The organism is Rhizobium sp. B230/85 (assembly GCF_019355735.1).
GTDB classification, from domain to species: domain Bacteria; phylum Pseudomonadota; class Alphaproteobacteria; order Rhizobiales; family Rhizobiaceae; genus Rhizobium; species Rhizobium rhododendri.
Genome location: NZ_CP072157.1, coordinates 922742 through 980412, shown reverse-complemented (window position 1 = coordinate 980412; position 57671 = coordinate 922742). Strand labels below are relative to the sequence as shown.

Here is a 57671-nt window from a genome sequence, read left to right as displayed (position 1 = left end):
CTCCTTCTGGTCTGGCCAGACCTTGGCCCTGTGGCCGGCAAGCCAGGCGGCACCGAGTGCGGTTGTTTCCAGTATGGCGGCGCGGTCGACTGACGTCGAAATGATGTCGGCAAGGCGCTGCATCGTCCAGTCGGAGGCTGCCATGCCCCCATCGACGCGCAGCACTGTCTCGACATCGTGGCTGCCCCAGTCGCGTTTCATCGCGAAAAGCAGGTCCATCGTCTGGTAGGCAACCGCTTCCAGCACGGCGCGGGCGATTTCGGCGGGGCCGCTGTTGCGTGTAAGGCCGAAGATCGCGCCGCGCGCCTCGGCATCCCAGTAGGGCGCGCCAAGACCGGTGAAGGCCGGCACGATGTAGACTTGCTGCTCTTCATCGGCAGCATCGGCAAGCTCGCCAGCCTCGGATGCCTTGCCGATGATCCCCAACCCGTCCCTCAACCACTGCACGGCAGCGCCGGCGATGAAGATCGAGCCCTCAAGGGCATAGGTGGTCACGCCGTCGAGACGATAGGCGATCGTCGTCAGCATGCGGTGGGACGAATTGACCCTTTCCACGCCTGTATTCAACAGCGCGAAACAGCCGGTGCCATAGGTCGATTTCATCATGCCCGGTACAAAACACGCGTTGCCGATGGTCGCCGCCTGCTGGTCGCCGGCAACGCCAAGGATCGGGATCGCTGCGCCGAACAGATCTGGCGTCGTTTCACCGAAATCGTCGGCGCAATCCCTGACGTCCGGCAGCAGAGAAGGGGGTATCCCCAGGATGGCGAGAAGTTCTTCGTCCCAACGATTATCGGTAATATTGTAAAGCAAGGTCCGGCATGCGTTGGTCGCATCGGTCAAATGCCTCTTGCCGCCGGTCAGTTTGTAGATCAGCCATGTATCGATGGTGCCGAAGCAGACAGAGCCGGCCTCCGCCTTGTCTCTTAACCCATCGACATTCTCGAGCAGCCAGCGCAATTTCGTGCCGGAAAAATAGGGATCGAGCAGAAGTCCGGTCTTGGCGGAAAACAACTTCTCGTACCCGTCCGCCCTGAGGCTTTCGCAGATCTCGGCCGTGCGACGGTCCTGCCAGACAATGGCCGGGTGCAGTGGTGCACCCGTGTCGCGGTCCCAGACGACCGTCGTCTCGCGCTGGTTGGTGATACCGATGGCGGCGATGTCGGCGGCTCCAAGCTTCGCCTTCTCCAAAGCCTCGCGAACAACGTCGACCACGGTTTGCCAGATCTCCTGCGAATCGTGTTCGACCCAGCGCGGCTGCGGATAAGACTGGGTAATTTCCCGCTGCGCCGAGGCGACCATTTTCATCTCTCCATCGAAAACGATAGCCCGAGACGATGTCGTTCCCTGGTCGATTGCGAGAACATAGCTACTCATTCATGCGCTCCGATAAGGCAGAAAGCTGCGATCCCGCCGGTCGGCAGGCTGTTAGTGGGATGGTTTTGCGGGCAAAGGCCGCCGGGTGAACCGGCGGCCAAGGGGTGGCTCAGGCCATCGGGCCCGAGCCTGTAGATCCGGCTACTTGGACTGCCAGCTCTTCACCAGTTCGTCGTAGTTGACGGTCTGCGGCTTTTCCTTCTCCTCGGCAATCTTCAGCTGAGGCGCAAGGTTGCCCTTGGAGACGGCATCCTTGTTCCAGTAGGCCAGATCATGCTCTTCGGCGAGTTTGGGGCCGATATCGCCCTGGACCTTGGACCGCTCGATGCGCTCCATGACCTTTTCCTGGGCTTCGCAAAGCGAATCCATCGCCGCCTGGGCCGTCTTGGCACCGGATGCCGCATCGCCGACTGCCTGCCACCAGAGCTGGGCAAGTTTCGGATAATCCGGAACGTTGGTGCCTGTTGGCGACCATTGCACGCGGGCCGGCGAGCGATAGAACTCGATCAGGCCGCCAAGCTTGGGAGCGCGCTCGGTGAAGCTCTTGTCGCGGATGGTCGACTCGCGGATGAAGGTCAGGCCGACATGGCTCTTCTTGACGTCGACCGTCTTCGAAGTGACGAACTGGGCGTAGAGCCAGGCAGCCTTGGCGCGGTCGGTCGGTGTCGATTTCATCAGCGTCCAAGATCCGACGTCTTGGTAGCCGAGCTTCATGCCGTTCTTCCAGTAGACGCCATGCGGGCTTGGAGCCATGCGCCATTTCGGCGTGCCGTCGTCGTTCATGACCGGCAGGCCGGGTTTGACCATGTCGGCTGTGAACGCCGTGTACCAGAAGATCTGCTGGGCGATATTGCCCTGTGCCGGCACGGGTCCGGATTCGGAGAAGGTCATGCCTTGCGATTCCTGCGGGGCATAGGCCTTGATCCAGTCGAGATATTTCTGGATCGAGTAGACGGCGGCAGGACCATTGGTATCGCCACCGCGCGCAACGCAGGAGCCGACCGGACGGGACTTCTCGTCGACCTTGATGCCCCATTCGTCGACGGGAAGGCCGTTCGGCAATCCCTTGTCACCGTTGCCGGCCATGGAAAGCCAGGCGTCGGTGAAGCGCCAGCCGAGCGACGGGTCCTTCTTGCCATAGTCCATATGGCCGAAGACCTTCTTGCCACCGACATCGCGGCCGGTGAAGAATTCGGCAATATCCTCATAGGCAGACCAGTTGACGGGCACCCCGAGCTCGTAGCCGTACTTGGCCTTGAAATCGGCCTTGTTCTTCGGATCGTTGAACCAATCGTAGCGGAACCAGTAGAGGTTGGCGAACTGCTGGTCGGGAAGCTGGTAGAGCTTCTTGTCAGGAGCGGTGGTGAAGGATGTACCGATGAAGTCCTTGAGGTCGAGACCGGGATTGGTCACGTCCTTTCCTTCGCCGGCCATCCAGTCGGTCAGGTTGCGGACCTGCTGGTAGCGCCAGTGGGTGCCGATCAGGTCGGAGTCGTTTACCCAGCCGTCATAAAGGTTCTGGCCGGTCTGCATCTGCGTCTGGATCTTCTCGACGACGTCGCCTTCCTGGATGACGTCGTGGGTGACCTTGATGCCGGTGATGGCGGTAAAGGCCGGTGCCAGCACCTGCGATTCATACTGGTGGGTGGTCAGGGATTCCGAGACGACCTTAATTTCCATGCCTTTGAAGGGCTTGGCGGCGTCGATGAACCACTGCATTTCCTTTTCCTGCTCTGCCGGCGACAGCGTCGACATGTCGCCGATTTCCTTGCCGAGAAAGGTCTTTGCCTCCTCCATTCCCGCATAGGCAGTCCCAGTTACGGCCAGCAACAAGGCTGCCGTTGTCGTCAGTAGATGCGTTCGCATGATATCCTCCCGAATTGCGATTGCAGTTGTGTCAGTCCCGGAGCGCCGGATATCGGCGACCCGTATCGACTTGCCTCAGACGAAGCGGAATACGCCGACGGCGTAGGCAACGGAGAGAGCAAGAGCCCACCACAGGTTGGGTCCGACAAGACCCAGCCATGCGAGATGAATGAATGCGGAACCGAGCAGCGACACGAAGAACCGGTCGCCGCGGGTGGTTTCGAAATGAAGAATGCCGACGCGCGGATTTCCGCCCGGCGAGACATATTCCCAAAGCCCCATGCCCAGCAGCAGGACGAGTATCACCACGAAGAAAATGATCGTCGGCGGCGTCCATGCCATCCAGCTGAAATCGAGATTCATGATCATACCCTCCCGAGGGCAAAGCCCTTGGCGATGTAATTTCGAACGAAATAGATGACGAGCGCCCCTGGGATTAGCGTCAGCACGCCGGCCGCCGCCAGCAATCCCCAGTCCATACCGGCTGCCGAGACGGTTCTGGTCATCGTCGCGGCGATCGGCTTGGCGTCGGTCGTCGTCAGCGTCCGGGCGAGGAGCAACTCGACCCAGGAGAACATGAAGCAGAAGAACGCAGCGACCCCGATGCCGCTGGCGATCAGCGGAATGAAGATCTTCACGAAGAAGCGCGGGAAGGAATAGCCGTCGATATAAGACATCTCATCGATCTCCTTCGGCACGCCGGACATGAAACCCTCGAGAATCCAAACCGCCAGCGGCACGTTGAAGAGGCAATGGGCGAGAGCGACGGCGATATGCGTATCGATCAGGCCAAAGGCCGAGTAGAGCTGGAAGAACGGCAGGGCAAAGACCGCCGGCGGTGCCATGCGGTTGGTCAGCAGCCAGAAGAACAGGTGCTTGTCGCCAAGGAAACGGTAGCGCGAGAAGGCATAGGCGGCCGGCAGGGCAGCGGCAACCGAGATCACCATGTTCATTACCACATAGATGATCGAGTTGATGTAGCCGGAATACCAGGCGCTGTCGGTAAAGATGATGACGTAGTTGTGCAGCGTCGGGGCGTGGGGATAGAGCGTCATCGAGGAAACGATTTCCTCGTTGGTCTTGAAGCTCATATTGACCAGCCAGTAGATCGGCAGCAGCAGGCAGAGGATGTAGATCGTCGGGATCAGGAAGCCGAAGCGCGATCCCTCTGCCTTGAGGACCGGATTGGCGGATGGAGCGTGAGCGATAGCCATATCAGGTCTCCGCGTCGTAGCTGGTCATCACGGTGTAGAACACCCATGAGAGCAGCAGGATGATCAGGAAGTAGATGATCGACATGGCCGCAGCCGGGCCAAGATCGAACTGTCCGAGCGCGGTCTTCACCAGATCGATTGACAGGAACGTGGTCGAGTTGCCAGGTCCGCCGCCGGTGACGACGAAAGGCTCGGTGTAGATCATGAAGCTGTCCATGAAGCGCAGCAGGATGGCGATGGTCAGCACCCGCTTCATCTTCGGCAGCTGAATGTAACGGAACACGGCCATGCGGGACGCGCCATCGATCTTGGCGGCCTGGTAGAAAGCATCCGGAATGGACACCAGACCGGCATAGCACAGAAGCACAACGAGGCTCGTCCAGTGCCAGACATCCATGACGATAACGGTCAGCCAGGCATCGAGGGGATTGCGGACGTAGTTATAGTCGATACCCATGGAATTGAGCGTATGCCCAAGCAACCCGATATCGCCACGCCCAAACACCTGCCAGATCGTGCCGACGACGTTCCAGGGAATGAGCAGCGGCAGCGCCATTAGTACCAGGCAGACGGGGACCCCGAGACCCTTCTTCGGCATGTTCAGCGCGATGAAGATGCCGAGCGGAATTTCGAGCGCGAGGATGATGAAAGAGAACACCAGGTTGCGCTCGAGCGCGGACCAGAAGCGGTCGGACTTCAACGTCTGGACGAACCAGTCGGTACCGGCCCAGAAGAACTGGTTGTTGCCGAACGTATCCTGGACCGAATAATTGACCACCGTCATCAGCGGGATCACCGCCGAAAAGGCCACCAGCACCAGCACCGGCATGACGAGGAACCAGGCCTTGTTGTTCCATGGCTTGTTCATGCCCGATCCTCCCGGCCGACACGCCAGGAATCGGCGTAGATACTGATGGCGGTGGGATCAAAGGTGATCCGTGGCTCCGATGGGATCTCGCCGTCTTCGGGAACGATGATGGCAATTGGCTGGCCCGCAAACTCGGCGCGGACGATTTTCTGACGGCCGATATCCTCGACCTTGCTGATCGTCACCGGCATGCCGTCGCGGTCGATGCGGATGAATTCGGGGCGAATGCCAAGCTCGGTCTTGGCCGCCTTTCCGGTGTCCGGCGCATAGCCGAGCGCCAGGGTCTGGTCGCCGACATGCACTGAGCTGCCTTCGACGCGTGCCGCCATGACGTTCATGCCGGGCGAGCCGATGAAATAGCCGACGAAGGTGTGACTTGGTCGCTCGAACAGCTCGGCCGGCGTACCGATCTGGACGATCTGTCCGTCGTACATGACCACGACCTTGTCTGCGAAGGTGAGCGCCTCCGTCTGGTCATGGGTCACATAGACCATGGTGTAGCCGAACTGCTTGTGCAGCAGTTTCAGTTGCGAGCGCAGCTGCCATTTCATGTGCGGGTCGATGACAGTCAGCGGCTCGTCGAACAGGATCGCGCTGACATCGTTGCGCACAAGGCCACGTCCGAGCGAAATCTTCTGCTTCTGGTCGGCGGTGAGGCCGCTGGCCTTGCGGTTCGCCCAGCTCGATAGATCGATCATGTCGAGCGTCTCGCGGACCCGAAGATCGACGTCGGCTTCAGCCACGCCCCTGTTGCGCAGCGGAAATGCCAGGTTGTCGTAGACCGTCATGGTGTCGTAGACGACCGGAAACTGGAAAACCTGGGCAATGTTGCGCTCCTGCGTCGGCAGATCGGTGACGTCCCTGCCGTCGAACAGGATGCGGCCATGGGACGGGCGCAGAAGGCCCGAAATGATGTTGAGCAAGGTCGTCTTGCCGCAGCCGGAGGGTCCCAGCAGCGCATAGGCGCCACCGTCCCGCCACTCGTGGTGGACTTCGCGCAGCGCATAATCCTTGTCTGTCGCCGGGTTCGGCGCATAGGCATGGCGGATGTGATCGAGCGTGATGCGTGCCATTTCCGGTCTCCTATCCGTTCGCCGCGCGGGCAATCGACTGCCCTGCGGTATCGAAGGCCATCAGGTGGCGGGTATCGACGAACAGGTCGACGATGGTGTCGGGATCGATATCGTGGATGCCATGTTCCAGCATCACCCAGCGCGAGCCTGCCGCCTCCACGTGGATAAAGCTTTCGGAGCCGGCGATTTCGGAGATGATCACCCGCGCCTTGAGGGCTGCCGAAGTTTCATGCCGCCTCGCGACAGACAGATGGTGAGGCTGGAAGGCTATGACGCATGGACCTTCCGGCACGCCGGCGAGGTGGTCCGGCAGCTGCAGGATCGTTTCTCCGTCGCGCTGCAGCGCATTACCGGCGCGCACCAGTGCGATCGTATTCAGTGGCGGATCGGCGAAGGTCCGGGCGGTGACGAGGTCGGCAGGGTTGCGATAGACGTCGATGGTTGGACCGAACTGGCTTATGCGCCCTTCGCTGAGCGACGCGGTGTTGCCGCCAAGCAGCAGGGCCTCGGACGGTTCGGTCGTGGCATAAACGAAGATCGATCCCGAGGCGGCAAACAGGCGAGGCAGTTCCTCGCGCAATTCCTCGCGCAGTTTGTAGTCGAGATTGGCGAGTGGCTCGTCGAGCAGCACGAGGCGGGCGTTCTTGACGATGGCACGCGCCAGCGCCGTGCGCTGCTGCTGGCCACCGGAGAGGTTGAGCGGCAGGCGGTCGAGATAGGGCGTCAGCTTCATGAGCTCGGCGGCCTTGCGCACTTCGCGGTCCACCGTCTGCTTATCCTTGCCGGCAATCCGCATCGGCGACGCGATATTCTCGTAGACCGTCATCGCCGGATAATTGATGAACTGCTGATAGACCATGGCGACCGAGCGCTTCTGCACCGGCAGGCCGGTAACATCGACGCCATCGAAGTGAACCGTTCCCGAGGTTGGCTTGTCCAGCCCGGCCATCAGCCGCATCAGAGACGTCTTGCCGGACAAGGTCGGACCCAGCAGGACGTTCAGTGTTCCTCCCTGAAGGACAAGGCTGGAGGGGTGAATGTGATATTCACTGCCCGCCATCTTGGCCACATTTCGCAATTCCAGCATTAAATCCCCGTGCCTCCTCCAAACCAGCGGTGATATTGTCCTCGAGCGGCAAACGCTCCTAGTGCGTGATCACCCCGGCGATAAAAGTCTCAAGTTCTGCGGCCTGATCCTTCGACAGATACAGTCCCTTCTTGGTCCGGCGCCAAAGCACGTCCTCCGCGTGCCTTGCCCATTCCATGTCGATCAGCCACCGGACCTCGCATTCGAAAAGGTCGTCGCCGAAATTACGGCCGAGATCGGACGCGTTTGCTGCCTTGCCGAGCAGGAGCGCCGCGTTCGTGCCGTAGAGCCGGACAAGCCGTCGGGCATGGCGGTCGGCCAGAAACGGGTAGGAGCCCTTGAGCTTGGCAACTTCGCTCCCATAGCCCGTCGCGGCAAAGGCACCGCCGGGCAGGCTGCTGCCGGCCGTCCAGACCTTGCCCTTGACACCGATCGCATCGCCGATCTTCTCCAGCGCGTGCTCTGCAAGGCGCCTGTAGGTGGTCAGCTTGCCACCGAAGATGTTGAGCAGTTCACCGCCACCGGGCAGTTCCTCGCGCTTCAGCACATAGTCCCGCGTCGCTTCCTGCGCCTTCGAGGCGCCGTCGTCGAACAGCGGACGAACGCCGGAATAGGACCAGACGATGTCATCAGGCTTTACCGGTTCGGCAAAATATTCGCTGGCGGCGCTGCAGAGATAGTTGACCTCGCGCTGCGTGATTCGGATATCCTTCGGATCGCCCTCGAAATCCTGGTCGGTCGTGCCGATCAGGGTAAAATCCTGCTCGTAGGGGATAGCGAAGATGATGCGATTGTCAGGGTTCTGGAAGAAATAGGCGCGTGGATCGTCGAACTTCTTCCTGACGACGATGTGGCTGCCCTGGACGAGCCGTACATTGTGAACCTGGTTCTTGCCGAATGCACTGGACAGCACCTGATCTACCCAGGGGCCTGCCGCATTGACAAGCATGCGCGCCTGAAAGCTGTCGATCCTGCCTGTTGCCATATCCTGCGTCTCGACAGACCAGGCATTTTTTTCCCAACGCGCCGACCGCACGCGGGTCCGCGGCATGATCTGGGCTCCGCGATCGGCAGCATCCCGGGCGTTGAGGACGACAAGCCGCGCATCGTCGACCCATCCGTCGGAATATTCAAAGGCCTTGGTGAACAGGGATTTCAATGGCTTGCCTGCCGGATCCTTGCGCATGTCGACAACGGACGTCGCCGGAAGCAGCTTTCTGCCGCCGATATGGTCGTAGAGGAAAAGCCCGAGGCGAATGAGCCAGGCCGGGCGGATGCCGCCCTTCTGGTAGGGCAGGACGAAGCGCATCGGCCAGATAATATGCGGCGCCATGGCCCATAGGACCTCGCGCTCCATCAGCGATTCGCGAACCAGCCGGAATTCGTAATGCTCGAGATAGCGCAGGCCGCCATGGATAAGCTTGGTCGATCCGGAAGATGTGCCGGAGGCGAAATCGTTCATTTCGGCCAGCGCTACCTTGTAGCCACGGCCGGCCGCGTCGCGCGCAATGCCGCAGCCGTTGATGCCGCCGCCAATGACAAAAAGATCGAACATTCTATCCCCCACTGCCTCTCCCCCAAGAGCCAGACCTTCGCAATGCACAAATTTATTGCGCTTGCGGTACGAGATACATCTGAAACGAAAACATAACGAATGTCAAACGAAAGTTTCGCGGGTCAGCTCGCTTTTGATGTCTCGATCAGCGCGACGTTGCTGTCGTGGCAGATCGTCCGGATGGCCTCGACGGAACAGTGGTCGGTGATCAATGTCTGGACCTGCGACAGCTGTCCGATCCGCACCGGTGCCGTGCGCTCGAATTTGGTGGAATCCGCCACCAGAATGACATGCCGGGCATTGGCGATGATCGCCTGTGCCACCTTCACCTCGCGAAAATCGTAGTCGAGCAGGGCGCCGTCGGAATCGATGGCGGAGGCGCCGATGACTGCGTAATCGACCTTGAATTGCCGGATGAAATCGACGGCCGCTTCGCCGACGATGCCGCCGTCCGAAGCGCGCACAACACCACCCGCAACCACGACCTCGATTGCCGAATAGAGGCGTAACCGATTGGCCACATTGATGTTGTTGGTGATCACCATCAGCTCATGGTGGGCGATCAGGGCCTCGCTTACCGCCTCGGTCGTCGTGCCGATATTGATGAAAAGCGATGCGTTGTTGGGAATGAGTTGGGCAGCTGCGGCGCCGATCGCCTGCTTCTCGGCGGAGGCTATCTGACGGCGCTGCTCGTAGCGCACATTCGCAGTGCCGCTGGGCAGGCTGGCGCCGCCGTGCATGCGTGTCAGCATTTGCCCGTCGCAGAGATCGTTGAGATCCTTGCGTATGGTCTGCGGCGTCACATTGAACCGCGTCGCGAGATCGTCGACGAGAACGCGGCCCGTCGATTTGGCAAGAGCAACGATCTCGGTCTGGCGATCTGTCAAAAACATCGATTCATCCTTCGCTGGCATCGCGTTTGCGCGAAAGCGAACTTAACCGCAATGAAAGAGAAAACTCAAAGGCGATCTGTCGTCACGGACACGAAACCGAGCGCAAATCCATCACGGCTGATTTACCGCGTCAGGCTTTGGCTTCTCCCAGTACCACGCCGCATAAGTCAACTTGCGATCATGGCCCTTTTGCTTCAGGAGCGCGCGAATGGGGCGCATCTCGTCTCTTTCGCAGGCCACCCAGACATAGGTCTGCGCATCCGCCGCGCTGATCGCGGTCCTGACCGCGTCGCCGAACCGATAACCGGTATCACTCTTGTCATCCTTCCGGTGGAGCCAGCGCACATCCAGAGTTCCCGATGTTGGCAAGGGTTGCTCCTCGCCTGCATCCTCCACCAAGATGATGGCCTGCATCCGGATATGGGCCGGCACTTCTGCCGCGATCCGGGCGATGGCTGGAAGCGCCGTTGCGTCGCCTGCGAGGAGCATGGACGACGCCTGCGGAATTCCACCGCCGCCGGGCCCAAGAAACGCCAACTTTTGCCCCGGTCTCGCCTTGCGCGCGAATTCGGCACCGGGCGCCGCGACATCGTGCGTGGCATGCTGCAGGAAATCGATCCATAATTCACGGCGTGCGACATCGACAGCACGGATCGTATAGACCCGTACCGCGAGTTCGTCTTCCCCCTCGGGCCAGCCGGTCCTGCCGTCCGCCAGCAGGGTCGGCCAGACCGGTATGCGTCCGTCGGGCGGCAGCAGGACACGCACATGCATGCCGCCGCCGATGAACGGTGTGAGATCCTCGCAGCTGAACTTGACCCGCCGCATATGTGGCGTGACGTCCGCGGCGGACACCACGGTTACCTCGCGCAGATCGGGCAGGATGCCGGGCGCCGGTGGCGTCGACCAGCTAAGCTCTAAAGGTTCTTCGCCGGCGAAGTAGACCAGATGCTCGGCAATGTTGTTGCAGGTCAGCTGCAGCGCCTGTTCCGTTGCGCAAGCGAGTTCTATGAGCAGGCGGCTGTCCTTTAGGCGGATGGCGACAAGTGCCGTTTCGCTTCTCAGCAGCGCCAGATTGCCCGTCCGCTCGACGCTCGAATGCTCGACGAAATGCTCGCAGATCTCATCCAGCATGCTTGCGGCATCGTGCGGAATTGCGACGCCGTTCAACTTGAACTCCCGCGCAATGCTCATGCGATATGCTCGTTGTCTGCAGCGGGGCCGGGGATGTCGGCGACCGGCCGGGCTTGCGCTGCCGAGTGGCGCCCGCGCGGCACGATCATTGGGGTTCCCGTCACCGGATCCGGAACGATGACGCAGGCAAGGCCGAAGACGCTTTCTATCAGTTGTTCGGTGACGATCGCTGCCGGCGTGCCTTCGGCAACGATGGCGCCGTCGCGCATCGCGATCAGGTGCGTGGCATAGCGGCAGGCATGGTTGAGATCATGCAGCACCGCAACGACGGTGCGTCCGTCGGCGTTGATTTCGGCCAACAGGTCGAGCAGGTCGATCTGGTGGGTGATATCGAGAAAGGTGGTTGGCTCGTCGAGGAGCAGGATCGGTGTCTGCTGGGCCAGAACCATGGCTAGCCAGACCCTCTGGCGTTGCCCGCCGGACAGTTCGTCGACGAGCCGGGTGGCAAGGTCGGCGACCCCTGTGGCTGACATCGCAGACGCGACGGCCTGCTGATCGGCGGCCGACCATTGGCGAAAGATCGACTGGTGCGGATAACGGCCGCGCGACACGAGGTCTTCGACGGTAATGCCGTCGGGTGCGATAGAACTCTGCGGCAAAAGCCCGAGCCGGCGCGCCACGTCCCTGGCCGGCAGACTTCCAATGCTGGCACCGTCGAGGATGATCTCCCCCTGCGTCGGCCGAAGCAGGCGCGACAAGGCCCGCAGCAATGTCGACTTGCCACAGGCATTCGGGCCGACGATAACGGTAAATGCGTTATCCGGAATGGTCACCGAGAGCTCGCGGGCGACCGTCAACTCCCGGTAGCGCAAAGTCACTGCTTCCGCGCGCAGTCTGGCCGTCGTCATTTGCGTCCCTCGCTGACTAGCACCCATATGAAATACAGGCCGCCGATATTAAACGTCATCACGCCGACCGGCAGCTGGAGGCCGAGCGCGTGCTGGGCTGCCCAATCCGAGGCGACGAGCAATACCCCGCCCATCAGCGCCGATGGTACCAGCGCCACCCCGGCCGACCGGGTCACGCGCCGCGCAAGCTGCGGCGCTGCCAGCGCGATGAATGCGATGGGGCCTGCCGCAGCCGTTGCCACCGCGATCAGGGCCACGCCGATGACGGCCAGCGCCAGCCGGACGCGATCCGGCGACACACCAGACGAAAGCGCCGCCTCGTCGCCGAGTTCGAGCTGACGGAGGGGCCTTGCCAGGGCAAGGGAGATCGGCACGAGCACTGCCAGCGCCACCGATACCGCCAGCAGGCGATCAAGGCCGAGGCCGTTCAGCGAGCCCGCCGCCCACATGGCAGCCGACATCGCGACCTGCAGGTCCGCCTTGCGGATCATCCAGACATTGGCGGCAGACAGCATGGCGGCGATGGCGACGCCGACGACGATCAGCCGAAATCCGTCGATACCCCCTCGGTAGGTCAGCATGTAGACTGCGATCGCCGTTGCCAGACCGCCGATCAGTGCGCCCGTGGCTGTCCCTAAATAGCCCTCCGACAACAGCAGCATCGCCACCAGCGCGCCGGTGTGGGCGCCGGCAGAAAAGCCGATGATATCCGGCGAACCGAGCGGATTACGCGTCAGCGACTGGAAAATAGCACCGCTGATGCCGAGCGCGGCGCCGATCAGCAGCGCAAGCAGGGCGCGGGGCAGGCGCCATTCGAGAACGATCATCTCCTGCATCTGGTCGCCCCGCCCCGAAAGGGTCCGCGCGACACCCGACATTGAAACCGCATAGTCGCCGGAAACCAGCGACAGCAGCACGAGCATGAGGCAGACAGCCAGCATGAAGGCGCAGGTGATAACACTCCGGCTGCGCAACCGCAGCGAAAGCCGCCCACGGGGCGAGCGCAGAACGATGACGCCTGGATCCGCCGCCCGCGTCACAGCCCGCTCACTTTCTGCCGCTGCACCAGGAGGATCAGGACGGGCGCGCCGATGAAGGCGGTGACGATGCCGGCTTCCAGTTCACCCGGGAGGAGAAGACGCCCGATAATGTCGGCCGACAGCAGCAGGATCGGGGCAAAGATCATCGTGCCGGCGAAAATCAGCCGCTGATCGGGGCCGAACAGCCAGCGCACGACATGCGGCGTCATCAGGCCGATGAAGCCGATCGGTCCGACCGCCGCCGTGCCACCACCGGCAAGAAGGGTCAAGGACACAGCCGCCAGGATGCGGCTGCGGACAACATGGGTGCCCAGCGCCCGGGCGGTGTCATTGCCGAGCGCTATCGAATTCATCGCCGGTGCGATGAGGCCCGCGATGCCAAGCCCGACGATAAGGAACGGCGCCACCGCAGACACCACCGCCATGTCGCGGCCGCCGAGAGCGCCGATCGACCAGAGACGCATGCTGTCGAAGCCGACCGGATCGAGCAGTACGATGGCTGATCCGAGGCCGCCAAGCAACGCATTGATCGCGACGCCTGCAAGCAGCAGCCGGACCGGGGTCGCTCCGGCGCGACTGAGCGAGCCGAGCACATAGACGATCACAGTGACAACGATGGCGCCGAGAAAGGCAAACCAGAGATAATTGCTCACCGCCTGCAGGCCGAATACGCCGGCAGCAATCGTCACGAAAAAGGCAGCGCCGGCATTGACGCCGAGTAGACCGGGATCGGCGAGCGCATTGCGCGTGATGGCCTGGATGATGGCACCGGACACACCGAAACCCGCTCCGCATAAAAGCCCCAGCAACGTGCGCGGCAAGCGATAGTCGCGGACCGCAATGTGATCTGGCAGGCGAGCGTCATAGGCCGTCAACGCATCGAAGACGGTGGAGAGAGAAACAGAACGCGCGCCGACGGCCAGGCTGACCAGGCACAGGACCACCAGCAGCAGAAAGCCCGCAACGGCAACTGCCAGCCGTTGCCGTGCTGTATGGTGCTTTCCCGCTGTGGGCTGCGAGGGGACTGTGGCAGACGGCATCACGGGGCAAGTCCGGCACGGACCGCCGAGGCTACCGATGTCCTGGGGTCGCCATCGAGTGCTGCTGCAATATCGGCCTCGAGTGCAGACAGCACGAAGGGCAACGACAGGACGCTGCCGAAAGACAGCGCGGCTGCGACCGTACCGCCCGCAAAGACTTCGCGACCCTCGGCATGGGCCTTCAGGACACGGCGCATCGGCAGGGCGGCGAGATCGGTAGCGGTTTCGGAGGACGATACCCAAAGGACGATATCCGCTTCGAGAGCGGACAGGTCTTCCGGTGAAAGTTTTTGATAGAAGCTTTTGGACCCATCGAGCAGGCGGCTGGCGGCTGTGGGGGCAAATCCGAGCTCGGTCAGGAAATGGCCGCGCGTGTCCGAAGATGCGAAAAATCCGGTCTCGCTGCCATAGTGATAGGCGGCGACAGCCGTGCGTCCGCCCCAATCCGGATGTCGCAGGCGCGCTGCCGCAAAGTCCTGGCGGGTCTTGGCAACCAGTTCGTCGGCTAGGCGATCCTTGCCGACGGCGCGACCGATCAGCCGTGTCATCTCATCCCAAGGCATGCCATAGGCCGGAAACGCCTTCGGCTGCATCAGCACGGGCGCAATGCGGGAAAGCCCGGCGTACTCTGCTTCCGATATGCCTGACCCGATGCCGACGATCAGATCCGGCTGCAAGGTAGCGACGAGTTCCAACCCGACATTGCCCTTGATGACAACGGGGCGGGCGTCCTTCAGAAAAGGCTGCGCCCATGGCCAGACGGCAAACGGCTGGTCGCCGAACCAATCGCGGATCGCAAGCGGGATGACATCGAGCGCGAGCAGGGGATCCTGGGTGAGGTAGCCCAGCGATACGACACGGGTAGCGGGCTTCGGCAGGACGGTCACGCCGAAGGCATGATCGAATTGCAGCGGCCCGTCGGCAGCGATGGCGGGTGTGTGCATCAGCTCCGGCGCCAAGAGAGCGGTTGCCAGCCCGCACAGCAGGTCGCGACGACGGGTAACGAGAGCCATGACATCCATTCCTGTGTTTTGTGGTTGCGCCGAGAGATCGTCGCGCAGGCGCTACCAGGTGTAGCGCAGGGTCGCCCGCACCGCGCGGCGGTCGCCGTAGTAGGCGGCCAGACTGTAGTCGTCGATGCTGGCCACATATTCCTTGTCGAAGATGTTGGTGGCGTTGACGGCGAGGGCAACGCCGTTCTTGAACTTGTAATTGAAAGCCGCGTCGAAGACCGTTCTTGAGGCAAGCGGCAGCGTGTTGGCATTGTCGCCGAAAGTATTGCCGACAAAGCGGGCGCCCATCCCGACGTTGATGTCACCGATCGCGCCTTTGCCGGGAATGGTATAGTCGGCCCAGAGCGTTGCCATGTGGTTGGGAACGAGTTCCGGCCGATTGCCAATCAGCCCGGTGGTCGCGTCGTCCTTGATCCGCGCGTCCCAGTACGAATAACCGGCAGTCAGGTTCAGCCGGTCGGTGAGCGCGACCTTGCTCTCGAACTCGATGCCCTTCACGTTCACCTTGCCCACCTGGTACTGGTAGGAATAGTCCGACGCCCACTGCGCCACGTTTTTCTGGGTCAGGTCGAACAGTGCCAGGGTAAACAGCGCATCCATACCCTCGGGCCGATATTTTGCACCGATTTCGTACTGTGTGCCCTCCTGAGGCTTGGGCGTGCCGAGGAAGGTCGAGCGGCTGGCTGCCAGTGGCTGGAAGGATTCCGAGTAATTGGCGTAGACCGAGAGCTCGGAGGTCGCCTTGAAGGTAAGCCCGGCGCGCTTGGAGAAATTCGTATCGACCGCGTCGTCGCGGATGCCTGAGCTCTCCGACATCGTGTCGGCGTGATCGTATCGGCCACCCAGCGTCAGGATCCAGCGGTCGTCGATCGTCAGCTGTTCCTGGAGGTATGTGCCCGCCGTTGTCAGCCTTGTCCTGGTGTCCACCGGTGCGCCGAACGAGATGCAGCGTGTGCCGCAATAGACGGGTTTGCTGTCATCGAGCACGCCACCGGCCGTCCCGTCGAGGCGACGTTCGCTATTGCTGTCGCGGCCATAATCGGCGCCCAGCAGTGTGCGGCTTTCGAATGGGCCGTAGCTGCCGTCATATTGGAGCTGGTTGTCGATCTGGAACCGCTTGCTATGGCCATAAATTGCCAATGCAGCGCGGCTCGAAGCAGGATCGGCAGCTCCGAGATAGATCTGCTGATAGGTCATGTCGAGATTGGTGTAGCGGGCATTCTGCCGGAACTCGAAACCGTTGCCGAAATCGTGGCGCAGCTGATAGCCGACATTGCGCTCGATGGTGTCGACCCTGTCGAAATCGGGCTCACCGAGATAGGTCTCGGAATCGATCCCAGACTTGTAGGGAATGGCATGGCCAGGGTTGCCGTCGCGCTTGTTGTAATCCGTCAGGATGGTGACGGAGGTGTCGGCATCCGGCGACCAGGTCAGCGCCGGCGCGACATAGACGCGATCGTCGTTGGTATGGTCGATGCCGGCATTGGCATTCTGCCATTTGCCAGTCATGCGGTAGGTCCAGATGCCATCCTTGTCGAGCGCTCCGCCGAAGTCGGTGCCGGTTTCGACATGTCCGTTCCCAACCGTTGTATAGATCTCGCCGAAGTCTTTGTCCTGCGGCACCTTGGTGAGCGCATTGACGATACCGCCGGGGCCGGAAAGGCCGAACAGCGTGGAGTTGGACCCCTTCAGCACATCGATCCGTTCCATGCCATAGGGCTCGAGGCGGCTGGCGGTAAAGGAGCCGCCGACACGCATCGGCAGCCCGTCACGGAAAGAGCCGTCGGTCGTCTGGTAGAAACCGCGGATCAAAAAGTGGTCGTAGCGGTCGTCGGAGCCGTAGATATCGGTGGAGACGCCGGGCGTGTAGGCCAGCGCCTGGTCGAGGTTGGTGACACCGCGCTCCTTCATTTCCTTGGCGGTGACGACGGAAACCGAGGCCGGCGCGTCGAGAAGCGGGGTGTCGGTCTTGCTGCTGGAGCGGGAACTCTTTGCGACAATCGTCTTGTCAATGGTGCCAGATCGGTCGCCTTGGCCCGCAATGGTGATCTTGGCGAGCGTGGTTGCTTCCGCGTCGCCTGACTGAGCGAAAACCGGGGTTGCGGCAAGCAGCGTCGAACTCGACAGAAACGCGATCATCAGACGTCCGACTGTCGTCGTAAAGGATGTGCCCACCGGCGATACAGTCGTCCTAGCCTCGCGAAACATCACGGCAGCCCCCTGCAATCAATCTATCAAATACCTGAAAAGTCTACGGAATACCGACCAACGACCATGATCAATAAGTTGACTGGTTAACTCCTGTATTGTTTGTTGACTCCCGATGTCAACTATTGCCTACAAATTTTCCGATCTTTCCACCGGTCTTGCCGAGGCGCGCGCGGCAACCGGAGGATGCGCACGTGAAAACACCAACGCTGACCTGCCGGTCAGCGTCGGTGTCATGGAAGCGGCCTAAAGACGAGGCGGCGACGCGGCATAGTCCGACGTCAGGGCATATGTCTCAGTTACCGAGTGCGTCGCTGCCCGATATCGAATGGTTGGACAGTTCGTAATCCTCGACATGAACGAGGCATCCCTGCGGTTTCAGGAAAACGATGCCGTAGGCGCCCGGTTCATCGACGGAGAGGGAAGTATCTTCCGTATCGAATACCATCGGCTGCTGATGGACCGGGCTCTTGAATACCGAGAAAGGTATACCGCGATGGGAGCCGCCAATCGTACGGTGAACATGGCCGGCGAAGATGTGGCGGACATTGCCGTATTCGGCAAGGATATCGTAAAACTCCTCGCCGTTCCGGAGCTTGATCTTGTCCATCCCGGGAAACCCGGTGTCGAGCGGTGGGTGATGCATGAAGATGTAGACGGGCCGGTCGCCGGCACCAGTGAGGTTCTGCTTCAACCAGGCAAGCCGATTGTCGCACAGCACCCCGGCATGAACGTCCGGCGAGACGTAGGGCGGTCCGCAAAGCGTATCGAGCAAAAGCATGACACCGTTTTCGGTCTCGATCCGCTGCTGGATAAAACCGTGCTCGTCACGCGGGCTTTCGGGATAGGCGGCAATGAAGTTTTCGCGGTTGTCGTGGTTTCCGACCAGCAGGTGGACGGGAATTTCGAGCGTGTCGAGCAGTTCGCGCAGTCTCGCATAGGATTGGCGACTGCCGCGGTGCGAGAGGTCACCCGTCATCACCGCAAACTCAGCATCGCGGTGATGCAGGTTGACATGATCTATCCCTCTTGAAAGGCGCTGATAGGGATCGAGGCCGATGATCGTCTCTCCCTCCAGGACCATGTGCAGGTCGGTGAATATAATAATTTTGCTCATGCGCTACTCCTGCCTGCGATTCCCGGAATGCCTTTCGTCGGGCACCTTTCCGGTACGTACATTCCAGACCCTGCACGTCGTTTGCAACAGGTTTGCGTAAGCAGTCTGTTTGTTGGCTAACGCGACAAGACACTTGACTGCCTGCATTTTACCAATAATGTAACGTTATAACATAATATAAAGCAATGATGGATTTCCGACCTGTGCGAGATTTTGCGAGACCCGCCCACCTTGACCGCCGTTGCAGGCCTGTCATAGATGCCATCGACGGTTCCCTTAGGATGACTCCAAGGGGATTAATAGGGAACACGGTGAGGGCCACCCGAATGGGACCAAGACCGTGACTGCCCCCGCAACTGTAAGCGGATTGCTGCTCATCCCAGGGCCTCAGGGCCATGTCACTGCGAAGGTTTCGCGGGAAGACAGATGATCGGCGCATATCCGCAAGTCAGGAGACCTGCCGTCAAGCGCTATCCCATGAACCCGGGCGGGGATGCCCGGAAAGGAACAGATATGTCTCATTTGAATTTTCGCCATAGCCTGGCGCATCTCCGGCTCGATTGGGCTTCCGACAGCTGACGTGGCAACCGCAGCTTGCCTCGCTGCCGCATACCTGCAGCACCAGGGCACTCGCCTTCCCATAAAATCGAGATATTTTTCATGCGTCAGTTTCTGTCCAGCATTACGCTTGCCTGCGGGCTTCTCGGCATGGCCGCCCCCGCATTCGCGGCAACGGTCTATCCGCTGTCCATAACCAATTGCGGTCAACAGGTGACCTTTGCCAGGGCGCCTTCGAAGATAGTGTCCATCGGCCAGGGGATGACGGAAGTTCTCCTGTCTCTCGGCCTTGCCGACAAGATCGTCGGCACGGCGGTCTGGGTGGGTCCCGTGCTTCCTCAATATGCACAGGCCAACAGCAAGATCAAAAGGCTGGCCGACAACGATCCGAGCTTCGAATCCGTCGTCGGACGCCAACCAGACTTGGTGGCTGCGGAATTCGAGTGGCATGTCGGACCGCAGGGTTCCGTCGGTAAGCGGGAGCAATTCTCCGACCTCGGAATAAATACCTATATCTCGCCGGCTGATTGTGTCGCCAAAGTCAATTCCGACGGCGGAGACGGGGTCCGCAAGCAGATGTTCAGCATGGATCTAGTCTATCAGGAGATCGCCCAGCTCTCCGAAGTCTTCGATATCAAGGACCGCGGCGATGCCCTGATCGCCGACCTTAGGAAACGCGAGGCCACCGCTGTGGCATCCGTGGAGGGTGCGGCCGCCAAGCACCTGCCGATCGTCTTCTGGTTCTCGAGCAAAGAGGTCAGGGGCGATGCCTTCATAGCCGGCAAGAACGGTGCCCCCGCTTATATGATGCAGGCCCTCGATGCGCGCAACGTCGTGACCACCGAGGAGGAATGGCCGCTTGTCGGCTGGGAAACAATATCCCAGGCGAACCCGGCCGTCATCGTCATCGCCACCATGGATCGCCGCCGCTATGCGGCAGACGATCCCAAGGTGAAGCTGGACTTCCTGCAGAACGATCCCGTCACCAGCGAAGTGGACGCCGTCAGGAACAAACGATTTGTGATGATGGATGCGCAGTCCATGAACCCGACGATCCGGACGATCGACGGCATCGAGGTTCTTGCAAATGGCATCAGGTCCTTCGGTCTGGCCCGGTGAGCAACAGCGCAGTCGTAACACGGCGTAGATGGTGGGCGCTTGCAGCGCTCGCCGTTGCCGCCATCGTCGTCCTCGGATTTTCGATCAGCCTTGCCGTTTCCATCGGGGAAATCTCCATCCCGCTGCAGACGACGGCAGAGGCTGTGTCGAACCGCATCTTCGGCACGGGCTTTGCAATCGACCGTATTCACCAAGGCATCGTCTGGGATTACCGTCTCAGCCGGGCACTGGTTGCAGCCAGTGCCGGAGCCTCGCTGGCGCTCTGCGGCGCCGTGCTCCAGGCCCTGCTGCGCAACCCGCTGGCCGAACCCTATGTGCTTGGCATTTCGGCAGGCGCCTCGACAGGGGCAGTTTGCATCACGATCCTCGGGCTCGGCGCAAACGTTCTCGGGCTGTCCGGCGGAGCATTCATCGGGGCCGTCGTCGCCTTTACGCTGGTGGGCATTCTGGCCTCAGGGGCAGGCGGGTCGGGCGAGCGGATCATTCTCTGCGGCGTTGCCGGATCGCAGCTGTTCAATGCCCTGACCTCCTACATCGTCACAACGTCTGCCAATGCAGAGCAGGCGCGCGGCGTGCTGTTCTGGCTGCTCGGTTCGATGAGCGGCGTGCGCTGGCCAGACGTCTATCTCTCCGCCCCCGTGACCTTGGCGGGCTTCATCGTCTGCCTCTGCCATGTCAGGGCGCTCGACGCCTTCGTCTTTGGCGCCGACGCGGCGACCTCCCTCGGCATCCCGGTGCGCCGCGTACAGATCGTACTCCTTGGCACGACCGCCGTCATGACGGCGAGCGTCGTCAGCATGGTCGGCTCGATCGGCTTCGTCGGGCTTGTCATTCCGCACGCCGCGCGCTTCCTGGTCGGGCCGTCGCACGGCCGCCTGCTGCCGGCGACCGCCCTTGGCGGCGCGATCTTCATGGTCGGAGCCGATATTGCTTCGCGCATCATCATCCCCCAGCAGATCCTGCCGATCGGCGTCGTCACGGCTCTCTTTGGAGCGCCCGCTTTTGCCGTCATCCTCTATCGTGTCCGGAGGACCCCATGAGCATATCCGTCGACGACGTCACCTATGCAGCCGGTAACACGCTCATCGTTAACGGCATCAGCCTGGCGATCGAGCAAGGCAAGGTTCTCGGTCTGCTTGGGCCGAACGGATCGGGGAAATCCAGCCTGCTGCGCCTGATCTGCCGGTTGAGGAAGGTCCGCAGCGGCATTATACGACTTGGAGAACATGATGTGGCTAGCCTGTCGCGCAGCGAGATCTCGCGACGCATAGGCTTCGTTGAGCAGCAATCGACGACCGACACGCCATTGACCGTCGCCGACGTCGTCCGCCTCGGTCGCACGCCCCACAGAGGATTGCTCTCCACCTGGAGCAGCGACGACGATGCCGCCGTCGAGATCGCGCTCGCCCGGGTCGACATGCAGGCCCGGGCAGCCCAACTATGGCAGACGCTGTCGGGCGGCGAGCGTCAAAGGGTGCACATTGCCCGCGCGCTGGCGCAGGCTCCGACGGAGTTACTACTCGACGAGCCGACCAACCATCTCGATATCCAGCACCAGCTGGATATCCTGTCGCTTGTCGCCAAACTGGATATCACCTGTATCGTCGCCCTTCACGACCTCAATCTTGCGGCCATGTTCTGCGACAGTCTCGTCGTCCTGCGAGACGGCAAGGTCGTCGCCGCCGGATCACCGGAAGACGTCCTCACCGAACACCTCATTCGCACGGTCTTCGGAGTAAAAGCGCACGTAGAAAAGTCCGCGATCCACGGCCGCTGCCACATCCAGTACCTGCTGGCCTAGGCCTCGGGCGGCGTGGCAAATGTGTGTGTGGGGCCATCACGGCCAATACACTGCGCAACATCCGAATGTCGAAGGATAGCGGTAGCCGTGATTGAGCATTTCTGCTGCTTTGCAAGAAAGTCTTGACCTTTGAAGGTTAGGCTACGCGCTGAACATTGACGAGCGCATATGACCAATATTTCACCACTCATCCTCTCAATTGTTGCACCCTGCTACAACGAGCAGGAGGGGATATCGGAATTCTGCCGTCGCTGCGTAGCGGCGGCTCGATCGGTAGCCGGTGAGGATTTCGAGATTGTTTTGGTCGATGACGGCTCCAGCGACGAAACTTGGAATATAATTGCTGCAATGACAGCACTCGTGCCCCAGATCCTTGGGGTACGCCTGATGCGTAATCATGGCCACCAGCTGGCGGCTACCGCTGGGCTCGCTGCATGCTGCGGCGAGCGTATCCTCTTGATCGATGCAGATCTGCAGGATCCGCCGGAACTGTTGTTGATGATGATGCCGATCATGGATGGTGGCGCCGATGTGGTCTACGGCCAGCGTTGTCAACGTCAGGGCGAAACGTGGTTCAAGCGTGCCTCGGCTTCGCTTTTTTACCGTCTTCTTTCCCGGCTGGCATCGGTCACGATACCGCGCGACACGGGCGACTTCCGGCTGATGCGCCGCCGGGTTGTTGATATCCTGATGGCTATGCCGGAGCGTGATCGGTTCATACGAGGCATGGTCAGCTGGATCGGCGGGCGACAAGTTGCCTTGCCCTACGAACGCGACGCACGTTTTGCCGGCGAAACCAAATATCCTCTGCGCAAAATGATCGGCTTCGCGTTGGACGCCGTGACGAGTTTTTCGACAACTCCGTTGCGTGTCAGTACTATCCTCGGGCTTGCGACTGCGGGCATTGCATTTTTGCTGCTCATCTTTTCGATCGCACGGTGGCTCTCTGGTGACACGATCGTTGGCTGGTCCAGTATCATGTGTGCCGTCACAGCTTTCAGCGCCATCCAGTTGATATGCATTGGAATTATTGGCGAATATTTGGGGCGATTGGTGCAGGAAAGCAAACGACGTCCAATGTTCATGATCGAGAGCCTGCTGCAAAATGGACGAGATCTGACGTTAACCAGCGATTTCTCAGATTTAGACGCCGCAGGAAGACGCAGGGCAATCGCGTCAGCCTTGCAGGATGGAGGCGAACAGCCGGAGAATGCAAGGGCAAGGGCCGTCCGATGAGGCCCGTCGACCTCGTTGTGGATATGCCCTCAGATCCACAGTCCGAACCCGCACCGAAAGGAATCGCGGATTCGGTCCTGCAGAACACCAACACCTCGATTTTCGCCTTCCTCGGCATTGTGGGACTGATGGTGACGGCGTTCAAGTTCCCGCCGCTCCTCGATTATGCGAACCACTATACACGCATGTGGCTGATCGCAGGCGGCATTACGGAAGTCCATCTCGCGCAAATCTATGCGCTCGACTGGCACGGCACCTTCACAAATCTCGGCATAGATCTTATGGCCCGTTATCTTGGACCGTTGATCGGTGTCAGTATGCTGGCACGCGCTATTCTCTTTGCAGCGATCGTGCTGCCGCCAATAGGCGCCATAATACTGCATCGTAAGGTGTTCGGCGGATCTTACTACTGGCAGATCGCAATGCTCTACCTTGCATGGTGCGCGACGCTTATCGGCGGCTTCATCAACTTCCAGATCGGCCTCGGCTTAGCATTGCTGTTTGCATCGGTCGATCTGCATTTACAGGTCAGGAACAGACGGGCGTTATTCGTCTGGCGACTTCTGGCTTCCCTGCTTTTAACGATAATGCATCTATTCTCACTGGGGTTCTACCTTGCGCTGATCTGCGGTCTCGAAATCTCCCCCCGGTTAGAACTGCGCCGTTCACTGGCCGATTGGAGCAGATTGGCCATTCGGATAGCGCTTGCATTCCTGGCTTGCGCGATTTTCCCGCTTCTGTTGTTTCTGCGGTCGCCGGTCTTACTTGGGAATGCGCTGGGATTGGAGACGATGTGGAACGCCACGCCGACCCGGCAGATGATGAACCTTTTCTCGGCGATTTGGACGTACGTCTCCGTGGTCGATGTGATGCTGCTTATCCCTGTAGTCCTGGTCTGCACCAACGCCGCCCGCACTGGCCGGTTCAGGATGCACACGGGACTTGCGATAGCTGCACTCGGTCTCACCATCGTCGCCTGCCTTTCCCCCCGCAGCATGGTGGGGACCGGCTGGATAAGCTGGCGCTTTCCCATAATGGCCGCACTCACGGGCATGGTGATGTTCTGTCCGCTGCCGAAACTGGCGCGACACGAGGCACGTGTCATAATGCTCGCCTTGACCCTCGTTGTCTTCGGGCGCACCGCATGGATAAGCTACAATTGGTGGCAAGGCGAAAACGACGCCAACGACGTCATATCGGTACTGGAATCAGTCCCACCGGGTTCGGCCATCCTACCTCTCGCTCATCTTGTGCTCGCCGATCCCCTAGGCGGATGGCAGAGACACTATGCCTGGGGCGAAGACACGTTCCGACACCTACCGACATTGGCGATACCCTTCGCACAAGCCTTCGTTCCTGCAGTCTTCACGGCACGCGGCAAGCAGCCTCTCATGGTGTTGCCGCCATGGTCTTCCATTGCGGTGCCAGAAGGTAATTTATCATCGACCGGGGTACTGAGTTGCCCTTCTTGGCTCGAAAGGGAATCCGTCCTGGCGCCGTATCTGTCTAATTGGCGAAAGCGTTTTGACTATGTTCTTGTCATGAACGCAAACCAGCCGGACAAATATGTGGGATATGCACTTCCAGGCGGCTTGAAGTTGATAGGCGACAAACCCTTCGCCCAGCTTTACAAGATTGACGCGATTTTTGTGGCGGATAAAAGCACAACATCGCCTGTAATTTGCCCCGAACCGCTCACCGCTTTTGAGTGACCACGACAGCTGCCACGCTAACAGCGAGGTCGGGAATTTGCACGGCTCGCCTAAATTTCCTGAGGCGGTTTAAGTCGTCCGTACGGGCATGGAAAATCCGACGACGGTCAAAATCGCGCCGGTTGCGAGGACCTGTGACATGAACGAATTGGAAAACAGGGCCGCCAAGCCCTGTTTTCGGATTTGGTGAAGGCTAGTGGGCCTTAGCTTGCAGGGCGCAGCTGCAGTCGCGAGACGCCGGCGGCGACGTTCAGGCCGGTTCCCACTTCTGCGCTGAGCGGCTGCAGGCCGAAGTTCTTGGAGTTGCCGCCGACCAGTGCATTGGCGCCGAGGCCAAGGCCGACTGAAGCACCTGCCGAAGCTCCGACATAGGTGCCGGCGAGGCTACCCTGTCCGACGCTCGTCGGTGCCGTATTGACGACGACCCAGCTGAGGTAGGACTTGCCTGTGATGCCGACATCGAGACCGAGCTTGCCGATCGTCCCGGTGTAGCGTTCGACCTCACCGGTGCGCTGCTTGAACTGGCAGGTGACTGCCTTGCTTGAGCCGATCAGCAAGCCGATTCCGCCTGCCACTTCGCACGACAGGGTGCCGAGACGTTCCTTCGGTTGCGTTACCACCTGCTTTGTCGGGTGCTTGCGATGGTGGTGCGGGCTGGTGGCCGAGGCCGCAGAGCACAGGGCCAGGCTACCCGCCATGGCGAGGATGAATGCTTTTTTCATGTGATTGATCCTTTTTCAGGTCTCGTTCAGCATCACGAGACGCGATGCTGAGATTTCCTGTTGTTTGCTGAGGATAAGATGTTCAGGGCAAAGATTCGCCCGGGGCGATCTCGATGATGCTGTGCACCGCCATGTGTGTGAACTCGCCCGCAACCTCGACTGCTCTGGCTGCCGCAGTCTGAGAATGGGCACGGCCGCTGAGGGTCACGCATCCGTTGGCAACCTCGACCTCGATCTCGCAGTCTTCGTGACCGAAGGTATAGGCAAGCAGGCACTCGATTGCGATCCGGGTGGAGCAGTCGCTGGATGCACTGGTGGCCAAGGCGGGGTAGGGCAAAAACATCATCTTGAACTCGGCTCCATGGGATTTTCGGCTCGCCAGGTCTGGCGAGCCAAATGATCGTCTCGGTTCGGTGGAGTGGCGGTCGGTTACTTAAGCGCGTCCTTGACGGCATCCTTGCCCTTGCCAACGGTGCTCTGCACTTCGCCGGCAGCCTTGTCGACCTTGCCTTCTGCTTCCAGCCGCTCGTTGCCGGTCAGCTTTCCAACAGTTTCCTTGATCGTGCCCTTGAGTTCCTTTGCGGCGCCTTCGATACGGTTCTTGTCCATTGTACTATCCTTTCATTCGCGTTGTTTATCCTGACCCCGGTCTGGCCGGCGTCATGCAAATGGAGATAGCGCTCCGAACAGGCGTCTTGCAGATTGGAAAATACCAATCCCGCTAGTAGCTAGTGACCTTTTTTCGTCAATTTGGTACTTTTTTTGGCTGGGGTAGCAACGTTAGACTTTGGAGATTTACCCTGGCCCTCGGGCAAACCCGTAAAGCCCCGTTCCCTTGCCCAGATGACCGCTGCCGCCCGGCGGTTGACGCCGATCTTGGCGTAGAGCGAGGCAACGTGGTTTCGGATAGTATTCTTCGACAGGTGCAGGCGTTCTCCCATCTCCTGATCGCTGTGGCCGCTGCAGATCAGCCCCAGGATCTCCCGCTCGCGGTCACTCAGCTCGAACAGTTGCGCCGTCGGCGCGCGGCCGGTCGAACTGTGCTTGAGGGTCGCAAGACGGTCAACGATCGAACGGCTGAACCAGGAGGTATCCGCCATGACGCTTTCAATGGCCTCGACGAGCTCGGCCTCGCTGCGCCGTCGCTCGGTCACGTCCTGCAGGGCCCAGATGACGCATTGCTGGTCGTTGATTTCCACCCGCTCGGCGGAGACGAGGCATTCAGCAGCGCCCCCGGCCTTCTGCTTCATCTGCATCGGCTCGTTTCGAATAATGGTGTTGTCGCGTAGCTTCTGCTCGATTGTCCGGCGCGCGGCGACGTCCTCCCAGAGATGGAGTTCGCCGGCCGTCCGCCCGACGACCTCGCCGGCAGCATATCCGGAGATCTGCAGGAAGGCGTCGTTTGCTTCCATGAAGACGAAGTCGTCGAGCCGGGAAATGGCCGCTGGCGCAGGCGACAGCCGGAAGGATTTCGAGAACCGCTCCTCGCTTTGCCGCAGGGCATTCTGGGCCTTCCTGCGACCATCCAGATCGGCAAAGGTGAAAAGCATGCAGGGTTCTTCGACCACCGAGATCGGCTCGCCGGCGACGATTACCAGCCGGTCGCCACCGTCGGGCAACGGCACCAGGGCCTCGCGGTGGCGAATGACGCGGCCCTCATTCAGCTTCGTCAATGCATCTTCGCCGGTTTCGCAGTTGGAAAACAGACCGAGGGCCTCGACGCTCTTGCCGACGACATCTTCCTTGGCAAAGCCGGTCATCTCCAGGAAGCCCTGGTTGACGCGGATGAAGCGGTGATCGTCGAGACGGCAGATCAGGCCGGGTGCCGGGTTGGCGTTGAAAGCCCGCTCGAACCTTTCCTCGGCTTCGAAGCGCGGTGTCTCGTCCCGCATGATCAGCACGAGGACATCTGGCTTGTCGCCACCATCCGAGATCGCGAGGCTGCGCACAGTGTGCACCCAGACGAGGTCGAGATCCGAAGACGGTGAGAGCTCCACCGTCACGTCGTCGACCGTCTCGCCCGCCAGCAGGCGCTCGATCGGATATTGTCCCTCTTCCAGGGGATGGTTGTTCCGGTACCGCAGCGTGAAATTGCGGCGGTAGCCCTTTGCGTCCTCGCCGAGATCCTTAACCGCCTCGACCCGGTGCATCTTCAACGCTGCTAAATTGGCCCAGGCGATCGAGCCGTCGGGATCGACAAGGATGATGCCGTCGCTCAGCCCGGCGATGAGTTCCTGGAGAATGGAGCGATTTACCCTGGGCGCCGCAACTTCGGCCATATCAACCTCCTCGTTGGAAGTCTGGGCATGTAGGCACTTTTCTTCGGGAGGAAATAGGCAAGGCGCGATCTGCGCGCTCATGCTGCACGCGGATCGAAATTTCGCGTGGCCGGATTGCAATAGGTCCGGCACGGTTAGCCCGCCCGCTGTGCACGCCGATGATAGCGCTTACGTGATTTCGTCGCGAACTTGGCCGTGGGCCACCACCGCAAAGAGGCCTGTACCCCCAATGATGTTGCCGATCAGCGCCGGCAGGATAAACCCGCCGGCAGCCTCCCAGAGCGTCGTCTGACCGCTCAAGAACAGCAGCCATGCTTCGCCCGAGCCAGCAACGACATGGCTGAACCCGCCAATCGCAATGACATAGGTGATGAGCAGGATCACCCAGAACTCGCTGCCCCTTGCATTGGGCAAGATCCATGCAATCGACGCCACCAGGAACCCGGCAGGGGTGGCGAGGAGAAGTGTCGTGACGAAGTCATGTTCAAGAGCCGTTTTCGAAATCTCCAGGGCCGCTGCCAATTGCTCGGGGCCGACAATGATCTGCGACGCGACAAGGGCTGCCACGAAAAATGTGCCCATCATGTTGGCAAGGAATACCGCCGCCCACAGCCGGAGCAGTCGGCCGAGATTGCGAACTGTCGGGTGGGTGGCCAGCGGCAGGACCGCAGTCACCGTCGTTTCCGTGAACAGCTGGAGCTTGCCGAGGATGACGATGACGAAGCCCACGGTGTAGCCGAGCGCAACGACCAGTTCCCGCCACGGTGCATCCGGCAGACGCAAGCCAATGAACGCTTCCGCCAGAGGCGAGATGCTGATCGCCACGCCCGCTGCAAAACCGGAGAACAGCAGCGAGATGATCGGCCGGGCGAGCTCTTCGTCGCCCTGCAGCCGGATCACCTCGTGGACGACCTTGGCCGATCCCGACGTCCGCTCCGACACCGCCCGCTTGTCATCTTCTGAAATTTCTCTGGAAGGCGCGCCCTCACTGGCAGTCCCGTTCTCGCTATCGTTCGACAAACAAATCTCCTGAGGCGCGGTGCAGGCGCGGGTTGGCGTTCTTTAAAGGGGGCAGGATATTGGAGATCTTCCGACCAGTCACGCTAACTATGTTGAAGCGCGGAGCAATCGGCCGCCGCTTGCAATTGCACAAGCCATCTCTGTACCGGGCAATGGCGCTTTCCAGCGATGAAAATAGCAATGCACATCCTGTGCAAGCAGCGCAATATCGCCGCGTGACGCAGATCATGGACGTCGTTGGACAAGCAACTGTCGGCCCGCAGCTTTGCATTGCGCCGCTCCAACTGCTTCCACGTTCAGCGCCATCGGTACGTCTACCGCGTTGCTTCACAGACCAAATGGTTTGTCAGGTGATGGATATGATCTGTTCCTATGCCGCAGCAGCCACCGATGATCGTCGCGCCGGCTTCGATCCAATGGTTGCCCCAATTGCAATAGGATTGTGCGTCAAGGTCAGTCCTCACCGCAGAGACGACCTCGTTGGCAGCACCGTCTTCATCCTGAGAGCCGAAGGCGTTTGCATAGACGCCGAGGGGAAGCAAAGGCACTGCGGCCCGCGCGGCCCTGAGTGCGGCAGCCATTACTTCCGGCATCGAGCAATTGAATAAGAGAGCCTCGGCGCCGAGCGCGGCGGCGAGCCGAGCCGCGTCCGCGACAGTCTGATGCGACCGGAGTTGCGGTTCAGTCATCTCTTCGGACGGAATATCGTCACGCAGCGTGAACGAAAGCCAGAGCGGCTTGCCGGTCTGGCGAATTGAAGTCGCGGCCGCGGTGGCCTCTTCCAGGCTGCTTTGCGTTTCTGCAAGCCAGAAATCGACGTATGGGGACATCCCGCGAACGAGGACGCCGAGATAATCGGCCGCTAGTTCGGCGTTGAAGAGCTCAGGCTGATAGGATCCGAAGACGGGCGGCAGAGAGCCTGCCACCTTGACATTTGTGGCGCCCGCCGCATCGCGTGCCAGGCGCCCCGCCAACGCGGCAAGCTCCTCGCCGCGCTCGCGAAAGCGCGCTTCGCCGATGTGAAAGGGGACGATGGCATAGCTGTTGGTGGTGATGACCTTGGCACCGGCGCGGATGTAGCTGTCGTGGACCTTTCGGACCATATCAGGTGCCTCCATCAGCGCGAGGGCAGACCATTCAGGCTGACGGAAGGGAGCGCCGATGCGTTCCAGTTCGCGCCCCATTCCACCGTCGAGGATCAAGATATCAGCCATGATGTACTTTCTGTTTTTGGGCGTTGGCTCTCTGAAGTTCATGAAAGCCGGCGATGTCGTCCGCTATCGAATCCGCGATATGATCGCGAACGGCCTTCTCGGCATCCTCCGGGTTCTCCTGCATCAGGGTCTCGAAGAGACGCTGGTGTTCCGCAACGAGCGGCCGCCGACGCGGCCAGTGCAGCTCCGACCAACGATAGAGCCATTCCATCTTGTCGGCGAGCTGGGCGTGGCGGCGCATCAAAAGCCGGTGGTTGGCGGCCTCGACGATGCTGGCGTGAAAGCCGAGATCTGCTTCCAGCCTTGCATCGGTGCCACCGTCCTCCGCGCCACCGAGATTGTCGAAGGCCTCCGTGATCCTCGTCGTGTCGATCGCGCACCACCTTTCTGATACGATGCGGGCTGCCAAGCCTTCGAAGGCAGCCCGCATCGAATAGATTTCAGAGATCTCGCGGGCGTCGAGATGGGCGACATGCCAGCTCGAATAGGGCGTTCGCATCACGAGTTCCTTCTCCTCGAGTGCAAAGAGAGCCGAGCGTACTGTTCCGCGGCCGACGCCGACTTGCTGCGCCAGTCCCTGCTCGGTTAGAGTGGCGCCTGGAAGAAACTCGCCGCGAACGATGGCATCGCGCAGCCAATCCACCGTATTGTCCTGCAGGCTCTTCTTGTCGATCGGTTCGCGCATCACGTACCCTCAGCGATTGCGGTCGAAGTGGCCGCTGAGGAACGAGCGACAGCGATCGGACTTGGGGTTGGCGAAAACCTCTTCCGGCGTACCGTCCTCGGCGATCAGGCCCATGTCGAGGAAGATCGTGCGCGACGACACCTCGCGGGCAAAGCCCATTTCGTGGGTGACGATCAGCATGGTCATGCCGTCCTCGGCAAGGCTGCGAATGACCTTCAGCACTTCGCCGACCAGTTCCGGATCGAGCGCCGAGGTAGGCTCGTCGAAGAGGATGGCGCGAGGATGCTGCGCCAAGGCACGGGCAATGGCGACGCGCTGCTGCTGCCCGCCGGAGAGGTGAGCCGGCCAAGCATCGCGCTTTTCCGCCAACCCGACCCGCTCGAGGAGTGCCAATGCCTCCGCGATACAATCGGCCCGAGGGCGTTTCTGGACATGGATCGGCGCCTCGATGACATTTTCGAGCACGGTCCGGTGCGGCCAGAGGTTGAAGCCCTGGAAGACGAAGCCGAGATGGCTGCGCATGCGCCGGGCAGCCGCCTCCTCATTGCGCGACAGCCTTCCCGCTCTGGGGGAGATGCGGTCTGCCCCGACGGACACCGAGCCCTCATGGGGGATCTCGAGCATCGGAATGCAACGGAGTAGTGTGCTCTTTCCAGAGCCGCTGGCACCAATCAGGGAAATGACGTCCCCGTCATCAGCCGTAAGATCGATACCGCGCAGCACCTCGTTATCACCGAAGCGCTTTCGCAGACCGCTGATGGAAATTGCCGGGAGGGCGGTCATCGGTATGCTCCAAACTGCCAAGGAGAGAGGCGGCGCTCGATCCAGTCGGCGGCCCGCGTCACGAGGAGGGACAGGGCGAGGTAGATCACCGCCGCGCAGAGAAATATCTCGATCGCGCGCCAGGTTTCAGACACCAGCGCACGGGCGATGCCGGTGACCTCCATCAACGTGATGGTGCTGACCAGCGCGGTCGATTTCAGCATTGAAATGACCTCGCTTGAATAGGAAGGCAGGGCCTGGCGGAAGGCGATGGGCAGCACGATGCGTCGGGTGACCGTAAGCCGTGTCATCCCGGAGACCCTACCGGCCTCGACGAGGCCCTTTGGCACGGCGCGCAGGCCGCCACGAATAATCTCCGTCGTGTAGGCCGCGTCGTTCAGCACCAGCGCCAGCAGGCCACACCAATAGGGTTCGCGAAAGAACGGCCAGAGGAATGTGTGCCGGATCACCCAGAAATGGGCGAGCCCGTAGTAGATCAGGAAGATCTGGATAAGTAGCGGCGTGCCCCTGAACAGGAAGACATAGGCCGAGACGAAGGCTTCACCGATGGGGTTGACGCGAATGAGATTGAAGAACAGCGCCAGGCAACCGCCACCCAGCAGCGACAGGATGCCGAGATTGAGCGTCAGCGGCAGGCCGACCAGCAGTTGCTTCTCGATATCGGCGAGGAACTGGATGTCCATCAGAAGCCTCCTGCCGATTGGCCGTGCAGGCTGCGACGTTCGATGAGGCGAAAGACCTGGCCGGAGATCGTAGTAATGACGAGGTAGACGCCGGCGCCGGCGGAATAGAACAGGAAATCCTCCTGCGTCGAGCCGGCTGCTGCCGAGACTTGGCGCATGACCTCCACCAGCCCGGTCACCGAAACGAGCGCGGACTCCTTGATGACCGACTGCCACTGGTTGCCAAGGCCGGGAATGGCCGTGGTCATCGCCTGCGGTGCAATGACGCGACGAAACAGCAGCCAGTTACCCATGCCCACGACGCGCCCCGCTTCTATCGTTCCCTTCGGGACCGATTGATAGGCGCCGCGCAGCACCTCCGACTGGTACGCAGCCGATATCAGACCGATGGCCAGCATGCCGGCGACGAACCCGCTGATCTCGAAAGGGCCGGCAAAGCCGAGCGCCTGTCCGACAAGCGCGACGATCTGGCGGCCTCCGAAGTAGAAGAGATAGATCACCAGAATGTCCGGCACGCCGCGCATTACGACGGTGTAGGCAACCGCGATCTTGCGCATCGGCCAGCCTCCGGCGATGCGGGCCCAAGCGACCAGCGTCCCCAGCAGCATGCCGACGACAAAGGCGCAGATGGAAACGGCAAGCGTGGTAAGGCCGGCGCGAAACAGCGCCATGCCCCATCCATCGGGCCCAAATCCAAGAAGCGCCAGGTCTGCCTGCATGTCGGCCTCAGAGCTTTGGCGTGATGACCATACCGAACCATTTCTTCGAAAGCTCAGCCAAAGAGCCGTCATCGGACATGGATTTCAGGCCCTTGTCGAGCTTCTGCTGCAAATCCTTGTTGCCCTTGCGGATAGCGACGGCCGACCCTGTCCCCATGACGCCGCCCTTGATCGACGGGCCGGTCTTGACGGCTTCGGCAGCATTCTTTTCGAGAAAGGCAGCTACATTGGTCTCCGCCGCCATGCCCGCGTCGATCCGTCCATTGAGAAGGTCGTGGTAGACATCAGGCCCGTTCGGGTACGTGCGGACCGTCACGCCCTTGTCGGCGAGATATTTGGTGAGAAACGTGCTCTGGATCGTCGACACCTGTACGCCGACAGTCTTGCCGGCCAGGACCTTGGCAATGTCGGCGATCGCTGGCTGCGTCGCGGCATCGTCGGCAAGGTCGACGGACGTTCCGTTGCCGGGCAGTTCGAGACCGCTGTCCTTGGCGACGAAGAAGGTCGAGCCTCCGGTCGTGTAGGGCAGCGAGAAGTCGATGACCTCGCGCCTTTTGTCGGTGACCGAAACGGAATCAATCACGCCGTCATACTTGCCGTCGATCACGCCCTGGATCATTCCGTCCCAAGCCTGGGGAATGATCTTCACATCGAAGCCGGCGCGTTTGCCGATCTCGTTGATCATGTCGATCTCGAAGCCCTTCAATTCGCCCGTGGGAGAGGTCATGTTGAAAGGTGGAAACGCACCCTCGGTCGCGAACACGTAGGATGTTTTGGTCTGCGCGAATGTGGCTGCAGGTGTCATGGCGATTGCGGCGATGGCAGCAAGGCCAAGGCGCAGGAAATGGCTGCGTGTGATGGTCATGAGTGTGATCCCGGATATGTAGGAGGGTATGGAATGGGTGTCAGGTGAGTAGCTCGACAGCCACGCGCGTCAAGGCGATGGCGCTCTGCTTGATGCAGGATTCGTCGGGCTGATAATCGGAATTGTGAACACGGTCGTCACGGCCGGGCTGGCCGGAACCGATGAAGATCTGGATGGACGGAAGGCGTTCCGAAAAGTAGGAAAAGTCCTCTGCGCCGAAGCTGGAACCCTGCTCTACAAGTGGCAGAACGCCAAACTGCATTCCGAGCGCTTCCGTGGCACGATCCACCAGGCGGTCGTCGTTCATCAGCGGCGGTGCGCCGCGCACATAGTCGATATCGACGGATACGTTGAGTGCGGCAGCAGCACCCTGGCAGATCCGGCTGAAGGAGGCCTCTGCCAGGTCACGGGATTCCGGCGACCGGCATCGAACCGTGCCCTCGAACATGCAGCTGTCGGGAATGATGTTCTGTGTCGCGCCGCCTTGGATATGGCCGATCGTCAGTACCGCCGACGTCGAAGGATCCATCTCGCGGGAAATCAGGGTCTGCAACTGGGTGATCATGTGTGCGGCAGCGACGATGGGGTCGATGGCGGCATGCGGGCGAGCCGCATGGCCGGACTTGCCGTGGACAATCACCTTGAACTCGTCGCTGGATGCGGTGCTGGCGCCTCTGTTGAGGACGATCTTGCCAGCTGGAGTTTCCGGACGATTGTGAAAAGCCACCGCCAGGTCGGCACCGTCGGCAGCGCCATCGGCGATCATGGCGGCAGCGCCGCTCTCCTGCGTTTCCTCGGCCGGTTGAAAAATCAGCCTTATCGATCCGGCAAGCTCGGACGAAATCCTTAAAAGCGCGCTCGCAGCGCCAAGCAGCGCCGCCGTATGAATATCGTGTCCGCACGCATGCATGGCGCCGGGGATCGTTGAGGCGAAGGCAAGCCCGGTCTGCTCTGCTATCGGCAGGGCATCCATGTCGGCGCGCAGGATGACGCACGGTCCGGGACGACCGCCGGTAATGGTCGCAACCACACCTGTTCGGCCAACACCTGTCTTGGGATCAAGTCCGAGGGCCCGTAACTCGTCCGCGACGAGCTGCGCCGTCCTGAATGTGTCGAAGCCGATTTCCGGATGCGCATGGATGTCGCGCCGGATCTCAATCAACCGCGGCTCGAGCGGCTGCAATAGATCTTCGATCATTTTCGTTGGATCGTTTGAGGGGTAAAGCATATTTCGATCCAAATCTGTCGGTTCAGAGCCTTCGCCAAGCATGCGAAAGACGGGGCTCTCTGTCAAGGATCGACAATCGATGCTTCAGCCCGCTAAAGCGCAATAAAATTCTATTTTTCTAACCAACGACAGAATATCGTACCGATGATTGTTTTGACAAATTGACGATATGGTCGGTGTGTTCAAAGGGCTTTGTCCTTGCGCCTGATGCCGCAGAAGACGATGTTAGCCATCAACAATTGAAGCCTATGGAAGAAACGCGTCCAACTCTAAGTTATCTGGTGGCCGCTCGCAATCAGCGCCTCAGCATCTCGACCCAACTCAGCAATCAGATCCGCGGCTCAATGAAGACGTTCGGTCTCATCATCCTGGAACGCACAGGTCGGGTATTCGTTCGCGAACATGAGAGTGGATGGGTATGGCGGCCTAGGTGTTAAGAACAAATTGCCAGATCGGCGCTCACGAGATTCAATCTAGAATCCACTGTCGCTTCTGTCCGCGACTGACTGAAATCCCTGTCCGGGACTTCGTGAAACCCGCAGTGTCGCGCTGCAGACGCCATTCCATTGCGATTGATGGTGACGATGGTGCTCTTAGTCTTCCACGGTTGCCCGCACGGCGGAAGCCGATCACTTTGCTTGGAGCTACTGGCAGTTCGAAAGCAGTTTCAGCGCCTACGACTACCACATCGTCAATGACCGTTGGATCGAGCCGATTTCCAAAGCTCTGCTTCCCGCTTCATCGTCGGAAGTCAAATAGGGAAGTACGATGTAGTTTACGTCCTCATCACGGCCCAAAGAGTTCCGTGGGGGGAGCTCCCACGGGATTGGGGTCGCTTCAAGCGATAAACTCACACTATTCGATCGAGTTTATTGCCGCTTAAGCTTGTCGGTGCGTCGCTCCCCCGGTCAGGTCAAATAGTGAACGACAAGGTAGAGCCGCGGCAATGCCAGTACCGGCGCATAGCAATGTGCTTGTCGATCGAAATGCCGCCCCGCTCTGACCAACGGGGATATTTATCGGTCCCTTGGCGGGAGCAGGGGATGTGATCGCAAGGGTCTGCGTTGCGGTTGACGATGACGTAGAAATACCCGGACGGACGAAACTCGGATCGGTCCCACCGCAGGTCGGAACAATTACTTTCGTGCCGGTGTTCTCATCGGCCTTCACGTTGAAGGTCAGCGTTTCACTTTTGCACATTTCCCCGTAAACTTTTGCCGCAGCGGTCGCTTCGTCATCCGCCTCGATCAACGAGGTATGTGTGACCAGAAAATACGGCATTGCTCACCTGTCGAAATCTGCTCTTACACAGTATGGCTGCGGTCGTACATGTCGAATGATATGCGCGGATTTATTCGGGGCGGACTCGATAGCTACACTATTTGATAAATTCGCAGCCAATTAACGGCCTTCCCCAGTGGAACAGTCAGCCAACATAGAAGGGTGGAAATTAGTAGATTGAAAAGGGCCCGCCGGGCAGTGGATGGCGGGCCCTCTTTGGCACAGACGCGCTACAAATTGTGACATCGGCACTGTAACTTGCGATGGTTAACAAATTTCGGACGACTATTGGGGAAAGCGCTATCGAATATGCGATAGTTACAGCTAGGCTCAGGACTCGTTAAATCAGATCCAGAAGATGACGGCGGCGGCGATGCATATGCTTGAGAAGAAGGTGTGAGCGCAACGGTCGTATCGGGTGTGAATTCGCCTCCAGTCCTTGAGCCTGCCGAACATGTTTTCGATCTTGTGCCGCTTTTTGTAGAGCGCTGGATCGTGCGGGATCGGCACCTTGCGGTTTGCCCGTGATGGAATGCAGGCCGTTATCTTGCGTTGCGCCAAGGCGTCTCGAAACCAGTCGGCGTCATATCCCTTGTCGGCAAGAAGCGTCTTTGCCTTGGGAAAAGCATGCAGCATCCGCGCGGCACCTTTGTAGTCGCTCATCTGCCCTTCGCTCAAGAGCAGGATCAGTGGCCGACCGTGACCATCGCAAACAGCATGCAGCTTGGAGTTCAACCCGCCTTTGGTGCGTCCGATACGTCGGGGAACATCCCCTTTTTTAGCAGGCTGGCTGCGGTGCGATGGGCTTTCAAATGGGTCGCGTCGATCATCAATTACTCAGGCTTGCCCCCTTTTGCTGTCAGTTCGGCCAGTATGCGATTGAACACCCCGAGCCTGCTCCACCGGATGAAGCGGTTATAGATCGTCTTGTGCGGCCCATACTCTTTGGGAGCGTCACGCCATCGCAACCCATTGCGCAGAACGAAGATAATGCCGCTCAAGACACGCCTGTCATCCACGCGCGGAACGCCATGCGATAGTGGAAAATAAGGCTCGATACGGCGCATTTGCGCGTCTGACAAAAACATCAAATCACTCATGGCGGTCCCTCCGTTCGATCCCAGTGAATCAAAACCGAGGAAACCCCGCAAGCTATTTAATAGGTCCTGAGCCTAGCGCTCGCCAAAGCGCTCAAGCATTTCTCGCAGCTGCTGGTTCTGCTGAACCAGATGCGCCTGTAGCTTCACGGCTGGTTGGCCGGCAACCTGCTTATCTCAGCTATCACGGCTCTGTCGCCCGTCAGCCACGCCCAGTTGGCTCCGAAGCCTTTCGTAATGTGCGCGTTTTGCTTCGTACATCTTGAGGTCTGCGCGTTTAACGACGTCTTCCATGGAGTCGTCGGCGAGACTGGTTGCGACACCGCATGAGATGCTGAGGGGCATGCTGGAATAAAACTGGTTGTTGATCGATAGCAGTTCGTTGATGGTTTCAACGGCTATGCTTGCGGCCTTGGCGTCTGCGCCTGGCATCAGAACTGCGAACTCGTCGCCGCCGATGCGACAGGCATGGTTGGGGGGTGAAATCGCGCCGCTCAGAATTTCGCCGAACCGCCTCAGCAGAGCGTCACCCACGTCATGCCCGTACTCGTCATTGGCGCGTTTCAGGCCGTTGAGGTCGATGATGATGGCCGAGACGGGTTGAAGCGATTTCCGCTCCAGACGGCTCAATTCTTCGCTGTAAAAAGCGCGATTGTAGAGCTTTGTCAGGACATCGTGTTTGCCGAGATATTCGAGATAGGCTTCCGCCTTCTTGCGGGCAGTAATGTCAGCGAGTGCGACCTGCACCCTCGACCAATCGCGTTCGTAACCGGGGAAGACGGAAAAGTGCAGCAGGATGTGACGGGGCGACCCATCGAGCGCATAATTGACGACCTCGCGATGGTGATGCAGGTTGCCATTCCACAACTCCATCAGTTGCTCCCGAAACGGCTTTTCCATATCGTCCCGGAAAATCTCGGTGATCCGCTGAAGAAGTTGCGACCGATCCGCCGCGCAGAAGAGATCGAGTGTCGCCTGATTGACGTCCAGCACGCGGATCTCGCTCATGCATTGCCTGACGAATTCCGGATGGACGTCCATGAAAGTGCGGAAATCCGTTATCCCGCGATCCCGTATGGTTTCCAGCAATGTCCTGATCTGGCTGAAGTCTTCAATCCAGAGAGATACGGGAGAATGTTCAAAAATCCCTTCGGCGTAGCTGCGTTGCGCAATCTCTGCGCGGCGGGCCGTCTCACGGTCCGTGACGTCTTCAGTCGTCAGCAACACCCTTGAGAGCGTCTCTTCGGCGCCCGGCATAATCATGCCGCGAAGCTGAATATCAAGCCTTCGGCCAGTCAGGGTGTAATTCACCGTCGCGCTTGAAAACGATGGCTTGCCGTCAAAAAGCGCTGCAAGCTCGTTCACATGCGTCTCGAGCATGTCGTCACGAAACACGGTGGCCATATTCGCCCGGAGATGTTCGACGTCTCTGGCCTCGACCAGATCGAGCGTCCACCTGTTGACGTCGAGGAGGCGAATGCGCCTGGAGCATTCGGCGACACGGGACAGATCCTCTTGCAAGAATCCTCGAATATCGGTTACGCCTTCCAATCGCCAGTCATCGAATAGCTTTTTCACCTCGCTGAAATCTTCGATCCACATGGCGATTGGGGCGAGGTTGAAAAGTTCGGAATCAGGCACAGACGACATCACGTGTCCTTAGCGTCAATCGAGTAGGCTTCGTTTTATACAGTCTGCTATTAACGAACGGTTGGGGACGGCACGATGACGGCTTTTTCCACCACCACCACGCTCTTGGTGTCCGTGGCCGGGATCATCAACCCCGACCAATCCATTTAGGCGGGTCGGCAGCGCTTCCAATGTCAACGGCTTTGCAACGATTTATATTCCTCAAGAAGTTGAGACGCACCCTAGCTCTGGCATGGCCTTTTCAGCGATGCCAGGTGCGCTATGGTAAACACACCCGCATGGACGATAGCCGGGCAGTCGTGCGGCGCAACGAGAGGAAGCGTATATGGCATTGGATGCGGCTGGTATGAGCGCCGAAGGCTTCTCACATGTGCGTGTCATAGTCGGGATGGTTCTTGGCTTAAGTCTGGCGAGATTGGTCAATGGCCTGACGCGCTTCGTGCAGCACCCTGGAAGTATCAAGATCTACCCGATCCATTTGGGCTGGGTCGTTTTCCTTCTCATCACCATCATTCATTTCTGGTGGTACGAATTCAATCTCAGGCTGGTCCCGATATGGACCTTCCCGATTTACTTCTTCCTGATTGTCTATGCGATGCTCTACGCGGCGTTGACAGCCCTGCTTTTCCCCGATCAGATGAGTGAATACAGCGGCTACGAGCAATATTTTGAAGCTCGCAAACGCTGGTTCTATGGCGTTTTCGCCCTGACGTTCATCATCGACCTCGGCGACAGCCTGATAAAGGGGTCAGACTATTTTGCAGCCCTCGGAACCGAATATCTTTTTCGCCAGTCCATATTTGCGTTCTGCGCCGTAGCCGCGATGTTCGTGCCTGGCAAAGGTTTCCAGGCACTGTTTCTCATCGTCGGAACGCTCTACCAGATCAGCTGGATTCTGAGAGTTTACGATCTGCTCTAACGGCAATCCTCGTCACGAAAACCCAAGACCACTGCGTTCTGGCCGAGCGGGAGATCATGTCGCAGCATCAGCCTATTTTGATGCCTAACTGTTTGAACTGAAATGCTGCAATCGCCATTCGATCCACGCGCATGGACCGCCCGGGTTTGTCGCAGGACCCACCTCGAGAGACGCAGGGTCTATGTCCCCGCAAGACGGCGAACAAATTTTCTCCTGAAGTCTCTGCCCGTGCCGTGCGAACGGTGCCAGAGCAGGTCACATGACGCCCGGCATCCGTCGCAGTGCGCTGCCGTTTCCACTATCGCAGAATAGATCGGCCGCTCGGCACAGACGCTTAAGGCGTGGACGAAGAAGGCACAGGTCGAGGGAGGCAAGCGGGCAGGCCTGCCAAACGACGTGACCGAGACGGTGAAGGCTCCGGAACGGGAGAGCCGGGGGAGGTCGTCACGAGAACGAGAATTTGCGCAAAGCCTCTACAAATTTTGGATTGGACCTATCCCCGCAGCCCAGCCTTTGGTCACAATCGGACAATGTTCGATTTTCCCAAGCGGTAAAGCAACTAGATGAGGACATGAAACGGGAAGCTGGGCCCCAGCGACGAAGTCACCGATAAACATCGTCCCCGTCTGTTGAATTTAAGTGAGATGTTGGCGCTCCCTCCGGTCTTTGTCATGACCGGCATGCTCGGACTGGTCGCAGCCGTTCTTTGGGCGACGATCTACAGGGATCCTCGACACTTCAAAGGCACCAATCAAGCCGAACTCAATCTCATCAAAGAGAGGGGAGGGGTGCCGGAACTGAGCGACCGACTACAAAGCGAGCAGGCAGGAAAGAGTGCATTTTCGTGGCACGACCTGAAATTTGTCCTGAGCAAGAAGAAGCTGTGGGGGATCTACATCGGACAATTCAGCTATCTGGCATCGGCCAATTTTTTCTTGACGTGGTTTCCGACCTACCTTGTTCAATATCGCCACCTGGATTTTATCAAGGCGGGATTTTACGCATCAGTACCGTTTCTTGCAGGGTTTGCTGGCGTGTTGGTGTCGGGCTTCCTGTCAGATGCGCTGCTTCGGGCAAAATTCAGCCTCAGTGCATCGCGCAAAATTCCGGTCCTCACCGGCATCGCTTTGTCCATACTGATCATTGGTGCTCAGTTCGATGATAGCCCGCCGTTGATTATCCTCTTTTTGGCAATCGCGTTCTTTGGCACCGGCATGGCTTCGATCACCTGGTCTTACGTTTCAGCGCTGGCGCCGGAGCGCCTTGCCTCCATCGAGGCGGCGGCCGTAAAAATGCAAACCCGTCTACTCCGCTAGCGGGATGTCGCTCGAGATAGGTAATCGACAACAGAAACCGGTGGATGCTGACGGCTTTTACCGAATGTCGGATCCGGCTTGCGCCCCTCAGGCGCCGACGGCTGTGATCCGCAAACAATCGCCGGCCCCGAGCACATCAGGAGCCGCGTGGACATCGCTTGCAGTCCAACTGCGGGTGCCAAACGTCGGCGCAGGTCAGAAAGTTGTTCAACCAGTTACCAGGTATCGGGCTTGGGGCACATGAACTGGTTTGCCAATTCCCGCACGCTTGAAATCAGGCACCTCAAATCGGGCTCGTGGACGACTGCCGCGGCTGCGCCGGGGGAAAACCAGCGAAGTTCCCGCTCATCCTTCTGAGGGAACTGGCTGTCCAGTTCGAGAACGTTGAGAAGATGGACCTGAACAACGGTCAGGACGCTCTCCTCCTCACTCAGCTTTTTCTTGTAGGTGTAGTAGCCGCAAGGCTTCTTGCGAACGCGCCCTCGTACCCCGGCTTCGTGCCATGCCTCACGCTGGGCGACTTCGTGAGGTTTTTTCTTGGCAAAGCCCCAGCCTTTCGGGATGATCCAGCGGCCAGAATTACGGCTCGTAATCAGCAGGACCTGAATGGGCTCTTCCCAGCCGGGCACGAGCCTGAAGCAAAGGGCAGCATATTGCTTGTCGGTAGGCGACGATCGCTGCGCGCATCGTCGGCGTTTTTTCTTCTCATTCAGCATTGGTCCGGGAACTCAACGAGAAAGACCTTATCGGCAAGCATCGGATTGCCGGTTGGGACGAAGTCACGGTGCCTGCGCTTAAAAGCGATTGCTTGAACAAAAAGGGTCAATGCACCGACCATGCCTCCGTCCACGATTGCCATCATGCGGGGCCTTGCGCGGCATCGCTTGTCAACCAGGCCTTGAATGCCTCAACTTCGTCTGTCTGGATTGCGCCGACCCCGGCTTCCTTCAGCGCGCCCCAAACCTGACTTGGTTCGCTTAACGCCCGTGTGTCGTTGTAGGCGAGGCAATGGGAGACATCGAGCGTGTTGATCCATAGCCGGATGTTCTGGCGCTCCAGTTCTTCGCGGCCTGCGGCGAGATCGGCGATGTCGGAAAATTTTACTTCGATCATCGGCGCGCGAAGCCGTTCGATACGGCGGAGATCCTCCGCAAATTTGCCGTTCGGACGCACCTGGAACATCGGCATATGTGGAATACGTCCGAACCAGTCCTGGTCGATGAGCGCGAAACGGTCCGCCGTCGGATCAATATCCGTCTTTACCAGAACCTGTCTCTCCATTCCGAGCCTCAGCACCGTATTCATGACGAGCGGCAGATCACGGATGAACTTCGTATCGATATTGATGGCAATGCGTCCGCGCGCTTCTTCGAGCATTTCTGCAAGGGTTGGCACGCACTCTTCGGTGGCGGTTGCATGCGCTCCACCGGCGCCAGCGCGCAGCATGGCGCGACGGAGGGAGGAAAACGGCATGTTGCCAACTTTCCCCGTTGCCGTTGTCGTTCGATCGAGAGTTTCGTCATGAATGACCACAAGCACACCGTCGGCGGACGACTGGGTGTCGATTTCCACCATCTCGACACCGAGCGCGATTGCAGCACGAATGGAGGCAAGCGAATTTTCCGCCGTCGACTTCCAGACGCCGCGATGGGCGATGGTCAGGATCGCGGGGTTGCTGCGCGTCGTCATCTCGAGGACGTCGCCGTGGAAAGCAGGAATACGGTCAGTGGCAGGCGCGTGTTGCATAGTTTTCGACTTTCGACAGGTTGGACGCATCAGATCTTGCCTATGCCCGCTGCCATCAGGTCGTCGCGCAGGATGCGGCCGGCAATGATGAAAACGATGAGCGCAGGCAGGAGGAGGATGAAGGAGATGATAGAGGCCAGCGGGAGCTGTATCGAATAGGGATCAAGATACATGTAGAGCTTGATCGGCAGCGTCTCGACGACCGGCGCGCCGACGATGAAGGACTTGTCGAATTCCTCGAAACTGCCGATGAACGACATCAGTCCACCGGCGAGAAGCCCGGGGACGGCAAGTGGCAGTATGATGTGGGCAACGATGCCGGCAGTGCCCGCGCCAAGCGAGCGTGCGGCATGGATCACGTCGTCAGGAATGGTTTCGAGCGTTGCGCTCATCAGCCGGATCATCAGCGGCAAGGTGCCGACGATCTGCACGAGGACCACGCCTAAGATGGAGTAAGAGAGCCCGAGCGTCATGAAGAGCTTCCCGATGCCGATCGCCACAACGAGGCCCGGAATGATGATCGGCGCAAGAATGAAGATCTCCACCAACCGCTTGAGGCGGAATGGAAAGCGGGCCATCGCCCAAGCCGTGGGGAGCGCCAGGAAGGCCGTTGCCGATGTCACCACCACGGCAATCAGGATACTGTTGATGGCGGCCCGCAGAAGGCCCGGATCTGACAGGATGATCCTCCAGCGGCTTGCGGTATAGTTCCGCGGCACGACAAGCGGCGGCTGCCATCCGTCCGCAATGCTCCAGAGGAACATCAGTGCCAGTGGCAGCGCAATGGCAAGAAAAAGGGCGCCGTAAAGGCCGATCGCCACCGGGAGACGATCTTCCTGTGTGAAGTAGCGGCGACGGCGCGGTGGTGCCGCGGCAATGGAGAGCGTCATTGATGGCCTCCCTTCGCATTTCCGGCGCCGATACGATCGGTCAGCGCGTAATAGGCCATCAGGACCAGAACCGCGAAGAGGCTCAGCAACATGCCCATCGCATAGACCTGCGGAAAATGTCCCTGATTGAACTCGTTGACCATCAGGACCGACATCGGCCGGGCAACGGGCGGACCGACGATATCGGGAATGGCATATGAGCCCATCGAGCCGATGAAGGTCAGAAGAATTGCAGCGGTGATACCGGGCATGGCAAGCGGCACCTCGACGAACAGGAACGTCTTGATCTGCGATGCGCCGAGGGTTCGCGATGCAAAACGGATGTCGTCGGGAATGGCCGCGAAAGCGCTGGTGATGATCAAGGTCATGAACGGGATCTGTTTCCAGACGCTGGCCAGAATGACGCCAACGCCCCAGTCGTCGCGCACCAGCTTGGGAAGGCCGAGGCCAAAAGGTGCGATGATACGATCGACAAATCCGCCGCGTTCGAACATCACGATGACCATCAAGCCGACGATAATGCCGGGCACCGCCATGGGAAGTTTGTACAGGCCGCTGAAAAGCTTGCGTCCGAGAAAGCTCCTGCGGATCAAAAGAGCGAGTGGCACCGACACGAGAATGGAAACGATAACGGGTGCGACGCCGTAATAGATCGACGTCTTGAGGCCGCGCAGCATGGACGGCCTGGTAAATATCCGAACATACCACTGCAGCGTCAACACTCCGTCGTCATTGAGAAAGCTGCCAACCAAGGTGGAAAACAGCGGCCCGCCAAAGAAGAGCAGCAAATAGCCAACGCCCGGCGCCAGCAACAGCGGCACAAAGAAGCGCCGGTCTCGAAGAAGAACGCCCATCATGCCGCTTCCCTTGCTGGCCGGTCATCGAGACGATGGGCGACGTCGGGAAGAGCGAGCGCGACCCTGTTGCCGACCTCGATCAGGTTGTCGGCCCCGGCCTTGCTGACCTTGATCACATGGCCGGCAATCGAGATGGTGTAGAGCGCGCTGGCACCCAGGAAGGAAAGGGCGGTGACAGTGCCGGGTCCCTCGGCGTCGACAATGATTTTGATATTTTCCGGTCGCACGGAAATCTGGGCCGCGCCCGCAGACCCGGAATCGAGCAACACCGACTGCCCCCAGGGAAGCCGCGCATGTCTGCCATCGGCATGGACGGCGATGATGTTGGTCTGACCGAGGAAGCCTGCCGTGAATGCGTGCCTCGGCGAGCGGTAGAGATCGAGCGGCGTGCCAATCTCCACCACCCGGCCTTCGTTCATGACGACGATGCGGTCCGACATCGCCATCGCTTCGGCCTGGTCGTGGGTGACATAGAGGCTGGTGGTGCCGATGCGCCTGTGCAGTTCGACCAGTTCTTGGCGCAGTATTTCGCGCAGCTTGGCGTCGAGGTTCGACAGTGGCTCATCGAACAGCAGCAAGCCGGGCTGCATGACAATGGCCCGTGCCAGGGCAACGCGCTGCTGCTGCCCGCCCGAAAGCTGACGCGGCATGCGATCGACAAGTCCGGTCAGGTTGCAGATCTCAAGCGCATGGGCAATGCGGCGCTCGCGCTCCCCTGGGGGTACCTTTTTCATCCTGAGCCCGAAACCGAGATTTTTCGCCACGGACATGTGGGGAAACAGTGCGTAGGACTGAAAGACCATCGCTATGTCACGCGCTTCCGACGGCGCCGTATCGATCCGCCGCCCGGCCAGGTGAACTTTTCCGCTGCTCGGTGTCGTGATGCCCGCCAGAATGCGAAGGAGCGTCGACTTCCCGCATCCAGACGGTCCGAGAATGGTTACGAATTCGCCCCGCTCAACGGTGATTGAAACCGGATGCAACGCCCGGCTCAGGCCGTAGGCCTTGGATATATCGGTGATTTCGAGTTCGCTCATGGCTATCTACTCCGGGCGGGCGCGCTGATGGTCCTTGATCGACGGAGATCACAGCACGGCTGATGGGCCGATCTGAGATGTCTCCGGTCGGTTGGCCGCTACTGGTTGAGCACTTTTTCGTCCAGTGCCTCGCCGAGCGCGGTCGACATATCCCAGAAGGCTGGCACCGAGAGGCGCGGATAGACGCTGGCCGGCAGCATGTGGGTTTGGGCGGATGCGGAGATCAGGTTGTCCGTCACGTCGGTGCGAGGGGACCGCGAGGCCTTGTTTTCCAACTTCCAAAGCTGGAATTCCTTGCTCATCGCCATGTCGACCAGCAGGAGTGCTGCCGCAACATGCTTGGCGTTGGCTGGCACGATCATGGCGTCGCCCGAACCGACCTGGCCTTTTTCCAGCAAGGTGAGGCGAAAGGTATCAGGCAGTTGTTTCGTCGAGAGGAAGGTCATCACCTGGTCTTCCCAGACCGTGCCCATGTACAACTGTTGATTATTGATCAGGTTGAGTGTGTCGGCATTGCCATTGGTGAGTTCGGCGACGGACAGCAGGCGGCGGTAGTAGCTCCACACCGGATCGAGACAATCCGATTTCATAGCCCAATCTTCGGCTTCCTGAGCGGTCTGGGCATAGTTGGTCAATTGCTTGCGGCAATCACCGGTGAGGTAGCTGAGCGCCACGGAGTAGATGAACCCGCTGCCGGATCCACCCTTGGACGGAAGGGTGACGCCAAGACGTTTTGGATGCTTCTCGGCCCACACGAGCAGTTCGTCGAAATTCTTCGGGACTTCCTCCGGCTTGACGAAAGCAGCGTCATAGCCGATCGCCGTCTGATTGAGGTGAACCAACGGAAAGCTGCCGCCGTGCGGTTTGCCGAAAACAGTGTCGGCAAGCGTCGGATCGTAGCTACTCATATTCGGCAAGATCTTGGTCAGCGCAATATTGCCTATCACGCCTTTCGAAAAGAGAAGCGGAAAGCTTCCCCCTCCTGTGAAATAGGCATCCACAGGCGCATCCTGCCCGGCCTGCTGAACGACAATGAGTTGCTGGTTGGCCTGCTCGCCATTGACGTCGTGATATTCGACGTTGATGCCATATTTGGCTTTGAAGCGGGTGATCAGTTCCTGCCACGTATCGCTGAAGCTGCCAGCGAAATTGTACATCGTTACCGTACCCTCGGCCTTCGCGGCGGGAACAACGATGTCGTAGAAATTGTCGCGGTTCACCTTTGCCAGATCGAAGTCGAGATTTTTCATATTCGTATCTGCTGCCATACAAGGCGAAGCAAACATCGCCAGTAAGGCAATCGCACAGGACTTCAATGACATGGGTTCCCCTCAGCCGCATTGGAAGATGGGGCTAAATACTACACATTAGGTGTAATATTTATGACAGTTTCGTGAAGTCTGCTTGAGAGCGATACTCACCGTTGCAGATAATAAGCCTACCGGTTAATCCAGACGCCATGGTTTCAGCAACAGACGCCTCTTTTGAGCTCGATCGCCGCCCTCTCGCCAGCGATAATGAGCGATTGATACTTGATATCGTCAGACGGCACGGGCCGATCGCGCGTGCGACAATTACTTCGCACACAAACCTGGCCCAGCAATCGGTTCACCGGCTGGTCGAGGGGCTGATTGAGCGCGGGTTGCTCCAGACCGGCAAACCGCTACGAGGCAGCCGGGGCCAGCCAAGCCCGACGATTGAACTGGTCAAGACCGCAGTCTTTTCGATCGGGATATCCATCAATACCGATTCGGCGGTATTGTGCATCTCGGACTTCGGCTGTGGCGTCGTTGCCCAGGAGAAGCTTTCAATCGCACCGCATGACCGGACGGAAACACTGGTCGCCCTGAGCCGGACACTGGATGCGTTGCTTGTGAAGCACGCAATTGCGCGCGAACGGCTGATTGGCCTCGGCTTTTCCATGTCCGGCTTTTTCGTTTCGAAAAACCACATTTTCAATGCACCGGAACCATTGCGGCAATGGTCCCTGATCGATCTTCAGCCCATCATGGAAAGTGCATTCCGATTGCCTGTCTGGTTGGAGAATAATGGAACCACGGGCGCGATCGGCGAGAGCCTTCGCGGCGTCGGTCTGTGGTGCCAGACATTTGCCTATCTCTCGTTCAATTACGGATTCGGCGGCGGCCTCATCCTCGATGGCAAGCCATTCCATGGTTTCTATGGAAACGCTGGCGAATTGAGCGGCATTTACAACGCGGATGAGGCAGCGCGAAGGCCGGCGCTTCAGTATCTCATGCAAAGGCTGCTGGAGAACGGCGTTGATGTCTCGTCGGTGGAGATGCTCTGCGAAACGTTCGATCCGGCGTGGCCGGGCGTCAGCGACTGGCTGACGGAAGTAATGCCGCAACTCAATCGGCTCATCGCAAGCTTGATTGCGGTCATCGACCCCCAGGCGATCGTGCTCGGCGGCCAGTTGCCTCGCGCACTCGGAAACATGATGATCGAACGCGCCGTCATGCCTTCGACGCGCAAGCACCGCTACGACATTGGACCGCAGGAGGCCAAACTTCTCCTTAGCCAGACCGATGGCGATGCAGCAGCTCTCGGCGCCACCCTATTGCCGCTCAAAGTCCGATATTTCCTTTAGAGACTATCTCAAAGCCTCGAGCATCCCGACCCGCGCCACGTATCTAGCCCGTCAGCGCTGCATGGACGGATAGTCGCTTGCGAACGCATAAAGGACCGCCGGCGCGAGCCAATCAGCGTTCGACGGCAGGCCAGACTCGAAGCCATCTGATGATGGATCGGCCTCCTGCGGCCATAAATTGTAGTCCGCTCACCCGGTTTCTCGTTGCCTGCCGGGTCGCACGTTGCAAATGAGCAATGTCCCAACATCGCTTTGTACCTAAATTGCATCACCGAGTAAGTCGGCGTATTTTCTGTGTAACGGCTGGCGTTTCAGCAGATCGTCCAATGCCCAAATGCATCCGATATGCGTTGGCGCTCGCGACCCGGTTTGTAATCACTCCCCCGCGCAAATCTGTTTGACGCGCATTTTCACTTGTCGGCAGGCTCATTATTAGCCTGCTACATTTATGGGGGTTGATACGTGAATATGGTAAAACCGCTTCTGGGCTTTGGGTCCGCGCTCTTTGCAATCTCCCTTGCCCACGCTGCCAATGCAGCCGATGCAGCAATTGCTGCAGAGCCCGAGCAGCTTGAATATGTTCGTCTCTGCGACGCCTATGGCGCAGGCTATTTCTTCATTCCAGGCACTGAAACCTGCCTCAAGATCAGTGGCACGGTGCGAACCGAGGGAAAATGGCATAATCCGTATAACCCGGGAACGGGTGGCGACTACGGCACGCTTTGGCACTCGCGCGCCCAGATCGCTGTCGATACCGCATCGGATACCGAATACGGCGCGCTGAAGACAGACAGCATCTACCGCTTCGACTGGCAGGAAGGCGTGACAACCGATAAACTGGTCTGGGCCAATATCAGTCTGGCTGGCTTTACCATTGGCAAGATAGATTCGGCATATAACCTTTACATGGGTTACGCCGGAAACGTCATGAACGACGATATCGTCTATGACGGCCCGCCCGAAATCAACCAGATTACCTACAACTACGATGCCGGAAACGGCATCACGGCTGTCGTTTCGCTGGAAGATACGAACTCTGGCGCTGACCTGTCCGCCTATAACGGCGCCTGGGTCCAGTCCAAGACCAACGAATATATTCCGAACGCCGTTGCCGGTATTGGTTTTAAATCCGGTGCCTGGCAGATCCGCTTTGTCGGTGGTTACGATGCTATCGTTGAAGAAGGAGCCGTCAAAGCGCGCGTCGATGCAGATTTCGGCATCTTTAAAGCGTTTCTGATGGGCGGTTGGAACACGGACGGCAACAAGCTCAACAAATATGCCGGCTCGAACCTTGATCCGTCGGCTTGCCCGGCTGGCCATGCCGAACTGTGCGGCTGGGGCGACTGGGCATTGTGGACCGGCGTCACTCTGCCGATCGACGAGAAACTGCAGGCAAATGGCCAGGTAGCCTTCACCGACTCGAAAATCCTTCAGGTGACAACCAATATTCGGTGGAGCCCGGTTAAAAACATGCTGGTCGAGCCGGAAGTTACCTATACCAAGTTCGACTCGGTAAATCAGGAGCAATGGGCTGGCATCCTGCGCCTGCAACGCAGCTTCTAGTGCGACGACAATTACTCTGAGACAAACAGGAGAAGCCTGGCATTTCGCCCGGCTTCTCCAACACGCTTCGAGCCGAAGTCTGCAACTTTGTTGTTCTGACCAACAGCGCTCGATGTGCCGCTTACGACTTTCATACGAGTGCCGAGATGGAATGGTAAAACTGCTCTCGGCGCGCAGAGATGCCTACATCCTCTGTTCCTGATGGCTCACCTGAGCGGAGATGCAAAATGAAATCAAATGAAGTCGCCAACTGCTGGGAGGCCAACGCCGAAGCCTGGACCCGGCTGACCCGTGCTGGCTATGATGTCTATCGCGACGTTCTCAATACGCCGGCTTTCCTGGATATGCTCCCTCCGGTGGCTAACCTGAAGGGGCTGGACCTGGGCTGTGGCGAAGGGACGAACACGCGTGCGGTCGCACGTCTCGGTGCACACCTTACCGGGCTCGATATCGCGCCAACTTTCATCCGACATGCCCGCGAGGCGGAGCAGCAGGATCCCATCGGTATCGACTACGTGCTTGGCGATGGCCTGACGATCGATTTTCCGGATGCGAGCTTCGATTTTGTCGTCGCCTTCATGTCGATGATGGATATGGCAGATCAACGAGCGGTCTTCTCCGAGGTGCAAAGGGTATTGAAGCCGGGTGGATTCTTCCAGTTCTCGATTTTACACCCATGCTTTGTACCGCCAACCCGGAAGAATATTCGCAACGAAGCAGGCGAACCCATCGCTGTGCAGGTCGCGGACTATTTTGAAGAACCGGACGGCCAGATTGAGCGATGGACCTTCTCCGCGATACCCGCAGAACAGCGGGTGACGGAGAAGCCCTTCGAGGTACCGAGATTTCATCGAACGTTGACCACTTGGGTATCGATGATCGTCGAAGCCGGGCTGCAAATTGAAGCGTTTGGCGAACCTCGCGCAACCAAACAAGTCGCCAAATCTCAGCCATCTGTGGCGGACACGCGCATTGCCCCACTCTTTCTCCACATCAGAGCACGAAAGCCGTACGCTCGTCGTTGACCGCTCCTGGGACGAGAACATCAGCACGCCGGATCTGCCTACGGTTTCGCAATGAACCCTCTTGCATGGCGGTGATGCGGCAGGGGCCGTTTCGCTACAAATCCTGCGATTTTGGTCGTTCGAGCTTCGTCCAGCTGGACTTCGAGGCAAGGCGGTTGATCGGGCGTTCCACCAGCAGGTAACAGACTTCTGCGATGGCAAGGGCAGCGACGATTGAAACGATGGCGTTCATGTGGCCCAACCGGTCGAACTTGAGGACGGCGGCGAGCACGATGCCGTGGGTGAGATAGAGCGAATAGGACGCATCGCCGAGTTTCTCCAGAGGCGACAGCAGGCGCGTGGGCCAGCGCCCGCAATCCTCGAGCGCAATGCAGCTTGCAAGCAGCAGCCCGGCGGGTAGCCCCCAGACGATAATGCGGTAGGGCGTCATGTCGATGTGGGCAACGGCTGTTGCGGCCAGGAGGACGACGCTGCCGGCCAGGCCTATCAGTGCGACGCCAGCGGGGATGGGTTTGCGCAACTGTGAAATGCCGAGACCGAGGACAAACTCCAGCAGCATTGGCGTGGTCCACTGGATCACGGCGGGCGCCTGCCAGCCGTAGAGGCCGAGGGCGACCAGTGCGCAGAGCAGCAGCGAGGCGACGACAATCGGACGGGTGGTGAAAAGCGCTGCCGCAAAGACGGCATAAAACAGCATTTCGAGGTTCAGCGTCCAGCCCGGCACGAACAGCGGCCAGATGTGACCGCCGGGGTCGAAATGCGGAATGAACAGCATCGACAGGATGATCCGCCGGGCATCGAACGAGAAGTTTGACAGTAGGCCGAGGGCCGATGCGCCGCAGACGGCAAAGGTGACGAGCCAGTAGAGCGGGGCTATCCTCAGCAATCTTCTGGCCAGGAAAACACGCGGCGTCTCGCGCGTCCCGACGGTGCCCATGATGAAGCCCGAGATCAAAAAGAATATGTCGATGCCAGCTCCACCAGCATCAAAAGCGCCGTCGCTTAAATGATAGAAAAGGACAAGAAGGGCTGCAATTGCCCTCAGGCTCTGTACAGAACGTAATTTTTCCAAAATGAAATCCAGGTACGGTTGCTCTTCAAAGACGACCAATAGCCCCGTGACGTGACCATATTGTGCTGTTCTGTCATTGGGGGGGCGGTGGCTGATTTTGCCACCATCGCCCGTTGCGTCATGCCATCCTCGTTGACGGGTGTAGCATGGTGGTCAGTTTGACCAGCTGAAAGCCTCGCCACGGCTCGTCTTCGAGCCAACTAATGGTCTATCGCGTGATAAACAGTGAGGCGAAGAATAGGCTGTGAAAGCCTGCCTTTCTCACACGACGAGGATGGCATCACACACACCAGATACGTTGTTCGAGTTTATCAAGCTGCTCCCGATCGGGTGCAGACCACTACGGTATTATTCAATTGTGCGACTTATGATCCCGTACAGGATCAATGACTGAGTTGCTCCCATACGGGATCAATGTCCATTGATTTGGCGGACCTCCGCTGCTATGTTCCCGCTCGGGAGCGAAATATGGCAAATAACCCTAAATTTCCCAAGAAACAGCACGCTCTTGTTGGCACTGATAATGTCCAGGATTTGGCGCGACGGCTGGCGGCCGGCGAAGCTTCTGCCGATGTGATCAAACGCATCAACGAAAGTATGGCCGCCCATAGCAGCATCATCAAAACGATATCTTCGGCCGGAGAGATCGCCAAGGTATTATCGCAGATCAGCGAGACCGGGAAGATCATGGAGAGGTTCAAGGTCTCGCTCCCAAAGGTCGATCTTAAGCTCCCCGATCCTTCGCAAAGGATACAGGCCTCGCTACCGCGGCCTCTCGACGACTTGCCGTCGTATATCCCGCCAACTATGACGGACGCCTGCCCGGACGTGCCTCACTCAAACCTTTCAAGCGCGTCCAAGAAAGCCACGCAGATCAACACGCCGGGCGATCTCGGTCAAATGATACGCCGTGCCCGAGAAACGCGCAGGCTTTCCCAGCAAGCGTTTGCGGACCTAGCCGGCGTTGGTCGACGGTTCATTTCCGAACTTGAAAACGGCAAGGCAACGCTTGAATTCGACAAGGTGCTGACGGTGCTGCGGGCCGCCGGCATCTCGATGTTTGCAAGAAACCGATGACGTCGATGGATGTTCTGGCTCTTGATGTTCGCCTCGACGGCTACGACCACCCTGTCGGCATTCTGGTACGCGATCCAAACGGCGCAATCGCATTCGCCTATCGCAGCGACTATCTTTCCCGGAGCGATGCCACGCCGTTGTCGCTATCCTTACCGCTTGGGACAAATCCATTTGAAGATTTGGTTGCTCGGCCATTCTTCGACAATCTGCTGCAAGAGCGGGACAGCGCCTTGTCGGACATCATGGCGCGCGAGGGACTGTCGCGTGACGATGTTGTGGGGCTTCTGTACCATCTCGGCAAGGATTGCGCCGGTGCGATCTCCATCCTGCCGGCCGGCGCGGCACCGACAAAGGTGCCCGGCGAATACGGAAAAGATTACCTTCCGCTCGACCTCAAGCGCCTTGAGGCGATCGTCGATGCGCTACACAAGCGCAAACGCTTGCCTGCTGGAATGGAAGACCCGTCGCCCCTGGCAGGCATGCAGAGCAAGATCGCTCTGACAGTCCTGCCGGACGGATCACTTGCCGAGCCTGTTCCAGGCTCAGGCGCACCGACCACACATATCCTCAAGGTGCCGGACCAAGACCACCTGCAAGACGCCCCTCTTGAGAACGAGGCAATGCGCCTGTCGCAGTCGCTCGGTTCCGATACCGCCGACACGGTGGTTTTGCCACTCGGCGGGCTTAATACGCTGCTTGTGACCCGATTTGACCGGGCGCTCGACCAGCAAAACCGCATCGTCCGAATCCATCAAGAGGACTTTGCCCAGGCCTTGGGCTTGCCTGCGTCCCTGAAATACGAACGACGTGGGGCAGGCAACCGCCGCTTCAACGTGTCTGCGATCCGACGAGTCCTCGAAGCGACGATTGATCCGGCCGGCGCCAAGGAGATTTTCATCCGGGCGACACTGTTTGATCTCCTGGTCGGCAACGCCGACGGTCATGCCAAGAACTTCGCCCTGCTTTACGAGCGGGGAGGTCGCATACGCATGGCGCCACGCTATGACATCCTGCCAATTCGACTGGATGAGGCTTTAACGGATGAGCTCGCCTATCGGATCGGCGAAGCGGAGACGCTCGACGAGATAACGACCGACAATTTCGACCTATTCCTCAAGACGCTTGGTGTCGATGGTGCCGCCGCGCGCCGGCGCATCCGCGTCAGCTACACCACATCCATTGGCGGCGAGCTTGCCGACCATCTAGACGATCTTGGACAACGCGGCCTGAAACGGCTTGCGGATCTCATCGCATCGAACATCAGGACGCTTTTCGATGCGTTCGGACTGGAGGTTCCAGAGAAAGCGAGGGATCGCGATGCCTTTATCGGCAGAGGTGGCGGATCGCTGTTAAGTTGATTGCGGCGGCATAGCCTTGACGACGGCGGCGGTGAAGTAGCGTCGTTTCGACACTGGCCAACAAGAGCCTTTGGCAAGCCACGCAGCTCTCAGCTAATCGCTCAGACGCGCAGGCAGAACTCCGTTACCCGGGATGCAGAACTTTGATGTGTTCGACCAGCCAGGCCTCATGCGGGATTTCGTAGGGGCAGAATAGCGGGCGCCGACATCGTCGGGCAGAGTACGAAAAGACGGAAATTGTCCCACTTTTGGCGGTGGAAAAGCCACATAAAAGTCATAAAAAATATGATTTTGGTGAGATGGTGGGCGATGACGGACTCGAACCGCCGACATCCTCGGTGTAAACGAGGCGCTCTACCAACTGAGCTAATCGCCCGTCGCATTCGCTGGGAAACTTCCAGCTGCGTTCGGTGGCCGCTTTCTAGTCTTTGCGAAAAAAATCTGCAAGAGCGAATGTTCATAATTCTCGGCTTTTTTTCGGGTGGTGACAGCGGTCGGTCGCAAATTCCCTCGCCTGTCAGGGCGACCGTCTATCGCCACTCGGCCGGTCATACAGTGGCCTCCCGATCAGGGGATCCGGTGGTTCCGGCGGCCCAGCTTATCGGAAGATATCCTGCACCAGCATGGACGTTTCCGGAACCAGCGTTACGATCATCAGCGTCACCCAGAGTGCGAGCATGAACGGCCAGATCGACTTTACCACCGCGCTGACCGGTACTTCGCCGATGGCGCAGCCGAGGTAGAATGCTGCTCCAACCGGTGGTGTGTTGAGGCCGATGGTCGAGTTCAAGAGTACAATGATGCCGAACTGGACGGGATCCATGCCGTAATGGGTGACGATCGGCAGGAAGATCGGCGTGCACACCAGGATATGGGCGGCCATATCGAGGAAGATGCCGAAGATGAACAGCGCGATGTTGACGAGGATGAAGATCACCCAGGGCTGCGTGCTGATATGGCTGAGCGCATCGCCGGCCATGTCGGCAACGCCGTAGATGCTCATGAGGTAGCCGAACATGGTGGAAATGCCGATCAGAAGCAGCACCACGCCCGTGGTTTTCGTCGCCTTGGCCACCGCCTTCAGGAAGCTCTCAAAGGATAACGTGCGATAGACGAACACCGTCAACAAAAGGGCATAGAGTACGGCGACGGCGCCAGCTTCTGCGGCGGTAAAGACGCCCGAAAGGATGCCGCCGACGATGATGACGATGATGAAGAGGCCGGGCACGGCTGCCGCAAGGCTTCGCCAGACTTCGGTCCAGCCGGGGAAGACGCCCTTGGCATAGCCGCGCGACCGCGCCACGAAGTAGGCGGTCATCAGGTTGGCGATGGTGAGAATCAGGGCGGGAATCGCGCCGGCCATGATCAGCGAATTCATCGAGACGAGGCCGCCGGCCGCCAGCGAATAGATGATCATGTTGTGGCTTGTCGGCATGAGAGCGCCGACGAGAGAGGAATAGGTGGTGACGTTGACCGCATAATCGGCATCGATGCCTTCGCGCTTCATCAGCGGAATGAGCGCCGAGCCCATGGCGGAGACGTCGGCGACAGGCGATCCGGAAACGCCCCCGAACATCGTGCAGGCTACGACATTGGTCATGCCGAGACCGCCCCTGACATGGCCGACCATCGCCTTAGAGGCGCGGATGATGCGGTCGGCAATGCCGCCATACATCATCAGCTCACCAGTGAAGATAAAGAACGGGATCGTCAGGAAGGAGAATGTCCCCATGCCAGACGCCATGCGCTGGAAGACGACCGCCAGTGGCAGGCCCTCGTAAAGCACGGTGGCAATGGAGGAGAGGCCGATGGCAAAGACCACCGGCATGCCGAGTATCAGGCCTACGACGAAGGTCGCGCAGAGAATGATCAATGCCATGAGGGGATTACCTTGATTTTCAGGATGGCGGCGATGATGCGTTCGACGGCGAATAGGGCGATCAAAAGGCCTCCGGCGGCCAGCGGCACGTAACTCCAAGCCTGTGAAATCGGCAGGCCGGCATTGAGGTAGGGTGCCATCTCCACCGCAAGCTCGGCGCCGCTGTAGGCCATCGACAATCCGAAGACGATCATGCCGAGGTAGACGATGATCTCTGCAGCCATCCGAAATGGCTCGGGCGCCAGATTGAGCAGCGAATCCATGCCGATATGCCGCCCGTCGCGCACGCCGACGGCCGCCGCAAAGCAGGTGACATAGAGAATGACGACCAGCGCGAAGATTTCCGTCCAGGCCGACGAGTCGTTCAGCACGTAGCGCCCGAAGATCTGGTAGAGGACGGCCGCAACGATCAGCAGCGTACCGAGCACCGCAAATTTCAGGCAGATCCGCGAGAGCCAGGCGTTGAAGGCGAAGAAGTGGCCAAGCGGGCCCGTCGTATTGACGGTCGTCCGGATCGTCTCGGCACGCGCGGGGTCGATGGGCGGTGCATGCGGATGCGCAGCCATGGGCGGTCTCCTCGGATGATGATCGTCAGGCGGAGTGGATAGCCGTCACCGCCACGCAGTGGTCAGGGCCGACGCGCTGTCACGCGCCGGCGGAGACGTTATTTCGTGGCCTTGATGGCGGTGATCATGTCCTTCAGGGCGGGATCGGTGACGAACTGATCGTAGATCGGCTTCATCGCGGCCTCGAACGGTGTCTTGTCGATGGTGATGACCTCGACGCCGGATGCCTTGACCTTCTCTTCGGACGTCGTTTCCATGGCGTCCCAGAGCTGGCGCATATAGGTGACCGACTGTTTGGCGAGCTGGCGGACCTGCGTCTGTTCGGCCGGTGTGAAGCTGTCGTAGACGCGCTTCGACATCAACAGGACATCCGGGGACATCGAGTGTTCGGTGAGCGAGTAATACTTCGCCAGCTCATAGTGGTGGAAGTTGTAGTAGCTCGGCCAGTTGTTTTCGGCACCGTCGATCAGCCCCGTCTTCAGGCCGGTATAGACTTCACCCGTCGGCATAGGCGTGGCGTTGGCGCCGAGCGCCTTCATCATCGCCACCCAGACATCCGACTGCTGGACGCGGATCTTCATGCCCTTCAGGTCTTCCATCTTGCGCACCGGCTTGGTGGTGTAGAAGGAACGCGAGCCGGAATCGTAGAAGGCAAGGCCGACCAGTCCGTGGGCATCGCAATCGGCGAGGATCTTGTCGCCGATCGGCCCGTC

Annotated in this window: 53 protein-coding genes, 1 tRNA gene, 2 pseudogenes and 1 riboswitch (2 of these 57 running past the window's edge); of the genes and pseudogenes, 14 read left to right on the top strand and 42 right to left on the bottom strand. The window is 59.4% G+C overall.

Translation table 11 applies throughout. The features are described 5' to 3' along the window. The 15 genes from glpK to J5289_RS22505 all read right to left on the bottom strand — a co-directional run. Positions 1–1377, bottom strand: partial view of a glycerol kinase GlpK gene (glpK, locus tag J5289_RS22575; RefSeq protein WP_209207213.1) — the 5' portion only. It extends 117 nt beyond the left edge of the window; the window shows 1377 of its 1494 coding nt (coding positions 1–1377); the start codon lies at positions 1375–1377; its stop codon lies off the left edge, out of view. 141 nt (positions 1378–1518) lie between these two features. Beyond that, a complete protein-coding gene (locus tag J5289_RS22570; RefSeq protein ID WP_142831407.1) occupies positions 1519–3243 on the bottom strand; it encodes an ABC transporter substrate-binding protein in 1725 nt (574 codons plus the stop codon). A gap of 75 nt (positions 3244–3318) precedes the next feature. Then, positions 3319–3606: a DUF2160 domain-containing protein gene (locus J5289_RS22565; RefSeq protein ID WP_142831408.1), complete on the bottom strand. Its 288-nt coding sequence runs from the start codon at positions 3604–3606 to the stop codon at positions 3319–3321. Positions 3607–3608: 2 nt separating this feature from the next. Beyond that, positions 3609–4457 (bottom strand): carbohydrate ABC transporter permease, encoded by an 849-nt coding sequence (locus tag J5289_RS22560; RefSeq protein WP_224128692.1) that lies wholly within the window; start codon positions 4455–4457, stop codon positions 3609–3611. Position 4458: 1 nt separating this feature from the next. Beyond that, positions 4459–5325 (bottom strand): carbohydrate ABC transporter permease, encoded by an 867-nt coding sequence (locus tag J5289_RS22555; protein WP_142831409.1) that lies wholly within the window; start codon positions 5323–5325, stop codon positions 4459–4461. Then, positions 5322–6398, bottom strand: coding sequence for an ABC transporter ATP-binding protein (locus J5289_RS22550; protein WP_209207214.1), 1077 nt, complete (start codon positions 6396–6398; stop codon positions 5322–5324). Before J5289_RS22550 ends, J5289_RS22555 begins: the two co-directional genes overlap by 4 nt. Positions 6399–6408: 10 nt before the next feature. Beyond that, positions 6409–7485, bottom strand: coding sequence for an ABC transporter ATP-binding protein (locus J5289_RS22545; RefSeq protein ID WP_209207215.1), 1077 nt, complete (start codon positions 7483–7485; stop codon positions 6409–6411). 58 nt (positions 7486–7543) lie between these two features. Continuing rightward, positions 7544–9040 carry a glycerol-3-phosphate dehydrogenase gene (gene glpD / locus J5289_RS22540; protein WP_247750719.1) on the bottom strand — a complete coding sequence of 499 codons (1497 nt, stop codon included), beginning with the start codon at positions 9038–9040 and terminating at the stop codon, positions 7544–7546. Positions 9041–9162: 122 nt separating this feature from the next. Next, complete coding sequence (locus tag J5289_RS22535; RefSeq protein WP_142831413.1) at positions 9163–9933, bottom strand: DeoR/GlpR family DNA-binding transcription regulator; 771 nt, start codon at positions 9931–9933, stop codon at positions 9163–9165. Between the two features lie 111 nt (positions 9934–10044). Beyond that, complete coding sequence (locus J5289_RS22530; protein ID WP_209207217.1) at positions 10045–11127, bottom strand: DUF2218 domain-containing protein; 1083 nt, start codon at positions 11125–11127, stop codon at positions 10045–10047. After that, entirely contained in the window at positions 11124–11975 is an 852-nt protein-coding gene (locus J5289_RS22525; protein WP_209207218.1) for an ABC transporter ATP-binding protein, read from the bottom strand. The genes J5289_RS22530 and J5289_RS22525 overlap by 4 nt, the downstream gene beginning before the upstream one ends. Continuing rightward, complete coding sequence (locus J5289_RS22520) at positions 11972–13015, bottom strand: iron chelate uptake ABC transporter family permease subunit (RefSeq protein ID WP_257625456.1); 1044 nt, start codon at positions 13013–13015, stop codon at positions 11972–11974. The genes J5289_RS22525 and J5289_RS22520 overlap by 4 nt, the downstream gene beginning before the upstream one ends. Further along, on the bottom strand, positions 13012–14055 hold the full coding sequence (locus tag J5289_RS22515; protein ID WP_209207219.1) for an iron chelate uptake ABC transporter family permease subunit: 1044 nt from the start codon (positions 14053–14055) through the stop codon (positions 13012–13014). The genes J5289_RS22520 and J5289_RS22515 overlap by 4 nt, the downstream gene beginning before the upstream one ends. Further along, complete coding sequence (locus J5289_RS22510) at positions 14055–15068, bottom strand: ABC transporter substrate-binding protein (RefSeq protein ID WP_209207220.1); 1014 nt, start codon at positions 15066–15068, stop codon at positions 14055–14057. The genes J5289_RS22515 and J5289_RS22510 overlap by 1 nt, the downstream gene beginning before the upstream one ends. 51 nt (positions 15069–15119) lie before the next feature. After that, the gene (locus J5289_RS22505; protein ID WP_247750720.1) at positions 15120–17276 is read right to left on the bottom strand and encodes a TonB-dependent siderophore receptor; all 2157 of its coding nucleotides are present in this window, start codon (positions 17274–17276) and stop codon (positions 15120–15122) included. Positions 17277–17391: 115 nt separating this feature from the next. On the opposite strand from J5289_RS22505, the gene J5289_RS29470 reads away from it, so the two are divergent. Further along, positions 17392–17526, top strand: coding sequence for a hypothetical protein (locus J5289_RS29470; protein ID WP_257625455.1), 135 nt, complete (start codon positions 17392–17394; stop codon positions 17524–17526). Positions 17527–17571: 45 nt separating this feature from the next. Here the strand turns inward: J5289_RS29470 and J5289_RS22500 are convergent, their stop codons facing one another. Then, the gene (locus J5289_RS22500; protein ID WP_142831418.1) at positions 17572–18393 is read right to left on the bottom strand and encodes a phosphodiesterase; all 822 of its coding nucleotides are present in this window, start codon (positions 18391–18393) and stop codon (positions 17572–17574) included. Positions 18394–18644: 251 nt separating this feature from the next. After that, positions 18645–18873: riboswitch (cobalamin riboswitch) on the top strand. A 180-nt stretch (positions 18874–19053) separates the two neighbouring features. On the opposite strand from J5289_RS22500, the gene J5289_RS22495 reads away from it, so the two are divergent. The 5 genes from J5289_RS22495 (at position 19054) to J5289_RS22475 (ending at position 24819) form a co-directional block, all read left to right on the top strand. Then, positions 19054–20070: an ABC transporter substrate-binding protein gene (locus J5289_RS22495; RefSeq protein ID WP_209207221.1), complete on the top strand. Its 1017-nt coding sequence runs from the start codon at positions 19054–19056 to the stop codon at positions 20068–20070. Continuing rightward, positions 20067–21110, top strand: a complete 1044-nt coding sequence (locus J5289_RS22490) for an iron ABC transporter permease (RefSeq protein WP_142831420.1) — start codon at positions 20067–20069, stop codon at positions 21108–21110. The genes J5289_RS22495 and J5289_RS22490 overlap by 4 nt, the downstream gene beginning before the upstream one ends. Further along, positions 21107–21871 carry an ABC transporter ATP-binding protein gene (locus J5289_RS22485; protein WP_209187977.1) on the top strand — a complete coding sequence of 255 codons (765 nt, stop codon included), beginning with the start codon at positions 21107–21109 and terminating at the stop codon, positions 21869–21871. Before J5289_RS22490 ends, J5289_RS22485 begins: the two co-directional genes overlap by 4 nt. Before the next feature lie 168 nt (positions 21872–22039). After that, positions 22040–23107 (top strand): glycosyltransferase family 2 protein, encoded by a 1068-nt coding sequence (locus J5289_RS22480; protein WP_142831422.1) that lies wholly within the window; start codon positions 22040–22042, stop codon positions 23105–23107. 23 nt (positions 23108–23130) lie between these two features. Next, positions 23131–24819, top strand: a complete 1689-nt coding sequence (locus tag J5289_RS22475) for a hypothetical protein (RefSeq protein WP_209207229.1) — start codon at positions 23131–23133, stop codon at positions 24817–24819. A gap of 203 nt (positions 24820–25022) precedes the next feature. On the opposite strand, the gene J5289_RS22470 is transcribed toward J5289_RS22475, so the two are convergent. The 15 genes and pseudogenes from J5289_RS22470 to J5289_RS22400 form a co-directional block, all read right to left on the bottom strand. After that, the gene (locus J5289_RS22470) at positions 25023–25541 is read right to left on the bottom strand and encodes a DUF992 domain-containing protein (RefSeq protein ID WP_142831423.1); all 519 of its coding nucleotides are present in this window, start codon (positions 25539–25541) and stop codon (positions 25023–25025) included. Between the two features lie 82 nt (positions 25542–25623). After that, positions 25624–25887 (bottom strand): BON domain-containing protein, encoded by a 264-nt coding sequence (locus J5289_RS22465; RefSeq protein ID WP_209187976.1) that lies wholly within the window; start codon positions 25885–25887, stop codon positions 25624–25626. An 83-nt stretch (positions 25888–25970) separates the two neighbouring features. Then, positions 25971–26150: a CsbD family protein gene (locus J5289_RS22460; RefSeq protein WP_111221490.1), complete on the bottom strand. Its 180-nt coding sequence runs from the start codon at positions 26148–26150 to the stop codon at positions 25971–25973. A gap of 119 nt (positions 26151–26269) precedes the next feature. Then, positions 26270–27820: a helix-turn-helix transcriptional regulator gene (locus tag J5289_RS22455; RefSeq protein WP_209187975.1), complete on the bottom strand. Its 1551-nt coding sequence runs from the start codon at positions 27818–27820 to the stop codon at positions 26270–26272. A gap of 168 nt (positions 27821–27988) precedes the next feature. Then, entirely contained in the window at positions 27989–28840 is an 852-nt protein-coding gene (locus tag J5289_RS22450) for a formate/nitrite transporter family protein (RefSeq protein ID WP_247750598.1), read from the bottom strand. A 314-nt stretch (positions 28841–29154) separates the two neighbouring features. Further along, the gene (locus tag J5289_RS22445) at positions 29155–30054 is read right to left on the bottom strand and encodes a homocysteine S-methyltransferase family protein (RefSeq protein WP_142831426.1); all 900 of its coding nucleotides are present in this window, start codon (positions 30052–30054) and stop codon (positions 29155–29157) included. Continuing rightward, the gene (locus J5289_RS22440) at positions 30047–30739 is read right to left on the bottom strand and encodes a GntR family transcriptional regulator (RefSeq protein ID WP_209207222.1); all 693 of its coding nucleotides are present in this window, start codon (positions 30737–30739) and stop codon (positions 30047–30049) included. Before J5289_RS22440 ends, J5289_RS22445 begins: the two co-directional genes overlap by 8 nt. A gap of 9 nt (positions 30740–30748) precedes the next feature. Continuing rightward, positions 30749–31522: an ABC transporter ATP-binding protein gene (locus J5289_RS22435; RefSeq protein ID WP_142831428.1), complete on the bottom strand. Its 774-nt coding sequence runs from the start codon at positions 31520–31522 to the stop codon at positions 30749–30751. Continuing rightward, positions 31519–32205, bottom strand: a complete 687-nt coding sequence (locus J5289_RS22430; protein WP_209207223.1) for an ABC transporter permease — start codon at positions 32203–32205, stop codon at positions 31519–31521. The genes J5289_RS22435 and J5289_RS22430 overlap by 4 nt, the downstream gene beginning before the upstream one ends. Beyond that, positions 32205–32924 carry an ABC transporter permease gene (locus J5289_RS22425; RefSeq protein ID WP_142831430.1) on the bottom strand — a complete coding sequence of 240 codons (720 nt, stop codon included), beginning with the start codon at positions 32922–32924 and terminating at the stop codon, positions 32205–32207. The genes J5289_RS22430 and J5289_RS22425 overlap by 1 nt, the downstream gene beginning before the upstream one ends. Before the next feature lie 7 nt (positions 32925–32931). Next, entirely contained in the window at positions 32932–33789 is an 858-nt protein-coding gene (locus tag J5289_RS22420) for an ABC transporter substrate-binding protein (RefSeq protein ID WP_142831431.1), read from the bottom strand. 40 nt (positions 33790–33829) lie between these two features. Then, positions 33830–34987 carry a M20 family metallopeptidase gene (locus J5289_RS22415; RefSeq protein ID WP_202617206.1) on the bottom strand — a complete coding sequence of 386 codons (1158 nt, stop codon included), beginning with the start codon at positions 34985–34987 and terminating at the stop codon, positions 33830–33832. A gap of 909 nt (positions 34988–35896) precedes the next feature. Next, positions 35897–36298: a hypothetical protein gene (locus tag J5289_RS22410; protein ID WP_209207224.1), complete on the bottom strand. Its 402-nt coding sequence runs from the start codon at positions 36296–36298 to the stop codon at positions 35897–35899. 345 nt (positions 36299–36643) lie between these two features. Then, positions 36644–37398, bottom strand: a pseudogene (locus tag J5289_RS22405) (IS5 family transposase). Positions 37399–37572: 174 nt separating this feature from the next. Further along, positions 37573–39045, bottom strand: coding sequence for a sensor domain-containing diguanylate cyclase (locus J5289_RS22400; RefSeq protein ID WP_142831434.1), 1473 nt, complete (start codon positions 39043–39045; stop codon positions 37573–37575). A 325-nt stretch (positions 39046–39370) separates the two neighbouring features. Between J5289_RS22400 and J5289_RS22395 the strand changes: the two genes are divergently transcribed. The 3 genes and pseudogenes from J5289_RS22395 (at position 39371) to J5289_RS22390 (ending at position 41280) form a co-directional block, all read left to right on the top strand. After that, entirely contained in the window at positions 39371–39964 is a 594-nt protein-coding gene (locus tag J5289_RS22395; RefSeq protein ID WP_142831435.1) for a hypothetical protein, read from the top strand. 131 nt (positions 39965–40095) lie between these two features. Next, positions 40096–40448 (top strand): annotated as a pseudogene (locus J5289_RS29465) (hypothetical protein); the annotation flags it as partial. Between the two features lie 160 nt (positions 40449–40608). Further along, positions 40609–41280, top strand: a complete 672-nt coding sequence (locus J5289_RS22390) for an MFS transporter (RefSeq protein WP_257625454.1) — start codon at positions 40609–40611, stop codon at positions 41278–41280. A 215-nt stretch (positions 41281–41495) separates the two neighbouring features. On the opposite strand, the gene J5289_RS22385 is transcribed toward J5289_RS22390, so the two are convergent. From J5289_RS22385 to J5289_RS22360, 6 genes are all read right to left on the bottom strand, one after another. Then, positions 41496–41996, bottom strand: coding sequence for an NUDIX hydrolase (locus J5289_RS22385; RefSeq protein ID WP_209187969.1), 501 nt, complete (start codon positions 41994–41996; stop codon positions 41496–41498). A gap of 142 nt (positions 41997–42138) precedes the next feature. Further along, a complete protein-coding gene (locus J5289_RS22380; RefSeq protein ID WP_209207324.1) occupies positions 42139–42969 on the bottom strand; it encodes a glycerophosphodiester phosphodiesterase family protein in 831 nt (276 codons plus the stop codon). Between the two features lie 86 nt (positions 42970–43055). Further along, entirely contained in the window at positions 43056–43916 is an 861-nt protein-coding gene (locus J5289_RS22375) for an ABC transporter permease (RefSeq protein WP_209207233.1), read from the bottom strand. Continuing rightward, a complete protein-coding gene (locus tag J5289_RS22370) occupies positions 43913–44773 on the bottom strand; it encodes an ABC transporter permease (protein WP_209207234.1) in 861 nt (286 codons plus the stop codon). The genes J5289_RS22375 and J5289_RS22370 overlap by 4 nt, the downstream gene beginning before the upstream one ends. Beyond that, positions 44770–45810: an ABC transporter ATP-binding protein gene (locus tag J5289_RS22365; RefSeq protein ID WP_209207235.1), complete on the bottom strand. Its 1041-nt coding sequence runs from the start codon at positions 45808–45810 to the stop codon at positions 44770–44772. The genes J5289_RS22370 and J5289_RS22365 overlap by 4 nt, the downstream gene beginning before the upstream one ends. A 98-nt stretch (positions 45811–45908) precedes the next feature. After that, positions 45909–47132, bottom strand: coding sequence for an extracellular solute-binding protein (locus tag J5289_RS22360; RefSeq protein ID WP_209207236.1), 1224 nt, complete (start codon positions 47130–47132; stop codon positions 45909–45911). 137 nt (positions 47133–47269) lie between these two features. Between J5289_RS22360 and J5289_RS22355 the strand changes: the two genes are divergently transcribed. From J5289_RS22355 to J5289_RS22345, 3 genes are all read left to right on the top strand, one after another. After that, a complete protein-coding gene (locus J5289_RS22355; RefSeq protein ID WP_209207237.1) occupies positions 47270–48418 on the top strand; it encodes an ROK family transcriptional regulator in 1149 nt (382 codons plus the stop codon). Between the two features lie 468 nt (positions 48419–48886). Continuing rightward, complete coding sequence (locus J5289_RS22350) at positions 48887–49981, top strand: porin (RefSeq protein ID WP_209229665.1); 1095 nt, start codon at positions 48887–48889, stop codon at positions 49979–49981. Positions 49982–50208: 227 nt separating this feature from the next. Next, on the top strand, positions 50209–51006 hold the full coding sequence (locus J5289_RS22345; RefSeq protein WP_209207238.1) for a class I SAM-dependent methyltransferase: 798 nt from the start codon (positions 50209–50211) through the stop codon (positions 51004–51006). Between the two features lie 94 nt (positions 51007–51100). Here J5289_RS22345 and J5289_RS22340 read toward each other — a convergent pair whose 3' ends face one another. Next, a complete protein-coding gene (locus tag J5289_RS22340; RefSeq protein ID WP_209207239.1) occupies positions 51101–52078 on the bottom strand; it encodes an acyltransferase in 978 nt (325 codons plus the stop codon). Positions 52079–52492: 414 nt separating this feature from the next. On the opposite strand from J5289_RS22340, the gene J5289_RS22335 reads away from it, so the two are divergent. Both J5289_RS22335 and J5289_RS22330 read left to right on the top strand, forming a co-directional pair. Beyond that, on the top strand, positions 52493–53155 hold the full coding sequence (locus J5289_RS22335) for a helix-turn-helix transcriptional regulator (RefSeq protein ID WP_209207240.1): 663 nt from the start codon (positions 52493–52495) through the stop codon (positions 53153–53155). Then, complete coding sequence (locus J5289_RS22330; RefSeq protein ID WP_209207241.1) at positions 53152–54513, top strand: HipA domain-containing protein; 1362 nt, start codon at positions 53152–53154, stop codon at positions 54511–54513. Before J5289_RS22335 ends, J5289_RS22330 begins: the two co-directional genes overlap by 4 nt. A 300-nt stretch (positions 54514–54813) precedes the next feature. Here J5289_RS22330 and J5289_RS22325 read toward each other — a convergent pair. From J5289_RS22325 to J5289_RS22310, 4 genes are all read right to left on the bottom strand, one after another. After that, a tRNA-Val gene (locus tag J5289_RS22325) sits at positions 54814–54889 on the bottom strand. Positions 54890–55111: 222 nt separating this feature from the next. Further along, complete coding sequence (locus tag J5289_RS22320; RefSeq protein WP_209207242.1) at positions 55112–56392, bottom strand: TRAP transporter large permease; 1281 nt, start codon at positions 56390–56392, stop codon at positions 55112–55114. Continuing rightward, positions 56383–56958, bottom strand: coding sequence for a TRAP transporter small permease (locus J5289_RS22315; protein ID WP_209207243.1), 576 nt, complete (start codon positions 56956–56958; stop codon positions 56383–56385). Before J5289_RS22315 ends, J5289_RS22320 begins: the two co-directional genes overlap by 10 nt. Before the next feature lie 98 nt (positions 56959–57056). Beyond that, on the bottom strand, positions 57057–57671 hold the 3' portion of the coding sequence (locus J5289_RS22310; protein ID WP_142831333.1) for a TRAP transporter substrate-binding protein. It continues 360 nt past the right edge of the window; 615 of the gene's 975 nt are visible here — the last part of the coding sequence; its start codon lies beyond the right edge, outside the window; it ends in the stop codon at positions 57057–57059.

Excerpts from the sequence above, each read along its gene's own strand:
- J5289_RS22350 (WP_209229665.1), top strand. The coding sequence starts at position 48,887 with ATGGTAAAACCGCTTCTGGGCTTTGGGTCCGCGCTCTTTGCAATCTCC.
- J5289_RS22455 (WP_209187975.1), bottom strand. The coding sequence starts at position 27,820 with ATGGCCGAAGTTGCGGCGCCCAGGGTAAATCGCTCCATTCTCCAGGAA.
- J5289_RS22565 (WP_142831408.1), bottom strand. The coding sequence starts at position 3,606 with ATGAATCTCGATTTCAGCTGGATGGCATGGACGCCGCCGACGATCATT.
- J5289_RS22435 (WP_142831428.1), bottom strand. The coding sequence starts at position 31,522 with ATGACCGCCCTCCCGGCAATTTCCATCAGCGGTCTGCGAAAGCGCTTC.
- J5289_RS22365 (WP_209207235.1), bottom strand. The coding sequence starts at position 45,810 with ATGAGCGAACTCGAAATCACCGATATATCCAAGGCCTACGGCCTGAGC.
- J5289_RS22545 (WP_209207215.1), bottom strand. The coding sequence starts at position 7,485 with ATGCTGGAATTGCGAAATGTGGCCAAGATGGCGGGCAGTGAATATCAC.
- J5289_RS22370 (WP_209207234.1), bottom strand. The coding sequence starts at position 44,773 with ATGATGGGCGTTCTTCTTCGAGACCGGCGCTTCTTTGTGCCGCTGTTG.
- J5289_RS22475 (WP_209207229.1), top strand. The coding sequence starts at position 23,131 with ATGCCCTCAGATCCACAGTCCGAACCCGCACCGAAAGGAATCGCGGAT.
- J5289_RS22460 (WP_111221490.1), bottom strand. The coding sequence starts at position 26,150 with ATGGACAAGAACCGTATCGAAGGCGCCGCAAAGGAACTCAAGGGCACG.
- J5289_RS22320 (WP_209207242.1), bottom strand. The coding sequence starts at position 56,392 with ATGGCATTGATCATTCTCTGCGCGACCTTCGTCGTAGGCCTGATACTC.
- J5289_RS22385 (WP_209187969.1), bottom strand. The coding sequence starts at position 41,996 with ATGCTGAATGAGAAGAAAAAACGCCGACGATGCGCGCAGCGATCGTCG.
- J5289_RS22375 (WP_209207233.1), bottom strand. The coding sequence starts at position 43,916 with ATGACGCTCTCCATTGCCGCGGCACCACCGCGCCGTCGCCGCTACTTC.
- J5289_RS22355 (WP_209207237.1), top strand. The coding sequence starts at position 47,270 with ATGGTTTCAGCAACAGACGCCTCTTTTGAGCTCGATCGCCGCCCTCTC.
- J5289_RS22510 (WP_209207220.1), bottom strand. The coding sequence starts at position 15,068 with ATGGCTCTCGTTACCCGTCGTCGCGACCTGCTGTGCGGGCTGGCAACC.
- J5289_RS22515 (WP_209207219.1), bottom strand. The coding sequence starts at position 14,055 with ATGCCGTCTGCCACAGTCCCCTCGCAGCCCACAGCGGGAAAGCACCAT.
- J5289_RS22430 (WP_209207223.1), bottom strand. The coding sequence starts at position 32,205 with ATGGACATCCAGTTCCTCGCCGATATCGAGAAGCAACTGCTGGTCGGC.
- J5289_RS22445 (WP_142831426.1), bottom strand. The coding sequence starts at position 30,054 with ATGGCTGATATCTTGATCCTCGACGGTGGAATGGGGCGCGAACTGGAA.
- J5289_RS22425 (WP_142831430.1), bottom strand. The coding sequence starts at position 32,924 with ATGCAGGCAGACCTGGCGCTTCTTGGATTTGGGCCCGATGGATGGGGC.
- J5289_RS22410 (WP_209207224.1), bottom strand. The coding sequence starts at position 36,298 with ATGCCGTATTTTCTGGTCACACATACCTCGTTGATCGAGGCGGATGAC.
- J5289_RS22495 (WP_209207221.1), top strand. The coding sequence starts at position 19,054 with ATGCGTCAGTTTCTGTCCAGCATTACGCTTGCCTGCGGGCTTCTCGGC.
- J5289_RS22555 (WP_142831409.1), bottom strand. The coding sequence starts at position 5,325 with ATGAACAAGCCATGGAACAACAAGGCCTGGTTCCTCGTCATGCCGGTG.
- J5289_RS22570 (WP_142831407.1), bottom strand. The coding sequence starts at position 3,243 with ATGCGAACGCATCTACTGACGACAACGGCAGCCTTGTTGCTGGCCGTA.
- J5289_RS22530 (WP_209207217.1), bottom strand. The coding sequence starts at position 11,127 with ATGAGCATTGCGCGGGAGTTCAAGTTGAACGGCGTCGCAATTCCGCAC.
- J5289_RS22330 (WP_209207241.1), top strand. The coding sequence starts at position 53,152 with ATGACGTCGATGGATGTTCTGGCTCTTGATGTTCGCCTCGACGGCTAC.
- J5289_RS22535 (WP_142831413.1), bottom strand. The coding sequence starts at position 9,933 with ATGTTTTTGACAGATCGCCAGACCGAGATCGTTGCTCTTGCCAAATCG.
- J5289_RS22550 (WP_209207214.1), bottom strand. The coding sequence starts at position 6,398 with ATGGCACGCATCACGCTCGATCACATCCGCCATGCCTATGCGCCGAAC.
- glpD (WP_247750719.1), bottom strand. The coding sequence starts at position 9,040 with ATGTTCGATCTTTTTGTCATTGGCGGCGGCATCAACGGCTGCGGCATT.
- J5289_RS22560 (WP_224128692.1), bottom strand. The coding sequence starts at position 4,457 with ATGGCTATCGCTCACGCTCCATCCGCCAATCCGGTCCTCAAGGCAGAG.
- J5289_RS22465 (WP_209187976.1), bottom strand. The coding sequence starts at position 25,887 with ATGATGTTTTTGCCCTACCCCGCCTTGGCCACCAGTGCATCCAGCGAC.
- J5289_RS22480 (WP_142831422.1), top strand. The coding sequence starts at position 22,040 with ATGACCAATATTTCACCACTCATCCTCTCAATTGTTGCACCCTGCTAC.
- J5289_RS22440 (WP_209207222.1), bottom strand. The coding sequence starts at position 30,739 with ATGCGCGAACCGATCGACAAGAAGAGCCTGCAGGACAATACGGTGGAT.
- J5289_RS29470 (WP_257625455.1), top strand. The coding sequence starts at position 17,392 with ATGTCAACTATTGCCTACAAATTTTCCGATCTTTCCACCGGTCTTGCC.
- J5289_RS22500 (WP_142831418.1), bottom strand. The coding sequence starts at position 18,393 with ATGAGCAAAATTATTATATTCACCGACCTGCACATGGTCCTGGAGGGA.
- J5289_RS22380 (WP_209207324.1), bottom strand. The coding sequence starts at position 42,969 with ATGACGACGCGCAGCAACCCCGCGATCCTGACCATCGCCCATCGCGGC.
- J5289_RS22390 (WP_257625454.1), top strand. The coding sequence starts at position 40,609 with ATGTTGGCGCTCCCTCCGGTCTTTGTCATGACCGGCATGCTCGGACTG.
- J5289_RS22505 (WP_247750720.1), bottom strand. The coding sequence starts at position 17,276 with ATGTTTCGCGAGGCTAGGACGACTGTATCGCCGGTGGGCACATCCTTT.
- J5289_RS22395 (WP_142831435.1), top strand. The coding sequence starts at position 39,371 with ATGGCATTGGATGCGGCTGGTATGAGCGCCGAAGGCTTCTCACATGTG.
- J5289_RS22345 (WP_209207238.1), top strand. The coding sequence starts at position 50,209 with ATGAAATCAAATGAAGTCGCCAACTGCTGGGAGGCCAACGCCGAAGCC.
- J5289_RS22335 (WP_209207240.1), top strand. The coding sequence starts at position 52,493 with ATGTCCATTGATTTGGCGGACCTCCGCTGCTATGTTCCCGCTCGGGAG.
- J5289_RS22315 (WP_209207243.1), bottom strand. The coding sequence starts at position 56,958 with ATGGCTGCGCATCCGCATGCACCGCCCATCGACCCCGCGCGTGCCGAG.
- J5289_RS22360 (WP_209207236.1), bottom strand. The coding sequence starts at position 47,132 with ATGTCATTGAAGTCCTGTGCGATTGCCTTACTGGCGATGTTTGCTTCG.
- J5289_RS22525 (WP_209207218.1), bottom strand. The coding sequence starts at position 11,975 with ATGACGACGGCCAGACTGCGCGCGGAAGCAGTGACTTTGCGCTACCGG.
- J5289_RS22485 (WP_209187977.1), top strand. The coding sequence starts at position 21,107 with ATGAGCATATCCGTCGACGACGTCACCTATGCAGCCGGTAACACGCTC.
- J5289_RS22415 (WP_202617206.1), bottom strand. The coding sequence starts at position 34,987 with ATGATCGAAGATCTATTGCAGCCGCTCGAGCCGCGGTTGATTGAGATC.
- J5289_RS22400 (WP_142831434.1), bottom strand. The coding sequence starts at position 39,045 with ATGTCGTCTGTGCCTGATTCCGAACTTTTCAACCTCGCCCCAATCGCC.
- J5289_RS22470 (WP_142831423.1), bottom strand. The coding sequence starts at position 25,541 with ATGAAAAAAGCATTCATCCTCGCCATGGCGGGTAGCCTGGCCCTGTGC.
- J5289_RS22420 (WP_142831431.1), bottom strand. The coding sequence starts at position 33,789 with ATGACCATCACACGCAGCCATTTCCTGCGCCTTGGCCTTGCTGCCATC.